The 54,399-nt window shown below is 70.4% G+C and carries 62 protein-coding genes (2 of these 62 running past the window's edge); 32 read left to right on the top strand and 30 right to left on the bottom strand.

The annotated features are described in order from the left end of the window. Window positions 1-1,198, bottom strand: partial view of a glycosyltransferase gene (locus OHA21_RS06210; RefSeq protein ID WP_328471050.1) — the 5' portion only. The gene continues 32 nt to the left of window position 1, outside the view; 1,198 of the gene's 1,230 nt are visible here — the first part of the coding sequence; the start codon lies at window positions 1,196-1,198; its stop codon lies off the left edge, out of view. A gap of 131 nt (window positions 1,199-1,329) precedes the next feature. Here OHA21_RS06210 and OHA21_RS06205 point away from each other — a divergent pair, with 131 nt between their 5' ends. The 6 genes from OHA21_RS06205 (at window position 1,330) to OHA21_RS06180 (ending at window position 5,951) form a co-directional block, all read left to right on the top strand. Further along, window positions 1,330-2,907 (top strand): methyl-accepting chemotaxis protein, encoded by a 1,578-nt coding sequence (locus tag OHA21_RS06205; RefSeq protein WP_328471048.1) that lies wholly within the window; start codon window positions 1,330-1,332, stop codon window positions 2,905-2,907. A gap of 105 nt (window positions 2,908-3,012) precedes the next feature. After that, complete coding sequence (locus OHA21_RS06200; protein ID WP_328471046.1) at window positions 3,013-4,071, top strand: nucleoside hydrolase; 1,059 nt, start codon at window positions 3,013-3,015, stop codon at window positions 4,069-4,071. A 49-nt stretch (window positions 4,072-4,120) separates the two neighbouring features. Then, entirely contained in the window at window positions 4,121-4,558 is a 438-nt protein-coding gene (locus tag OHA21_RS06195) for an SRPBCC domain-containing protein (RefSeq protein WP_328471044.1), read from the top strand. After that, window positions 4,545-4,874, top strand: a complete 330-nt coding sequence (locus OHA21_RS06190) for an ArsR/SmtB family transcription factor (RefSeq protein WP_328471042.1) — start codon at window positions 4,545-4,547, stop codon at window positions 4,872-4,874. The genes OHA21_RS06195 and OHA21_RS06190 overlap by 14 nt, the downstream gene beginning before the upstream one ends. Continuing rightward, a complete protein-coding gene (locus OHA21_RS06185; protein WP_328471040.1) occupies window positions 4,871-5,647 on the top strand; it encodes a DUF899 domain-containing protein in 777 nt (258 codons plus the stop codon). Before OHA21_RS06190 ends, OHA21_RS06185 begins: the two co-directional genes overlap by 4 nt. A gap of 10 nt (window positions 5,648-5,657) precedes the next feature. Beyond that, on the top strand, window positions 5,658-5,951 hold the full coding sequence (locus OHA21_RS06180; protein ID WP_328471038.1) for a hypothetical protein: 294 nt from the start codon (window positions 5,658-5,660) through the stop codon (window positions 5,949-5,951). A gap of 200 nt (window positions 5,952-6,151) precedes the next feature. Here the strand turns inward: OHA21_RS06180 and OHA21_RS06175 are convergent, their stop codons facing one another. Further along, a complete protein-coding gene (locus OHA21_RS06175) occupies window positions 6,152-6,451 on the bottom strand; it encodes a hypothetical protein (RefSeq protein WP_328471036.1) in 300 nt (99 codons plus the stop codon). 1,206 nt (window positions 6,452-7,657) lie between these two features. Here OHA21_RS06175 and OHA21_RS06170 point away from each other — a divergent pair. The 5 genes from OHA21_RS06170 to OHA21_RS06150 all read left to right on the top strand — a co-directional run bounded on the left by OHA21_RS06170 (window position 7,658) and on the right by OHA21_RS06150 (window position 11,237). Continuing rightward, entirely contained in the window at window positions 7,658-8,671 is a 1,014-nt protein-coding gene (locus tag OHA21_RS06170) for a hypothetical protein (protein WP_328471034.1), read from the top strand. 36 nt (window positions 8,672-8,707) lie between these two features. Continuing rightward, window positions 8,708-9,004, top strand: coding sequence for a hypothetical protein (locus OHA21_RS06165; protein ID WP_328471032.1), 297 nt, complete (start codon window positions 8,708-8,710; stop codon window positions 9,002-9,004). An 86-nt stretch (window positions 9,005-9,090) separates the two neighbouring features. Next, window positions 9,091-9,576, top strand: a complete 486-nt coding sequence (locus tag OHA21_RS06160; protein WP_328471030.1) for a hypothetical protein — start codon at window positions 9,091-9,093, stop codon at window positions 9,574-9,576. Between the two features lies 1 nt (window position 9,577). Beyond that, entirely contained in the window at window positions 9,578-10,621 is a 1,044-nt protein-coding gene (locus tag OHA21_RS06155; RefSeq protein WP_328471028.1) for a hypothetical protein, read from the top strand. 85 nt (window positions 10,622-10,706) lie between these two features. After that, the gene (locus OHA21_RS06150) at window positions 10,707-11,237 is read left to right on the top strand and encodes a hypothetical protein (protein WP_328471026.1); all 531 of its coding nucleotides are present in this window, start codon (window positions 10,707-10,709) and stop codon (window positions 11,235-11,237) included. 3 nt (window positions 11,238-11,240) lie between these two features. On the opposite strand, the gene OHA21_RS06145 is transcribed toward OHA21_RS06150, so the two are convergent. Next, entirely contained in the window at window positions 11,241-12,167 is a 927-nt protein-coding gene (locus OHA21_RS06145; RefSeq protein WP_328471024.1) for an anti-sigma factor RsbA family regulatory protein, read from the bottom strand. Beyond that, window positions 12,164-13,033 carry an MEDS domain-containing protein gene (locus OHA21_RS06140; RefSeq protein WP_328471022.1) on the bottom strand — a complete coding sequence of 290 codons (870 nt, stop codon included), beginning with the start codon at window positions 13,031-13,033 and terminating at the stop codon, window positions 12,164-12,166. The genes OHA21_RS06145 and OHA21_RS06140 overlap by 4 nt, the downstream gene beginning before the upstream one ends. A 222-nt stretch (window positions 13,034-13,255) precedes the next feature. Between OHA21_RS06140 and OHA21_RS06135 the strand changes: the two genes are divergently transcribed. Further along, a complete protein-coding gene (locus OHA21_RS06135; protein ID WP_328471020.1) occupies window positions 13,256-13,795 on the top strand; it encodes an AMIN-like domain-containing (lipo)protein in 540 nt (179 codons plus the stop codon). Window positions 13,796-13,799: 4 nt separating this feature from the next. On the opposite strand, the gene OHA21_RS06130 is transcribed toward OHA21_RS06135, so the two are convergent. From OHA21_RS06130 to OHA21_RS06095, 8 genes are all read right to left on the bottom strand, one after another. Continuing rightward, window positions 13,800-14,807, bottom strand: coding sequence for a LacI family DNA-binding transcriptional regulator (locus OHA21_RS06130; protein ID WP_328471018.1), 1,008 nt, complete (start codon window positions 14,805-14,807; stop codon window positions 13,800-13,802). Between the two features lie 52 nt (window positions 14,808-14,859). Then, the gene (locus OHA21_RS06125) at window positions 14,860-16,119 is read right to left on the bottom strand and encodes a DUF1996 domain-containing protein (RefSeq protein WP_328471016.1); all 1,260 of its coding nucleotides are present in this window, start codon (window positions 16,117-16,119) and stop codon (window positions 14,860-14,862) included. Continuing rightward, on the bottom strand, window positions 16,116-17,825 hold the full coding sequence (locus tag OHA21_RS06120; protein WP_328471014.1) for a discoidin domain-containing protein: 1,710 nt from the start codon (window positions 17,823-17,825) through the stop codon (window positions 16,116-16,118). Before OHA21_RS06120 ends, OHA21_RS06125 begins: the two co-directional genes overlap by 4 nt. 177 nt (window positions 17,826-18,002) lie before the next feature. Further along, window positions 18,003-18,590, bottom strand: coding sequence for a hypothetical protein (locus OHA21_RS06115; protein WP_328471012.1), 588 nt, complete (start codon window positions 18,588-18,590; stop codon window positions 18,003-18,005). A gap of 57 nt (window positions 18,591-18,647) precedes the next feature. Then, the gene (locus tag OHA21_RS06110) at window positions 18,648-18,857 is read right to left on the bottom strand and encodes a dodecin (protein WP_328471010.1); all 210 of its coding nucleotides are present in this window, start codon (window positions 18,855-18,857) and stop codon (window positions 18,648-18,650) included. Window positions 18,858-18,941: 84 nt separating this feature from the next. Then, window positions 18,942-19,517 (bottom strand): hypothetical protein, encoded by a 576-nt coding sequence (locus OHA21_RS06105; RefSeq protein ID WP_328471008.1) that lies wholly within the window; start codon window positions 19,515-19,517, stop codon window positions 18,942-18,944. Window positions 19,518-19,586: 69 nt separating this feature from the next. Then, on the bottom strand, window positions 19,587-20,069 hold the full coding sequence (locus OHA21_RS06100) for an SRPBCC family protein (RefSeq protein ID WP_328471006.1): 483 nt from the start codon (window positions 20,067-20,069) through the stop codon (window positions 19,587-19,589). Continuing rightward, window positions 20,066-20,437, bottom strand: a complete 372-nt coding sequence (locus tag OHA21_RS06095; RefSeq protein WP_328471004.1) for a metalloregulator ArsR/SmtB family transcription factor — start codon at window positions 20,435-20,437, stop codon at window positions 20,066-20,068. Before OHA21_RS06095 ends, OHA21_RS06100 begins: the two co-directional genes overlap by 4 nt. Window positions 20,438-20,608: 171 nt before the next feature. Here OHA21_RS06095 and OHA21_RS06090 point away from each other — a divergent pair, with 171 nt between their 5' ends. Then, window positions 20,609-20,962 carry a helix-turn-helix domain-containing protein gene (locus OHA21_RS06090; RefSeq protein WP_328471002.1) on the top strand — a complete coding sequence of 118 codons (354 nt, stop codon included), beginning with the start codon at window positions 20,609-20,611 and terminating at the stop codon, window positions 20,960-20,962. Here the strand turns inward: OHA21_RS06090 and OHA21_RS06085 are convergent, their stop codons facing one another. The 3 genes from OHA21_RS06085 to OHA21_RS06075 all read right to left on the bottom strand — a co-directional run bounded on the left by OHA21_RS06085 (window position 20,963) and on the right by OHA21_RS06075 (window position 23,787). Continuing rightward, window positions 20,963-21,577, bottom strand: coding sequence for a ClpP family protease (locus OHA21_RS06085; protein ID WP_328471000.1), 615 nt, complete (start codon window positions 21,575-21,577; stop codon window positions 20,963-20,965). After that, window positions 21,574-22,200, bottom strand: coding sequence for a ClpP family protease (locus OHA21_RS06080; protein ID WP_328470998.1), 627 nt, complete (start codon window positions 22,198-22,200; stop codon window positions 21,574-21,576). Before OHA21_RS06080 ends, OHA21_RS06085 begins: the two co-directional genes overlap by 4 nt. Before the next feature lie 213 nt (window positions 22,201-22,413). Then, the gene (locus tag OHA21_RS06075) at window positions 22,414-23,787 is read right to left on the bottom strand and encodes an alpha/beta hydrolase family protein (RefSeq protein WP_328470996.1); all 1,374 of its coding nucleotides are present in this window, start codon (window positions 23,785-23,787) and stop codon (window positions 22,414-22,416) included. Window positions 23,788-23,958: 171 nt separating this feature from the next. Here OHA21_RS06075 and OHA21_RS06070 point away from each other — a divergent pair, with 171 nt between their 5' ends. Continuing rightward, entirely contained in the window at window positions 23,959-25,167 is a 1,209-nt protein-coding gene (locus OHA21_RS06070; protein WP_328470994.1) for a sensor histidine kinase, read from the top strand. Continuing rightward, on the top strand, window positions 25,155-25,799 hold the full coding sequence (locus OHA21_RS06065) for a response regulator transcription factor (protein WP_328470992.1): 645 nt from the start codon (window positions 25,155-25,157) through the stop codon (window positions 25,797-25,799). The genes OHA21_RS06070 and OHA21_RS06065 overlap by 13 nt, the downstream gene beginning before the upstream one ends. Before the next feature lie 71 nt (window positions 25,800-25,870). Here the strand turns inward: OHA21_RS06065 and OHA21_RS06060 are convergent, their stop codons facing one another. Further along, window positions 25,871-26,410, bottom strand: a complete 540-nt coding sequence (locus OHA21_RS06060; protein ID WP_328470990.1) for a GNAT family N-acetyltransferase — start codon at window positions 26,408-26,410, stop codon at window positions 25,871-25,873. A 48-nt stretch (window positions 26,411-26,458) separates the two neighbouring features. Here OHA21_RS06060 and OHA21_RS06055 point away from each other — a divergent pair, with 48 nt between their 5' ends. From OHA21_RS06055 to OHA21_RS06040, 4 genes are all read left to right on the top strand, one after another. Beyond that, window positions 26,459-27,001, top strand: a complete 543-nt coding sequence (locus tag OHA21_RS06055) for an ABATE domain-containing protein (protein ID WP_328470988.1) — start codon at window positions 26,459-26,461, stop codon at window positions 26,999-27,001. A 32-nt stretch (window positions 27,002-27,033) separates the two neighbouring features. Next, window positions 27,034-27,975: an inositol-3-phosphate synthase gene (locus tag OHA21_RS06050; protein WP_328470986.1), complete on the top strand. Its 942-nt coding sequence runs from the start codon at window positions 27,034-27,036 to the stop codon at window positions 27,973-27,975. A gap of 85 nt (window positions 27,976-28,060) precedes the next feature. Continuing rightward, the gene (locus OHA21_RS06045; protein WP_328470984.1) at window positions 28,061-28,387 is read left to right on the top strand and encodes a hypothetical protein; all 327 of its coding nucleotides are present in this window, start codon (window positions 28,061-28,063) and stop codon (window positions 28,385-28,387) included. 60 nt (window positions 28,388-28,447) lie between these two features. Then, window positions 28,448-29,194, top strand: coding sequence for an alpha/beta fold hydrolase (locus OHA21_RS06040; RefSeq protein ID WP_328470982.1), 747 nt, complete (start codon window positions 28,448-28,450; stop codon window positions 29,192-29,194). Window positions 29,195-29,220: 26 nt separating this feature from the next. On the opposite strand, the gene OHA21_RS06035 is transcribed toward OHA21_RS06040, so the two are convergent. Both OHA21_RS06035 and OHA21_RS06030 read right to left on the bottom strand, forming a co-directional pair. Next, window positions 29,221-30,663, bottom strand: coding sequence for an FAD-dependent monooxygenase (locus tag OHA21_RS06035; protein WP_328470980.1), 1,443 nt, complete (start codon window positions 30,661-30,663; stop codon window positions 29,221-29,223). Beyond that, entirely contained in the window at window positions 30,660-31,259 is a 600-nt protein-coding gene (locus tag OHA21_RS06030; protein WP_328470978.1) for a PadR family transcriptional regulator, read from the bottom strand. Before OHA21_RS06030 ends, OHA21_RS06035 begins: the two co-directional genes overlap by 4 nt. Window positions 31,260-31,370: 111 nt before the next feature. Between OHA21_RS06030 and OHA21_RS06025 the strand changes: the two genes are divergently transcribed. Then, window positions 31,371-32,186, top strand: a complete 816-nt coding sequence (locus tag OHA21_RS06025) for a DUF427 domain-containing protein (RefSeq protein ID WP_328470976.1) — start codon at window positions 31,371-31,373, stop codon at window positions 32,184-32,186. Between the two features lie 15 nt (window positions 32,187-32,201). Here the strand turns inward: OHA21_RS06025 and OHA21_RS06020 are convergent, their stop codons facing one another. Together OHA21_RS06020 and OHA21_RS06015 are read right to left on the bottom strand one after the other, a co-directional pair. Next, complete coding sequence (locus OHA21_RS06020; RefSeq protein WP_328470974.1) at window positions 32,202-33,002, bottom strand: nuclear transport factor 2 family protein; 801 nt, start codon at window positions 33,000-33,002, stop codon at window positions 32,202-32,204. An 18-nt stretch (window positions 33,003-33,020) separates the two neighbouring features. Further along, complete coding sequence (locus OHA21_RS06015; RefSeq protein WP_328470972.1) at window positions 33,021-33,614, bottom strand: dihydrofolate reductase family protein; 594 nt, start codon at window positions 33,612-33,614, stop codon at window positions 33,021-33,023. Window positions 33,615-33,793: 179 nt separating this feature from the next. On the opposite strand from OHA21_RS06015, the gene OHA21_RS06010 reads away from it, so the two are divergent. Further along, window positions 33,794-35,191 (top strand): IS1380 family transposase, encoded by a 1,398-nt coding sequence (locus OHA21_RS06010; RefSeq protein WP_328468718.1) that lies wholly within the window; start codon window positions 33,794-33,796, stop codon window positions 35,189-35,191. A 268-nt stretch (window positions 35,192-35,459) separates the two neighbouring features. Further along, window positions 35,460-36,857, top strand: coding sequence for an IS1380 family transposase (locus tag OHA21_RS06005; protein WP_328468718.1), 1,398 nt, complete (start codon window positions 35,460-35,462; stop codon window positions 36,855-36,857). Window positions 36,858-37,100: 243 nt separating this feature from the next. Here the strand turns inward: OHA21_RS06005 and OHA21_RS06000 are convergent, their stop codons facing one another. The 5 genes from OHA21_RS06000 to OHA21_RS05980 form a co-directional block, all read right to left on the bottom strand. Further along, on the bottom strand, window positions 37,101-37,859 hold the full coding sequence (locus OHA21_RS06000; RefSeq protein ID WP_328470970.1) for a hypothetical protein: 759 nt from the start codon (window positions 37,857-37,859) through the stop codon (window positions 37,101-37,103). Then, the gene (locus OHA21_RS05995) at window positions 37,844-38,410 is read right to left on the bottom strand and encodes a PadR family transcriptional regulator (protein WP_328470968.1); all 567 of its coding nucleotides are present in this window, start codon (window positions 38,408-38,410) and stop codon (window positions 37,844-37,846) included. Before OHA21_RS05995 ends, OHA21_RS06000 begins: the two co-directional genes overlap by 16 nt. Before the next feature lie 312 nt (window positions 38,411-38,722). Then, window positions 38,723-38,971: a hypothetical protein gene (locus OHA21_RS05990; RefSeq protein WP_328470966.1), complete on the bottom strand. Its 249-nt coding sequence runs from the start codon at window positions 38,969-38,971 to the stop codon at window positions 38,723-38,725. Next, complete coding sequence (locus tag OHA21_RS05985; protein ID WP_328470964.1) at window positions 38,968-39,129, bottom strand: hypothetical protein; 162 nt, start codon at window positions 39,127-39,129, stop codon at window positions 38,968-38,970. The genes OHA21_RS05990 and OHA21_RS05985 overlap by 4 nt, the downstream gene beginning before the upstream one ends. Before the next feature lie 17 nt (window positions 39,130-39,146). Then, on the bottom strand, window positions 39,147-40,031 hold the full coding sequence (locus OHA21_RS05980; protein WP_328478316.1) for a LysR family transcriptional regulator: 885 nt from the start codon (window positions 40,029-40,031) through the stop codon (window positions 39,147-39,149). Window positions 40,032-40,104: 73 nt separating this feature from the next. Between OHA21_RS05980 and OHA21_RS05975 the strand changes: the two genes are divergently transcribed. Then, window positions 40,105-41,304 (top strand): MFS transporter, encoded by a 1,200-nt coding sequence (locus OHA21_RS05975; protein ID WP_328470962.1) that lies wholly within the window; start codon window positions 40,105-40,107, stop codon window positions 41,302-41,304. Here the strand turns inward: OHA21_RS05975 and OHA21_RS05970 are convergent, their stop codons facing one another. Next, window positions 41,305-41,745 (bottom strand): MarR family winged helix-turn-helix transcriptional regulator, encoded by a 441-nt coding sequence (locus OHA21_RS05970; protein ID WP_328470960.1) that lies wholly within the window; start codon window positions 41,743-41,745, stop codon window positions 41,305-41,307. A 78-nt stretch (window positions 41,746-41,823) separates the two neighbouring features. On the opposite strand from OHA21_RS05970, the gene OHA21_RS05965 reads away from it, so the two are divergent. The 3 genes from OHA21_RS05965 to OHA21_RS05955 all read left to right on the top strand — a co-directional run bounded on the left by OHA21_RS05965 (window position 41,824) and on the right by OHA21_RS05955 (window position 43,148). Further along, window positions 41,824-42,249, top strand: coding sequence for a MarR family winged helix-turn-helix transcriptional regulator (locus OHA21_RS05965; RefSeq protein WP_328470958.1), 426 nt, complete (start codon window positions 41,824-41,826; stop codon window positions 42,247-42,249). A gap of 144 nt (window positions 42,250-42,393) precedes the next feature. Next, complete coding sequence (locus OHA21_RS05960) at window positions 42,394-42,765, top strand: hypothetical protein (RefSeq protein WP_328470956.1); 372 nt, start codon at window positions 42,394-42,396, stop codon at window positions 42,763-42,765. Beyond that, window positions 42,762-43,148, top strand: a complete 387-nt coding sequence (locus OHA21_RS05955; protein ID WP_328470954.1) for a roadblock/LC7 domain-containing protein — start codon at window positions 42,762-42,764, stop codon at window positions 43,146-43,148. Before OHA21_RS05960 ends, OHA21_RS05955 begins: the two co-directional genes overlap by 4 nt. Window positions 43,149-43,204: 56 nt before the next feature. Here OHA21_RS05955 and OHA21_RS05950 read toward each other — a convergent pair whose 3' ends face one another. The 3 genes from OHA21_RS05950 to OHA21_RS05940 form a co-directional block, all read right to left on the bottom strand. Beyond that, the gene (locus OHA21_RS05950) at window positions 43,205-43,531 is read right to left on the bottom strand and encodes a hypothetical protein (RefSeq protein WP_328470952.1); all 327 of its coding nucleotides are present in this window, start codon (window positions 43,529-43,531) and stop codon (window positions 43,205-43,207) included. Window positions 43,532-43,587: 56 nt separating this feature from the next. Then, entirely contained in the window at window positions 43,588-44,706 is a 1,119-nt protein-coding gene (locus OHA21_RS05945; RefSeq protein WP_328470950.1) for an aminopeptidase P family protein, read from the bottom strand. A gap of 82 nt (window positions 44,707-44,788) precedes the next feature. Beyond that, the gene (locus OHA21_RS05940; protein ID WP_328470948.1) at window positions 44,789-46,186 is read right to left on the bottom strand and encodes a hypothetical protein; all 1,398 of its coding nucleotides are present in this window, start codon (window positions 46,184-46,186) and stop codon (window positions 44,789-44,791) included. Window positions 46,187-46,311: 125 nt separating this feature from the next. Between OHA21_RS05940 and OHA21_RS05935 the strand changes: the two genes are divergently transcribed. Both OHA21_RS05935 and OHA21_RS05930 read left to right on the top strand, forming a co-directional pair. After that, the gene (locus tag OHA21_RS05935) at window positions 46,312-48,276 is read left to right on the top strand and encodes a right-handed parallel beta-helix repeat-containing protein (RefSeq protein WP_328470946.1); all 1,965 of its coding nucleotides are present in this window, start codon (window positions 46,312-46,314) and stop codon (window positions 48,274-48,276) included. A gap of 143 nt (window positions 48,277-48,419) precedes the next feature. After that, window positions 48,420-49,250, top strand: coding sequence for an ATP-binding protein (locus OHA21_RS05930; RefSeq protein WP_328470944.1), 831 nt, complete (start codon window positions 48,420-48,422; stop codon window positions 49,248-49,250). Between the two features lie 7 nt (window positions 49,251-49,257). On the opposite strand, the gene OHA21_RS05925 is transcribed toward OHA21_RS05930, so the two are convergent. Further along, window positions 49,258-50,760, bottom strand: a complete 1,503-nt coding sequence (locus tag OHA21_RS05925) for an MFS transporter (protein ID WP_328470942.1) — start codon at window positions 50,758-50,760, stop codon at window positions 49,258-49,260. A gap of 86 nt (window positions 50,761-50,846) precedes the next feature. Here OHA21_RS05925 and OHA21_RS05920 point away from each other — a divergent pair, with 86 nt between their 5' ends. From OHA21_RS05920 to OHA21_RS05905, 4 genes are all read left to right on the top strand, one after another. Continuing rightward, on the top strand, window positions 50,847-52,073 hold the full coding sequence (locus OHA21_RS05920) for a threonine/serine ThrE exporter family protein (protein WP_328470940.1): 1,227 nt from the start codon (window positions 50,847-50,849) through the stop codon (window positions 52,071-52,073). An 82-nt stretch (window positions 52,074-52,155) separates the two neighbouring features. Next, a complete protein-coding gene (locus tag OHA21_RS05915) occupies window positions 52,156-53,631 on the top strand; it encodes an APC family permease (protein ID WP_328470938.1) in 1,476 nt (491 codons plus the stop codon). After that, window positions 53,628-54,065 carry a hypothetical protein gene (locus OHA21_RS05910; protein WP_328470936.1) on the top strand — a complete coding sequence of 146 codons (438 nt, stop codon included), beginning with the start codon at window positions 53,628-53,630 and terminating at the stop codon, window positions 54,063-54,065. The genes OHA21_RS05915 and OHA21_RS05910 overlap by 4 nt, the downstream gene beginning before the upstream one ends. Then, a protein-coding gene (locus tag OHA21_RS05905) for a dipeptidase (RefSeq protein ID WP_328470934.1) crosses the window boundary here: on the top strand, window positions 54,062-54,399 show its 5' end (the start). 1,000 nt of this gene lie beyond the right edge of the window; only the first 338 of its 1,338 coding nucleotides appear in the window; its start codon is at window positions 54,062-54,064; the stop codon falls past the right edge of the window. The genes OHA21_RS05910 and OHA21_RS05905 overlap by 4 nt, the downstream gene beginning before the upstream one ends.

The following is a 54,399-nucleotide window of genomic DNA, read 5'->3' as shown; positions in this document are numbered from 1 at the left end:
GGTAGATCGCGTGCACCGAGCGGGCGTAGCCGTCCGCGGTGTGGTTCGCGGCGCGCCCCACCGCCCGGTCGGCCAGGGCGCGGGCCGCCGCCGGGTCGTCGAGCAGGGCGCCGATCCCGGCGGCGAACGAGCCCGGCGCCGGGCCGGTCAGCAGGGTGGCGTCGCCGAGCAGGCCGTGGGCGTGCAGCAGGGGGTCGGCCATCACCACGGGCAGGCGGCACTGCGCGGCCTCCAGCAGCACCAGCGCCTGGGTGTCGGTGGTCGACGGGAACGCGAAGACGTCGGCGGCCTGATAGGCGGCGCAGACGACCGCCGGCGGTTGCTGGCCGGCGAGCACGACCCGGTCGCGAACACCGGCGTCACGCAGCAGCCGGGTGAGCCAGCGCTGCTCGTAGACCGCTCCGACCAGGACCAGGCGGGCCTGCGGCCGGGTGGCGGCGACCTCGGCGAACGCCTCGATCAGGCGGTCCATGCCTTTCTCCCGGTTGACCCGCCCGACGTAGAGCACGAGCGGGGCGTCCACGTCGATGCCGTGTGCCCGGCGGAAGCGTGCGCCGGCGGTGGCGTCGAGCGGCACCGGGGTGACGCCGGTGGGGATCACCGCGAGCCGCTCGGCGGGCACCGGCAGAGCGAGCCGGGCAGGCACCGCTGGGGTGGGGACGATGACGGCGCCGGCGTCGCGCAGCATGAACTCGTTGACCGCGTCGACGGCGTCCCGGCGCCCGGAACCGGTCGGGATCGGTGGCACGCCGAGCCGGTACGCGTACAGGCGCAGACCGGCGGCCAGCGCAGCCGCCGGCACCCGGTACGCGTCGGCGTAGGCGTGCAGGTCGGTGTGGTACGTGTGCACCACCGGCACCCCCAGCTCCCGGCCGGCGAACACGCCGAGCAGTCCGGTCGGCCCCGGAGTGTGCACGTGGATGAGATCCGGCCGGGCCTGCGCGATCCGGGCCATCGCCCCGGCCGCCCACCGCCCGTTCAGCAGCCACGCCGAGAGCCGCAGGCCGGCCAGTCCCCACGGCACCGGCACCGCGGGCAGCCGCAGCAGATGCCCGTCGCCGGCATCGGCGCGGTGTCCCGGCGCCACCGTGACGGCGTGCTGCCCCTGCAGGCGCAGGGCGGACGTCAGGGTGCGAACCGAGGTGACGACGCCGTCGCGCCGGGGCAGGTAGGTGTCGGTGAAGTGCAGCGACCGCATGCCGGGAACGGTCGGGAGTCGGCGCGAAGCGGATGTGGCCACCACGGATCCGGATCATGAAGACTGTATTTACGGACGACGATAAACGGTCTGAGACTCAGATCACAGCCCGGCCCGGCGATAGGAAGGGCATGGCGAACCTGAGCGTCCGTGCTCGTCTGACCCTGCTCGTCGTCCTCACCGGCATCCTCGCCGTGCTGGTCGGCGCCCTGAGCCTGGCCCGGATGTCGACGGTCGCGGACAGCAGCCGCGCCATCCAGACCCAGGCGCTGCTGCCCTCCAACGACGTCGCGGTGATCCGCGAGACGGTCTGGAACTTCCGGTTCCAGGCGCTGTCGATCTCGACCGCCACCGACCCGAAGCTGGCGGCCGCGGCCCAGGAGCGGATCGCCGTCGCCAAGGACAAGATCGACGCGACCATCGAGTCGTACCGGACCCGCGAGCTGGACAGCAGCCAGTCGGCCTCGCTCGAGGCGTTCGCCACCGCCTGGTCGGAGTATCAGGATCTGCGCGACCAGGCCGAGGCGCTGCGCAAGTCCGGCGACATGGCCGGGTTCACCGAGCTGCGCCTCAACGACCTGCCGAACAAGGTCACCGAGTCACTCGGCTACCTGGACGAGCTGACCGCCGCGAACGTGGCCGCGGCCGAGGAGGCGGTGGCCGAGGCCGGCGACACGTACTCGTCCGCCCGGATCACCGTGATCGCGGTGCTGGTGGTCGGCCTGGTCGTCGCGGTCGCCATCGCGATCATGGTGGCCAACGGCATCGTCCGGCCGCTGCGGCAGTTCCGCGACGTGCTCACCGGGGTCGCCGAGGGCGATCTGACCCGTCGCGCCGAGATCGGCGGCCGCAACGAGTTCGGTGAGATGAGCACCGCGCTCAACCGGGCCACCGATCAGATGCGTACGGCCGTCGGCACCCTCGCCGCCAGCGGTGATGCCCTGGCCGGGCGGGCCGGGGAACTGCAGGAGGCGTCGCGCAACCTGGCCGGCGGCGCGGACCGTACGTCCGGTGAAGTGGCCTCGATCGGCGACGCGGTCACCGAGGTCAACTCCCGGGTCGGCGCGGTCGCCACCGGCGCCGAGCAGATGGGCGCCGCGATCCGCGAGATCGCGATGAATGCGGCGGAGGCGGCCAGCGTCGCCCAGGAGGCGGTGCACGCGTCCAGCACGGCGGAGGACCTGATGGCCCGGCTCGGCCGCTCGTCGGCGGAGATCGGCGACGTGGTCAAGGTGATCACCGCGATCGCCGAGCAGACCAACCTGCTGGCGCTCAACGCCACGATCGAGGCGGCCCGGGCCGGTGAGCTGGGCAAGGGCTTCGCGGTGGTGGCCGGTGAGGTGAAGGACCTGGCGCAGGAGACCACCAAGGCCACCGAGGACATCAGCAAGCGGGTCGCGGCGATCCAGACCGACACCACCACGGCCGTCGAGTCGATCTCGATGATCGGCGAGATCATCGGGCGGATCAACGAGTTCCAGACCACGATCGCCTCGGCCGTGGAGGAGCAGAGCGCGGTCACCAACGGCATGGCCGCGGACCTGAGCGCCGCCGCCACCGGCGCCAACCTGATCGGCGACGGCATCAGCCAGGTGGTCGGCGTGACCGACGAGAACCGCAGCGGCGCGCACGCCACCCACTCGGCGGCGTCCGAGCTCAGCCGGCTCTCCGACGACCTGCAGGGCGTGGTACGCGCGTTCCGCTATTGAGGTTCTACGACCGTCGACGTACGGCCGGAGCCGCTCAAAACCGGATGCGGTCGCGCGACACCTTCGAAAGCATCGGCACTTACCGATGGATTCGGAGGAGGGAACATGCGCCTGTCTTTCTGGACCGCTGCTGTCGCGGCCCTCGCCACCGTCATCGCCGGGCTGCCGGCGGCCGCCGCACCGGCATCGGGGACCGGCCCGCCGCCGGTGATCTACGACAGCGACCTGGACTTCGACGACGCGTCGACCCTGGCCTACCTGTGCGAGGAGCACAAACTCGGCCGGATCGACCTGCGGGCGGTGACGGTGGCCAACAACGGGTTCGGCGTGCCGGACCGGACTCTGCGGCATGCGCGCAGCGTGCTGGAGCAGTGCGGGCTGCCGCAGGTGCCGGTCGCTGCCGGAGCGACCGGCGAGGGCGTCAACCCCGCTCCCCCGGAGCTGGTGGCGACGATCGAGGGAGTGCTGAGCGGGGCGCTCGGGGACGGAGCGCGTCCGCCGTACATCTCGCGGTTGAGCGCTCCGGAACTGATCGCGCGCACCGCGCAGCGATCCCGGCAGCCGGTCACGCTGATCGCGACCGGACCGCTGACCAACGTGGCGGCGGCGCTCGCGTCGCGAGCGACCGCGCGCCGCATCGAGCGCATCCAGATCATGGGCGGCGCGCTGCGGGTGCCCGGCAATCTGTACGGCTCCGCGCTGCCCGGCTTCGACAATTCGCAGGAGTTCAACTTCTGGATGGACCCGGTCTCGGCCCGCGCGGTGCTGCAGCGGGCCCGTCCGGGCACGGTGCGCCTGGTGCCGCTGGACGCCACCGCGGCCGTCCCGATCACCCAGGATTTCGTGGCCCGCCTCGCCGCCGATCAGAACGCGCCTGGCGCCCGGCTGACCTACCGGATCGTCTCGCAGCCGGATCTGGCCGCCCTGATCGACCTGGGAATCATGTACTGGTGGGACGCCCTCGCGGCGGTTACCGCGGTGCACAGCTCGATCACGCAGTTCCGTCCGGAGCGCATCGACGTCGTCCAGGACGGCGTGCAGTCCGGCCGCACCGTGCTCACCCCGGCCGGCTACCGCATCGAGGCCGCCGCAGCAGCCGACACCGAGGCCTTCGAGCGGTGCTTCCTCGACGCCCTCAACGGCCGGGCTTGTAGCAACCAGTAGGTTGCGATACGTTGGGTAGCAACCAAGTGGTTGCTATAAGGAGGTCGTCATGGCATTCCCCGACCGGATCGAACGCACCCTGCACCTCGCCCACCCGCCGGAGAAGGTGTGGGCCGCGATCACCACCGCCGAGGGCCTGGGCACCTGGTTCGGCCACCGCGCCGAGGTCGACCTGCGCGTCGGCGGCCGCATCCAGCTGGCCTGGGACAGCGGCGACAAAGCCAGCCTCACCGTCGAGCGCCTCGAGCCGCCGCGCGTGTTCGGCTACACCTGGCCGGTCTACGGGCTCGGCGAGGACGATCCGCGCCGCACCTATGTGGAGTTCACGCTCGAGCCCGCCGGCACCGGCACCGCGCTGACCGTCGTCGAGAGCGGTTTCGCGCAGCTTCCCGACGACGGCACGCACAAGACGGCGTACTCGGGCAACACCGAAGGCTGGGCCAGCGAACTGGGCGAGCTCGTCGCGTACCTCGATGGCCGCTCCTGACCTGGAGGCGGTGGCCCAGGAGGTCTTCACCGCCCTGGCCGACCCGACGCGGCGCGGCATCCTCGCCGCGCTCGCGGCGGGCGGCCCGGCCACCGCGACCGACCTGGCCGGCCGGCTGCCGATCAGCCGGCAGGCGATCGCCAAACATCTCACCCTGCTGGCCGAGGCCGGGCTCGTGGTGGCCGAGCACGGCGAGCGGCGCCGGGTCCGCTACCGGGTGGATTCCGCGCCGATGCGGGTGGCGCAGCAGTTCCTCGCGGTGCTCGCCCGCGACTGGGACGGCCCGCTCGCGGCCCTGCAGGACCGGCTGAAATGAGGACGATGATGAACGACCTGCCCGAGGTGGTGTCCCGCGAGCAGTGGCTCGCCGCCCGCAAGGAACTGCTCGTCAAGGAGAAGGAGGTCACCCGCGCCCGGGTCCGGCTCAACGCCGAACGCCGCCGGCTGCCGATGGTCCGGGTGGACAAGCCGTACCGGTTCGCCGGCCCGGACGGCGAGGTCGGCCTGGCCGACCTGTTCGAGGGCCGGCCGCAGCTGGTGATGCACCACTTCATGTTCGCGCCGGACTGGGACGTCGCCTGCTCGAGCTGCTCGTCGGCGGCCGACAGCATCGCCGGGCTGCGCCAGCTGCACGCGCGCAACACCACGCTGGTCGCGGTGTCGCGCGCGCCGTACCCGAAGATCGCCGCCTTCCGGGAGCGGATGGGCTGGACCTTCCCGTGGTACTCGTCGTACGGCAGCGACTTCAACTTCGACTACCACGCGACGCTCGACGACCGGGAGGCGCCGGTCCTGCAGTTCTTCCGCAACGAGGCCGAGCTGGCGGCGGCCGGCGGTGGGTGGACGGCTGACATGCGCGGCACGGAGATGCCCGGGATCAGCGCGTTCCTGCAGGTCGGCGGCGAGGTGTTCCACACCTACTCGACGTTCGGGCGGGGCATCGAGGAGTTCCACAACGGGTATCCGTATCTGGATCTGACCGCCCTCGGCCGCCAGGAGGACTGGGAGGAGCCGAAGGGCCGCGCGGTCCCGCTGGGCCGGCAGGTGGGCGGCCCCGGCATGCGGCTGCCGGATGAGTACGACTTGTAGGGTGCCGGGCATGCGGATGACCGAAGCACGCCAGGGCCGCCTGATTCACGGCCTGGCGCAGACCCTGGCGGTCTGGCTGACCGCGGCGCTGGCCGTGCTGCTGGTGCCGCATCCGGCCGCTGCGTGGGCGGGCATCGGCGTGGGGCTGGTCGCCAGCGTGCTGCTCGGCCAGTGGCATCAGCGCCGTTCCCGCGCCGACACCGCGGTCGGCGCCTTCACCGGCGCCGGCCTCTGGCCGATCCTGATCGCCATCACCCTGATCGCCATCAACATCGTCTCGATGTCGACGTCCGACTACGAGTGAGCCAGGCGGCCCGGCAGGCCGACCGAGCAGTCAGGGCCGGCAATCCGCGCGGCCAGGCAGTCAGGGCCGGCGGTCCGCGGTCAGGCAGTCAGGGCCGGTAATCCGCGGCCAGGCAGTCAGGGCCGGCAATCCGCGGCCAGGTAATCAGGGCCGGTAATCCGCGGTCAGGCAGTCAGGGCCGGCAATCCGCGGCCAGGTAATCAGGGGCGGCGGTCCGCGGCCAGGTAGGCGGCCGCGGCGGTCACCGCCGAGACGGTCAGCACGGACGGCCAGGAGCCGATCCGCTTCGCCAGCGGATGCGACAGCCCGAAAGCCCCGAGGTAGGTCGCGGTCAGCGCGGCGGTCACGGCCGGGCTGGTGTGCCGGGCCCACTCACGGCCGGCCAGGACACCGCCGGCGGCGAGGACCGCGCCGCCGAGCGGCCGATTACCGGTGCGGCGGGCGATCTGCCATCCGCCGATCAGGGAACTCGCGGTCACGGCCGCAGTGGAAAGGCGCATGAACCGCAAGGGTACGCGCCGGACAGCCCGTAGGAGGCGAATGGGCACCACCCGTCATCGACAGCCCGTCCGAAATGGATAGAAATCACCGGCCCGGGGTTTCGGGAGGCTCGCCGTCTCGCCGCGGCGATCGCCGAGCAGTGCTCAAGAACCCACAGGCGTCGATGATCGCGCCAAGGTCACCCGTCGACGAGTAGCTTCCTGAATCCTCCGGTCGAGGTCTGGCTCACCAAGGCCCACAGGCTTTCGAGCGGGCTGCGGCGGCCTCTCGGATCAGCGGGTGACAGCGCGAACGGGCGGCTGAGGCCGTTATTTCGGCCCGTTCGATCGCTGAGCCGCCCGCCAGCGCTGTCTGCCGAGCGGTGCGACAGCATCACCGCACGGCCGAATGATCAATCGAGCCCGCATCCAGGCTCGAGCCGCACGACAGCGACGTCACCCCGGTTCGGCACCGGCCGTCGGGGTGGGGGCACTGTTTCTGGACCGAGCCCGCACACCGGTAGCCGGGCGGCGAACCCCGGCTTGCACGGCTGCCGACACCGAACCGATCGCCGGGGCCCGCGGCGACCCGCCGGGGCCCAGCTGTCATAGAGGTGCGGGGCGACCCGCCGGGCCCAGCTGTCATAGAGGTGCGGGGCGGGCGCCAGTCATAAGGCACAGCCGAGCCGGCGTTTCCGGGCTTTTTGATCAACCGGCTGGAAGTTGCGCACCCTTCCGACCGGTTGAGGCAGCAACAGCTCCCAGCCGGTCCCTGAGAACCAGCCTCGTGGATCCCTCAGCTGGGAGTTACGGCTTGATCCACAGACGCTGGTCACCGCCCGCGGGCTGGCCGCTGATCCGGCGTCACACAGCACCCGGATGCAGGCAACGCTTTCGACGACGCGCAAACAACCATGAGCGACAGCCGGACAAACCGGCTGACCGTCAGGGCTGCCTCCGGAGGCGGGAGACAACACTGAGTGACAGCCGGACGAACGGGCTGACCGTCAGGGCTGCCTCCGGAGGCGGGAAACGACCCTGAGTGACAGCTGGATCGGGCTGCCGGGCGGCGGGGGCCAGTTGTATCGGGACCGGCGCCATCCGGTGGGAGATCTTGAGGCCGGAACCTGGCAGGCTTCTGTGGTGCGCGCGAGCGCGCCCGGCTGCCGGCTCGGAGCGATCAAACGCATCTGGCTTGATCGATCCTGTGCTGGGACGATGACCGGCATGGGGGACCGTGGCCGGGCACGCCGGCACTGGCTGTACTGGCTCTACGCCCTGATCGGCGCGTTGCTGCTGGTGGTCGCGTTCCTGCTGCTCTACCCGGTGCGCAACACGCCGGGGTTCGGCACCGACCTGCGGATCAACATCGGCGCGAACCTGATCGACATCGTGCTGGCCGCGCTGATCCTGCAACCGCTGATCCTGTTCTTCAGCCGCAACGCGGTCCGCTGGCGCAACCGCCTGGACTACCGCGACGTCATCGCTCGCATCGCCGCGGCCGACGACCGGGTGGACATCTGGAAGCACTGGACCGGCCTGCTGGAGAACCAGCACGAGCCCGAGTTCCTGGCCGCCGTCCGCACCGCCCTCGACCGTGGTGTCCGGTTCCGGATCACGCTGACCGACCCGTCCTGCCCGGACGCCGCGGAACGGGCCCGTCAGGTGGCGCCGACCGACGCGGTTGCGCTGATGCGGCAGAACATCGAACGCCTCGACACCATCATCGGCGGCCTGCCGTCGCGGCACCGGGCCCTGTTCGAGGTGCGGATCAGCCCGGTCGGGCCGGCGCACGCCTTCTACCGGGTCGACGACTGGCTGTCGTACGGATTGTTCCGCGATCGAAGGGTGAGCGAGAGTTCTCAGCGTGAGGTCCGCGTCCGCGGTGACCTGGGCGAACTGGCTCTGGAGGCGTTCGAGAACCGATGGAACGGCCCGGGCCTGCGCGACCTCGGCGAGCATTACCGGATGCGGCTGTGCTTCACGGTCAACGGCGATCGCGTCGAGCACGACCTGAAGTACATCGCGCACGACGGCGAGCACTGGGTGAACGTCCACCCGGTCGCCCTGCACCAGGCTTTCCACCCGGACCATCAGGCTTCGGTGCCCGGCGACGGCGCCCGGCACTACGTGCTGGCCGAGGCCGCCGGGGACACCCACGAGCGGATCATGGCGCTGTACGCCGCGAAGTACGGCCCGGACCCGGGCGCCGTCCTGCTGCGTCTTCACCATCTGGGGTGATGGCGGCGGGGCCGCGGCGCGGCAGCATTGCGTTCCATGACTCGCGGCCGTTCGTGGACCATCGTCGCCGTCCTTGCCGGCACCGTCGGCACCCTGCTGGTCGCCGTGCTGGGCTGGGGGCCGGAGAGCCTGGAGAAGGTGAGCTGGGTGGCGGGAATCCTCGCGCTCGCCGCCACGCTCGTCATCGCGCTCGCCACACCGGGCGGCCGGCCTGCCGCGTCACCGGAGCCGGCGTCGCGTTCCGGCGCGGGCGCGGTCCTCGCCGCCGGTGTTCTGGCCAGCCTGTTGATCGTGGTGATGGTGGTCGGTGTGGTCGCTGTCCTGGCCTCGTGAATCCCTTTCGAGGGAAGCCGTCCGGTCGGTATCCGCAGCCGGATGAACGGTACATACCATTGTAAATGGTTCCTACGCTCCTGGGCGTGACGAATCAGCTAGCCACCGTCGCTGACGGACGGGTCGCCTTCGGTGAGGCCGTGGCGCGGGTCGCGGAGTCGCTCAGCCCGCTCGGCGCGATCGCCCGGGTGGTCGCCGAGTCGACGGCCTGCGCGGTGACGATGAAGGAACTCGACAATGCGGGCCGCCGGATCGACGCCGACACCAAGGTCACGCTCGCCCGCCTGGCGAACCGCCGCAACGACGCGGCCGCCTCACTGCAGGAACTGCGCCGACAGGTCGGGCGTACCGATCTGACCGCTGAAGCCCTGCGCAAATGCATCCGTAACATGCAGCAGGCGCTGGCCCGCCGCAGCACGACGGCGGCCGAGGCCAAGCTGTACGCCGAGCTGATCCACGGTTTCAGCGCCGACCTGCTCAACCACCACTCGCAGCAGGGTCATCAGGTCCTCACCGGCATCGACATGGTCCTCAACGGATCAGGGCGGCCCCGCCGTCGCCGGGGCCGGTGACGTGGCGCGCCGTTCGCCGGGCGGCTGCCTGCCACTGCTGGCGCTGCTGGTCAGCCCGTGCGTGATCGGGTACGGCGCTCTCGCTCTGGCCTCGCCCGCCCTGGTGCCCTACCTCTATCTGCACGACCAGGCGCAGTTCGCCGCTGACCGGCACACCTGGTACGCGTCCCTCGCCGCGGCGCCGGTTCTCGCGTTCCTGCTCGTCCGGCTGTCGAGCCCGGCGGACGGACGGTTGCGGGCGCGCCGTGACCGCTCGCCGGTGCCCCGGCAGCGCGGGCCGTTGCGGGCCCGCCGCCCGCACCCGATCCGCGGCTACCTCGACCGGGTGGTGTTCCTGCTGGGCGGCACCTCGGCCACCACGTTGTGGCTGCTGCTGAGCGGCGACGACCTACGCGGACCGGGAACCCTGGCCCTGGTCGGGGGTGTCACCGCCACCGTGGCCGTGGCGGTCGTCAGCATCCGTTACTGGGACCGGCCGTACACCGCTCCGGTGACCGTGGAGACCGTCCGCGCGCATCATCGCCGCGCTCAGAAGGAGCTGCGCCGCGTCCGCGGGGACAACCAGCGGGTGACCCGGATGATCGCCAAGCTGGAGGTCAAGCTCGCCGACGCGCAAAGTCGGCGCGACTTCGCGGTGCTGCAGAACCTGCACCACGAGTCCTACGGCTGCGCCGACAGCGTGTACGCCCACTACCGGTCGGTGGAGAGCTCGCTGGGTGTGGTCACGCAAATGGTCCGCACCGTACGGGTCAGCAGCTGGCAGCCGGCCGGCGTGGCGGTGCGCGCGGTCAACCGCAAGGCGCGGGTCGCGTTCATCGAGCTGCGCACCGAGACCGGTGGTCTGGCCGGCACGGCCGGCGAGTTGCGGGCCGAGTGGCTGCGCAACCGGGACCTGGTGCAGTCGCTCAACGCGCGCACCGCGGACCTCAAGTGCCAGATCCGCGACGGGTGCGGGCCGGCCGGAATACGCTGGTACGAGGCACTGGAGGCACGCCGTGACGCGGCCCGGGCCGCTGAGGGCAAGCCGGCGGCCGCGCGCCGTTGACGCCCCCGCGCCCCGGCCCGCTCGGCAAGTCTGAGACGCTTCCTGGGGGTACCGAACCCAGGGAACGTCGTGGAGGCGAGATCTGATGGATGCGCACGAGACGGACGCCGACGAGGTCGGCGCGGCTCCTTCGGTGGCGAGGCTGCTGCTGGAACTGCGGGCTCACGTGAGCATCGACGTACGCACCGCCGGCCGTACCGTGCAAGTCCGGCCGCAGGGCAACAACGGCGTCGCGGTGTACGTGCACCCGGGCGGCGTGGACCTGGCCGTGGAGCCGGAGCAGGCGAACGACGTGGCGATGTCGATTCCGGGCGCCTACATCAAGGACCCGGACGACCCGAACTGCTTCATCTCGGTCGAGGCCGAACTGATCGAGCCGAACTACGACACGCTGCTGGCCACCGCCGTGCAGGCGGTCGAGCTGCGCGCCGCGGTTCAGCCGGCCAAGGCCGCGAGGGCCCGGGCGACCCGTGCCCCGGCCGCGCCGAAAGCGCCCAAGGCGGCCAAGGCCCCGGCGAAGGCCCGTCCCGCGCCGCGCCCGGAGCCGCCGATCTGCCCGGTGTGCCGCCAGTACGAGCTGCTGGCCAGCGGCGCCTGCCCGTCCGGGTACTGCTGAGTCTCACCGGCTCATGTGCAGCCGGATGCTGGTGCCGTCGGTACGGGCGTGGATCCGGACCAGGTCGCACAGCTCGTGCGCGAGGATCAGGCCGTGGCCGTTCGCCGTGCGGGCGGGCGGCCGGACCCGCCCGGCATACGGATCAGCCAGGTAGCCCTGGTCGTCGACCTGGCAGACCAGCATCCCCGGCTCCGGCCAGGCGCTGACCGTACCGCCACCGGCGGTGTGCAGCAGCGTGTTCTGGGCCAGCTCGTTGACCGCGATCAGCAGGTCCTCGACGCGTGCTGCGGGCAGCCCGGCCGCTGCGGCCCGCGCGGTGAGGAACCGCCGGATCCCGGTGAGGCAGCCGAGCCGGTGGTAGCGGATCGTGTCGGCGCCGGGCGGCACGTCGGGCAGCGGCTGGTTGAAGCCCGCGGCAGCGGCGAACGGGTCGGCGAACCACGGGCTGGGCCGGCGAGCCGTGCCGACGAGCATCTCCGGATGGGTCCGCCAGGCGTCGTGCAGGCGGGACAGGTCCAGCCGGGTCGCGTCGTACGGGCAGAGGATCGCCGCGTCGCGCCCCTCGAACACCGCGTTGATCATGGCTTCGTGGGCGGCGCAGGCCGGGTACTCGATCGCGGTGCGGGCCGGCCAGACCGGCTCGGCGATGATCGACACCCGTCGGCCGTGGTGCGCGGCGGCGAATCCCAGCAGCAGGCCGGGGATGATCCGGCCCGGGTTGCGCCCGGCGACCGCCATGTCGGCGAAGAACACCGCCTCGCCGAGCTCGGTGCGCAGCTGGGACAGGTGCGGTTCCGGCACCGCGACCAGCACCGCGTCACCCGCGGCCAGGGCGGCCCGGGCGAAGCCGCCGGCGCCGCTGAGGTACTCGGCGGAGGTGCGGTAGATCAGACCGCAGTGCTGCAGGACGCCCGTCAGGCCGAGCGTCATCCGGCGGCCTCCACGATCAGGCCGGTGCTCGCGTCGGCCCCGTTGAACGACAGCAGCCGCTGCATGTGCGGGGAGCAGCCGACCACGCGGATCGCGCCGGCTGCCCGGGCCGCGGCGTCGATCAGCATGCGGACCGTGGCGCCGTCGATGAACCGCAGGTCGGCGATGTCGACGACGTGCGGCTCGCCGGTGCCCGGGGTGTCGTCGACCAGGTGTTCCAGGATCGCCCGCAGGGCCTGCCGGTTGGACAGGTCGGCCTCGCCGTGCAGGCGGACGCCGGCCGGGCTGGTGGTGCGCACCGCCCGCAGCAGCGGGACGGTTCCGGTGTCAATCTCGGCGTCGACGGTGGCCGGGTGCGCCCAGCACACCCGGCGCAGGTCGGCGTCGGCGAACAGGCGGCGGTCGTAGAGGCAGATGCCCATCGCGAAGCCGTCGGCGAAGACGCGGGTCACATTCGCCTCGTACCAGGGCAGCAGGTCGGCGCCGGGGATGCCGGTGGCGCCCCAGGACATGTCCCCGACCGCGCGCAGCCCGTGGTAGCCGGCCGCCATGGCCTCGGCCGACGCGGCCCGCCAGCCGTCGATGCTGGCCTGCGGCTCGAAGCGGCCGGCGGCGAGATAGGTGTCCTCCGCGGTCGCCATCTGCAGCTGCCCGGCGGCCAGGGCCGGCTGCGGGTCGGTGCCCGCACCGGCCAGGGCGTCCTCGATCTCCTGCTGCCCGCCGCCGTAGTAGAGGATGCGGTGCTGCCGGCGCAGGCCGGTGCGGATGTAGGCGGCGAGCGTCGCTGTGCGGACGTCATCGTCCTCGAACACCACGCACGCATGGTCGCCGAGAGTCAGGCGATCGATCGCGTCGACCTCGATCATCGGTGGCCCCTTCAGCTCGTGTCCTCCGGTGCCCCGTTGCGAGCTTGCATCCTGTTGATGCTACTGCCCGTGCGGGCCTGTTCCGCCGCTTCACACCCGCCCGGACGTGCCGATACGTTGCGATGCACCCGAATCGGCACCCTGCGCAAACGGCTTGTGTGCCGGTCCTAGCGTCGAAAGCCTGTCTCCGGGGAGGTGCCCATGCGAAGGTCGGTCAGAAATGTGATTGCGACGCTGGTCGTCGGTGTGGCACTGGCGGCGGCCACCAGTCCCCCGGCGATCGGAAAAGCCGCTCCCACCTGCGGAATCACCTGGGGCAGCCAGGAGAAGGCCGGTGGCCCGCTCAGCAGCGCCCCGGTGGTGGAGGTCCGGGCCGGCCGGCACGCCTGCTTCGACCGGCTGGTGTTCGAGTTCAACGGCTCGGCGACCGGCTTCCAGGTCCGGTACGCCGATCAGGTGCCCACCGACGGCGAAGGTGTGGATCTGGCGCCGTACACCGCCGGGGGTGCACACCTCTGGGTGACATTGCGCGCGCCGGCGTACGACGACGAGCACGTCGCGACGATCCCGGGCCGCACCGGCGACCGTACGGTCAACGTGCTGCGCTACGACACCCTGCGCGACGTCGTGTTCGGCGGTTCGTTCGAGGGTTACACCACGTTCGCGGTCGGGGTGCGCGCCCGGTTGCCGTTCCAGGTCACCACGCTGCCCGGCCCGGGCACACACAGCCGCATCGTGCTGGACGTCGCTCACCAGTGGTGAGCGCTCAGGCGGACTCGCGGATCACCACGGTCGGCTGGAAGATGACTGAGCGGGGCAGCCGGCCCGGCTCGTCGATGTGGGCGATGAGCAGTTCGGCCATTTCGGCGGCCATCTCCTCGACCGGCTGGCGGACCGTGGTCAGCGGCGGCCGGCACTCCAGGGCGGCGCTGCTGTCGTCGAAGCCGACGACGGCGACCTGGTCGGGCACCCGGCGGCCGAGGTCCTGCACGGCGCGCAGCGCGCCCTCGGCCATCAGGTCGCTGGCGACGAACAGGCCGTCCAGGCCGGGGTGTTCGGCGAGGAGCCGGTGGGCGGCGGCCTCTCCCCCGGCCCGGGTGAAGTCGCCGACCACGGCGGGCGGCTCGGGCAGGCCCTGCGCGGCCAGGTAGGTGCGGAAGCCGTCGAGGCGTTCGGCGCCGGCCGGGATGTCGAGCGGGCCGCTGATCGTGGCGAGCCGCCGGCAGCCGCGGCCGAGCAGGTGCTGGGCGGCGAGCTGGGCGCCGAGCCGCTGGTCGACGTCGACGTAGCTGACCGACAGCGGGCCGGGTGGCCGGGCGGACAGCACGGCCGGGATGCCGAGGGCGAGGACCTGGCCGGGCAGCGGGTCGTCGCCGTGGCTGCTGATCAGCAGCACCCCGTCGACGTGGCCCTGCCGCAGGTAGCGGACCACCTGGTGGTGGTCGGCCGAGTCGGTCGGCACGACCACCAGGTGTACGTCGTGCGGGCGCAGCGCGCCGGTCGCGCCGGCGGTGATCCGGCCGAAGTACGGGTCGGTGAAGATCCGGTTCAGGAAGGAGTGGTCGTCGGGGCGGTCCGGTTCGCTGATCACCAGGGCCACCGAGTTGGAGCGCCGGGTCACCAGGCTGCGGGCGGCGACATTCGGCACGTACCCCGTCTTGCTGATCGCACGCTGGACCGCGTCGCGGATCTCGGGCGCCACGTTGGCCGCGCCGTTGATCACCCGGGAGACGGTGGCCCGGGAGACGCCGGCCGCGGCGGCCACCTGATCCATGGTCGGATGGTGGCCGCCGCGGCCCGGTTTGGAGATCACGCCCACTGTTGTATCAGGGCCGTCCGTCGGTCCCGCACTTGATGATCGGGCGGATGCAGTCGTTCACCCGGCGGGCCATCTCCTCCACCGGCCAGGCGTTGAAGAAGTCGCCGTGCATCGTGTACCCGCCGCCGGAGGCCAGGCGCAGCCGGGCCGGATCGCCGGAGACCGGGTAGCGCATGACCTGCCGCAGCTTCGGCACCACCACCGGGTGGCTGGCCGGGCAGGCGTTGCCCACCGGGTACGCCATGTGGCTCTTGTGGTCGGCCGAGTCCAGGTTGCGGCCGTCCCAGCAGTGCGGGAAGTCCAGGTACGACTCCAGCATCGTGCCGGCCGGACAGTTGACGAAGTCCGGCGAGGAGCCGACGTGCCCGGCGTGCAGGCACGACCAGCGGCTGATCGTGTTGTCGGCCGGCCCGGTCGCCTTCGCGTTGCCGGCGACGATGCGCAGGCCCAGCGGCAGCGGCTGGGTCTGCGCGATCAGGTCGTCGCGCACACCCTCACCGAGGTAGTAGAAGATGCCGGTGACCGGCTCGACCGGCACGTTGTCCCGGTACAGGGTGGGGATCCAGTACGAGGACTTGTCGATCGACGGGTTGCAGTTGCTGTTCGCGTTGAGCAGCGTGTCGACCGTGCTGTAGGCGTTGGTGTTGGTGGCGCCGAAGAAGCTGTGCATGTGCGAGGCGCCGGGCAGGTTCGGGAAGATGATCGGGTCGTCCGGCAGCCGGTGGCTGAACGGGCAGTCGGCGAGGAACTCCGCGACCCGGACAGCGCCGGGCGGGATGGTCGGTGTGGTGCCGCCTCCCCCGCTGCCGTACACCTGGATCTCGTTGAGCGAGACACCCCACTGGGTGGCCCGGACGGTGGTTTCCAGGCGCACGTAACGGCCAGTGCCGCTCACGCTGATCGTCTGCTTCCCACCCGTACCGTTGGTGGTGTTGTTGATCGTGGTCCAGCTTTGCCCGTTGGCCGAGGTCTTCAAAGAAAAACTGCGGGCGTACGCGGACTCCCAGTCCAGCACGACCGAGGTGATCGTGGCGCTGGCGCCGAGGTCGACCTGCAGCCACTGCGGGTCGCTGAACGCGCTGGACCAGCGGGTGCCGAGGTTGCCGTCGACCGCGTTGGACGCCGGGAAGGCGGCCGACTCGCTGGACGACGCGGTGGCGGTCTTACCCTGCGACAGCAGGGTGTCGGCGGCGTTCGCCTCACTGGCGACCGCGAGGGCGAAGGTGGCGAGGACGGCGGCCGCCACACCGCTCAGCAAGCGTCTCATTGGTAGACCCTCACGTAGTCGACGAGCATGCGGCTCGGGAACGGGGTGCTGGCGTCGATCGGGCCGGGGAAGTCGCCGCCGACGGCCAGGTTCAGGATCAGGTAGAACTTGTGGTCGTAGATCCACGGGCCGCGGGTGTTCTCCACGGTTTCCTTGTTCGCGTCGAAGACCTGCCGGCCGTCCAGGAAGAACCGGATGCCCTTGCTGTCCCACTCGGCGGCGTAGGTGTGGAAGTCCAGCGACAGGTCCGGGGTGGCGTACTTCTGGCCGTAGCCGCCGGCGCCGTTGTAGGCCGGGGCGTGCAGCGTGGAGTAGGCCTCGCTGGTGTTGCGGCCCAGGACCTCCATGATGTCGATCTCGCCGTTGTACGGCCACGGGCGGCCCTGCAGGAAATCGTCGCCCATCAGCCAGAACGCCGGCCACAGACCGTTGCCCTTCGGGACGCGGATGCGTGCTTCGATCCGGCCGTACTGGACGTGGAACTTGTTGCTGGTGTTCATCCGGTGCGAGGTGTAGTCGCGGCCGTTCGAGGCTTCCCTACGGGCCTCGATGACCAGGGCGCCGGTGCCGTTCATCGACGCGTTGTTGCTGTCCGGCGTGTAGTACTGGACCTCGCCGTTCTGCGGGAAGCCGGGGTCGTACGTCCACTTCGCGGTGTCCGGCTTGGCGCCGGCCGGGCCGTTGAACTCGTCGGCGAAGACCAGGCGGGTGGCCGGGAAGGTCGGGTCGGCGGGCTTCGCGGGCGGGGCGGTCGGGTTGCCGCCGGTGCCGTACACGCTGAACTCCCACAGCGAGTAGCCGTAGGCGCTGCTGCGGGCGGTGCCGTACATCCGGACGTAGCGGCCGGTGCCGGTGGCGTTGATGACGTCCTTCAGGCCGTCACCGGTGGTCGTCGAGTAGATGCTGGTCCAGTTGGCGCCGTCGGATGAGACCTGGATCTGGTACGAGCGGGCGTACGCCGGGTCCCACTGCAGGACGACCTGGCTGATCTGCGCGGTGGCGCCCAGATCGACCTGGATCCAGCCGGGGTCGACCCAGCCGCCGGTCGGGTTGGTGGCCCAGCGGCTCGCCGGGTCGTTGTCGAACGCCTTGTCCGCCGTGCACGGGTTGCACTGCGGGTCGTTCTGCTCGGTGGAGGCTCGCGCGGGTTTGGCGTACGAAAGAAGTCTGGTGTTGCCGGTCGGTGGCGTGCTGTCACCGGCGAAGACCTGGAACTCCCAGAAGGAGTAGCCGTAGGCCGGCAGGCCGCGCTCGGTCATGTTGATCCGCACGTAGCGGGCGTTGCCGGTGGCCGGGATGCTCTGCTGGCCGCCGGTTCCGGTGGTGGTCGCATAGGCCTGCGTGTAGGCGGCGCCGTCGGTGGAGAACTGGATGGTGAAGGCCTTGGCGTAGGCGCCTTCCCAGTTGATGGCGATCCGGCTGACGGCGGTGGTGGCGCCGAGGTCGACCTGCCACCACTGGCTGGCGGACCAGGTGCTGGCCCAGCGGGTGCCGTTGTTGCCGTCGTTGCCCTCGCGGGCCTGGTATCCGCCGGCGGTCTCGGTGGAGGAGGCCGTGACCGGCTTGTTCTGGGAGACGACCACCTCGGCGGCCTCGGCGTCGCCGGCGGTGATGGCGACGAACGAGGCGAGGAGGCCGCTGATCGCGGCGGTCAGGGTCAGCAGCCGGCGCCTGCTGCGCGGTGGGTCCGAAACATGGACGGTCATGGTGGGGACTCCTTGGGGAACGCGTGCTCAGAGCCGTGGAAGCGCTCTATTGGAGGCCACTTTGAACCGGGTGCCATGCACTGTCAATGCCGGTGAAGCGCTTCCCCGGAACCGGTTTCAAGCATCGGCGCAGGTCATTGCGTTTCCGGCGCGTTACGGCGCGATGAGTTCCGGAACCTAACGGGTGCAGAAGTCCTTCAGCGCGCCCTCGCCGACCGGGTCGATCCACTCGAAGGTGCCGCGCAGCAGGTCGGCGCGCTGATCGACAGTGGTGACCGCGACGGTGAGCTCACCGAAGGGCATGGCGACGTGCAGCAACGTCCGCTCGATCCCGGACGGCAGCGACGGCCCGGCGTCACCGGCGGTCGCGCGCAGCAGCACGCCGTCGGCGGAGATGTCCTCGACCCGGCCGGCGACGGCCACGAGACTGCGTCGCCCGGCCTTCTCGACCTGCACGGTGCCGGTCGCCGGGTACGGCCCGGGCCGGCGCGTGGAGGCCCGCCGCTGGACCACCCCGACCGGGGCGTCACCGTGGATGCGCAGCAGGTCGTTGTGCAACTCGGCCTCGACCCAGGTCACGCCGGCGGCGGTGACCAGCTCGAGAATGCCGAACCGCCGGACCCCGAACCCGTCCAGGCTCAGCACCGGGATCGGCGGCAACTCGACGATGAACGGCGCCCGCGACTCGGCGAGGGTGACCAGGACGATCTCCTGGGCATCGGGGCAGCGCAGCGTGAGGCTGCTGCCGGCCGGCACGGTGATCACCCTCGGGACGTTACCGGCCGCGGGCGGCGCTCATCGGCGGATTCAGTCCTCTACCCTTCAGTCCTCCACCCGGAAGCCGATCTTCAGCAGCACCTGGTAGTGCGCGACGTCGCCGTCCACGACCTGCCCGCGGATCTCCTTGGCCTCGAACCATTCGATGTTGCGCACCGTCTGCGAGGCCTTGCGGAGCGCGGTGCGGATCGCGTCGTCGACGCTGGTCGGACTGCTTCCGACGATCTCACTGAGCCGGTACACGTGATTGGTCACGACAGCCTCCGATGGGTGGGGACGGCGCCCGGTTGGCGCCGCAGCCCTCCCAGCCTTGCGCACCGGACCCGCGTCCGCGAGGGATCAGCTCAGGACCAGACCGTCGAGCATCGCGGCCGGGCCGCCGCCGAACGAGGTCAGCCGGCTGCGCACCGGGTGCGGCAGCCGCGGCAGCAGGCGCATGATCTGGGCACTCGCCCAGACCTGGGCGCGGCTGCGCGGAACGAGTGAGCCGAGGACCGCGGGGCCGATCCGCCGGCTGTTCCGGACCGGTTCGGCGAGCGCTGCCTCGTAACGGCGCAGGGCCGCTTCGATCCCGTCCGGCTTGGCCCCACGCAGTTCAGCGGCCAGCACGTAGGCGCCGGCCGCGGCCAGGCTGGTGCCGCCGCCGACCGCCGGGCCGGTCCGTACCCGGCGGCGGTCGGCGACTGGCGCCGCCGGATGGTGTCCATGCTCGCTGGCCCGAACCCGTCCCTCGCCCAGGTAGCCCGGGTCCAGATGGCCATCGGCGGCCTCGGCGACTGCACCGTGGTGATGCCCGACGCCCCGGCCACCGAGCTGCGCGAGTCCGTCCTGGATGCCGCGCTCGACACCCTCTGCCTCCGCTGACCACGCCGGCCACCGCTGACCACGCCGGCCACCGCCGGCCCCTCGGCCCACCGCCGGCCCCTCGGCCGACCGCCGGCCGGAAGGCGTCCGGCGACCGGTCGTGCGCGGCATCACCGGCCTTCAGCCGGCGAGCCCGTCGTAGTACGCCTTCATCGACGGGTAATAGTCCTCGAAGTCGGGCAGCGCGGTGCCGTCGCGGGCGGCGACCAGCATGTCCAGGTAGTACTCCCAGCCGGGGCCGACCTCGCCGAGGCCGTCGGAGGGGGTCAGGTGGTGGACGAACCGCAGCTCGGTGCGGCCGTCCGCGTGAGTCAGCAGCAGGTCGAGGCGCCACACCTCGGGCATGTCAGTACTGGACAGACTGAGCCGGCGCGGCGGTTCGCACGCGTCGATGCGCATGCCGGTCCAGGGTGTGCCTTCCTCGTACGCCATCTGCACTTGAATCGTGCGGCCCGGCGCCGCGTCCCCTTTCCAGGCGCCGTACCACCTCGCGGTTCTCTCCGGCTCGGTGAGGCTGGCCCAGACATCCTCGATGCCGGCCCGGAAGGTGCGGGTCAGGACCAGGCTGTTGCCGTCGAGACGGCCGGTCGGCGTGTTGGTCATGCGGTCTCCTCCAGTCGATCGGGCGCCGCGCCGCCTTGACGGCGGTCGCGGCGGGTGCGGTGGACCTCAGTCTCCAGCGCGTCGAACCGCTGACTCCACATGGCGGCAGCGGCCGGCGCCGCGAAGCCGGCGAGCCAGGCGTTGAGCTCGTCGAACCGCGACGTATCGAGGTGGTAGCGACGCTCCCGGCCGACCGGGACGTCCTGGACCAGGCCGCACTCGCGCAGCACCCGCAGGTGGCGGCTGATCGCGGGCCGGCTGATCGGGAAGCGCTCGGCTATCCGGCGCGCGGCGAGCGGCTGCTCGCGCAGCATCTCCAGGATCGTCCGGCGAACCGGGTCGGCGATCGCCGCGGCCACGTCATCCACGCAGGAAGCGTAACCTACTGGTTACGCTTTCGCGAGCCCGGATGTCTCGGCCCATCCAGCGCGCAGGCCCATCCGGCAAGGTGATGCGTCCGGGCATGGCTACTTGGGCGGGTCCTCTGCTGCTGGCAGAACCGGGCGTCGGCGACGGCGCCGGCTCACTACCGTCGGCGTATGGAAGACGTGACGTACCGACCCCGGCCTCTGTTGCGCACCCTGCTCGGTGAGGTGCTGCGGCGCTGCCGGCTGGAGCAGGAGCGGACCCTTGCCGAGGTCGCTCGGGACGCGTCCGTCTCGGTGCAGTACCTGTCCGAGATCGAGCGCGGCCGCAAGGAGGCGAGCTCGGAGATCGTGGCTGCCGTGTGCGACTCGCTGGGCATCGGGCTGGCCGATCTGCTGGCCGAGGTGGGGCGCGACCTCACGGCGCATCGCGCCCCGGTCCTGCGGCTGGAGACGGCCCGGCTGCGCCGCGCGGCACATGCGCCGCGCGGCTCCCGGTCCGGCGATGTCGTCCTGCTGGCTGCCTGATCAGGCGGCGTTGAGCCGGTAACCGCGCGGTTCACGCCGGGTGATGACCTGGTCGGCGAGGCCGTAGGCGACGGCGTCGGCGGCCGACAGGGTCATCCGGCGGTCGGTGTCCTCCCGGATCCTGGCGATCGAATGCCCGGTGTGTTCGGCCAGGATCTGATCCATCTCGGCCCGGACCTTGGCCACCTCCTTGGCCTCCACGGCCAAATCCGGCAGCGTGCCGCGGGCATGGCCGGACGGCTGGTGCAAGGTGACCTTCGCGTGCTTCAGCACCGACCGCTTGCCCGGGGTGCCGGCCGCCAGCAGCGCCGCGGACGCCGACGCTGCCTGACCGACGCAGATGGTGGCGATGTCGCACCGGATGAAATGCATGGTGTCGTAGATCGCGGTCAGCGCGCTGAATGAGCCGCCCGGGGAGTTGATGTACAGCCCGATCTCCTGTTCCCCGGTGGACTCCAAGTGGATCAGCTGGGCGATCACCACGTTGGCGACCCCGTCGTCGATCTCGGTGCCGAGGAAGATGATCCGGTCCGACAGCAGCCGGGAGTAGATGTCGAAGGCGCGTTCCCCGCTCGGCGTCTTCTCCACGACGGTCGGGATGGTGTAGTGGCTCATGCGCTCAGTCCCATCGGCTGGCGGGCCATCGCGGGGCGTACGTCGTCGACGCTGTCGAGGACCCGGTCGATGAGGCCGTACTCGAGCGCCTCCTCGGCGGTGAACCAGCGATCACGCCGGCTGTCGCGTTCGACCGTGTCGATCGGCTGCCCGGTGTGCTCGGCGGTCAGGCGCAGCAGCGTCTGACCGAGCCGCTCCAACTGGTTGGCGTAGATCTCCACGTCCGCCGCGGTGCCGCCGAAGCCGGCCGAGCCCTGGTGCATCAGGATCTGGGCGTGCGGCAGCGCGTACCGCTTGCCGGGGGCGCCGGCGGTGAGCAGGAACTGCCCCATGCTCCCGGCAAGGCCGAGGGCCAGCGTACTGACGTCGTTGGGGATCAGCCGCATGGTGTCGTAGATCGCCAGCCCGGCGGTGACCGAACCGCCCGGCGAGTTGATGTACAGGTTGATGGTGCTCAGCGGGTCCTCGGCGGACAACAGCAGCAGCTGCCCGCAGATCCGGTTGGCGATCGGGTCGTCGACCTCGGTCCCGAGCACGATGATGCGCTGGTGCAGCAGCTGGACGGACAACTGGTCATCGACGGACCCGGTCCCGCCTGGCGTCGCGGCAGTGAATGGATGCATGGCTCTCTCCTCCGGCTCGGCCCTGCGTGCCGTCTCCACCTTCACCGCGACGGCGCCCGCCGGCCAAGCCGATCTGCGGTCAGCAGATGAGGCAGGACCGACGCCTGCGCTCGCCCCGGTTCCCTTCCGGATCGGCATCGTTCTTCCAGCGGGTCAGGTGCGTCGGCGGCATCTGTGGAGCGCTGCGCCAACCGGCGGATCGAGGCTGAGCGGTCACGGGAGGAGCAAGCCCCAGTGGATGGCCCACGGGACGAACAGCAGGCCGCCCACGGTGAGCAGGCCGAGCCGGATCCGGTCGGCCGGGCGGTGCCGGCGCAGGCCGTGGGCGACCGCGAGCGTGGCCGCCACGGTGGCGCAGGCCAGCAGTTGCAGGCCGAGCCACACGACCGGGCGGCCCAGGACCACCGGTCCGGTGATCTTCGCTGCCGTGGCGAGCAGAACCAGCAGGTACAACAGCGTGCCGGTAACGGTGGCCGGGCCGAGGACCGCAAGCCAGCGGGCTGGGCGAGAGACGCGGTCCGTCGGGCGGCGACGGACACGGCGAACGGCGGCAACCATCGGGTACGCCGCGAACGCGGCCAGCATCACCAGGAACGCCACGAGTTGGACCGCGCCGCCGTACCAGGCCGGTACGTGAATGGCCGGTGCGGCCGGTTCGGCGCCGAAGTCACCAGTCGAAACGGGCGCCTGCCGAGGGTCGGCGATCCAGCGCGCCTCCGCGTCGCCGTAGTCGGCCGACAGCTCCGGCAGGCGGTCGAAGCCGTCGTCGGCGGTGCGGTGCAGGTTGTGGTTGGTGGCCTCGACGATCCGGATGGCGTGCCGAGTGTTGCCACCACGCTCCAGCGCCTCCCGGATGAGCCGGCTGCTCTTCCCGGGCACGGCATCGCGGTCGAGGCGGCCCCACTGGGCGAGCACCGGCTGCCGCACCTGCTCCCAGTGCGGCAGCGGGTCGAAGTCGGCCTCGGCGAAGATGCCCGCTCCGATGGCGGTGCGGACCGTGGTGCCCCGCATGGTGCGGGGCAGTGATCCGCTGACGCCGGCGTGCCGCAGGTACGTGCCGTAGGCCCAGGCGGTCTGCGCGGCCGGGGTGACACCGACCGCGCCGACCGTGATGAGGAACGCGACGTCGGTGGAACGGTTCGCGGCGATGGGGGCGACGAACGCGCCTTCGGACAGTCCCCACAGGCCGGCCCGCGCCGGGTCGACGTCCGGCCGGGACCGGAGCAGCCGCAGTCCGGCGAGTGCGTCGTCGGCGAGCAGCCCGTAGTCGCGTTGCAGCATCGAATAGCCGACCGCGCGTTTGTCGTACACAAGCGTCACGATGCCGTGCCGGGCGTAAGCCCGCGCTTCCGGCATGAGATATTCCCGGCCGCGATTGCCCGCGCCTTCCAGCATCACGATCCCCGGCCGGCGCGTGCCTCCGGCGGCCTGCTCAGGCGCGAGGACCGTGCCGTGCAGGACCTCACCGCCGGCGCCGGTGAACTGCACCTCCGTGGCGACCACGTCCGTCGCTGCGAGGGCCGGCGCCGGCACGGCGATGAGCGCGGCCGACAGTGCGGCGAGTACGGCTACGGCGATCTTTCGCATTTCGCGTCTCCCAGGTCGATCTCGGTTCGGCAGAACCCAGCCTCGTCGGCGGGCCGCTCGGCAGACAGGGCAGGAACACCCGGGATCGGCGGGGTGCAGGCACCCTGTCCGTGACTTCGACAGCGATCTACTGTCGAGGCCGTGGAACGGATTCGGAGTCATGGACGTGACGTGAGTTGGCTGGTGGTGAGCGCGGCGATCGGTCTGCCCGCACCCGTGCTGCTGTTCCTTCTGATCGCATCGATACCGGCGAGCCTGGTGGCGGGCCTGGGTCTCGTCTTCTTCGCGGCCGCCATCTGGGTCACCCGCCGGCTCGCCGGGATCCAGCGCCGTCGAGCGGCCACCGTGCTCGACGTGGCGGTGCTCACCCCGTACCGGTCATTGCCCTCGGGGTTGCTCGCCCGGCTCCGGGTGATCCTGCGCGACCCTGCGACCTGGTCCGACCTTGCCTGGCTGATCTGCCAGTTCGCGGTCGGGCCGGCCTGCCTGGTGCTCTCGGTGGCCCTGTGGCTGACCGCGCTCCAATGCGTGACCGCGCCCGTGCTGCGCGCGGTCCTGCCGGAGTCGGCCGGGTACGACCCCGTGGTGCTCGAGCTGACCGGCCGGTCCCCGGTGCTGAGCTGGATCCTCGTGCCGGTCGGTATCGGACTGGCCGTCGTCGCGTACCGGTTGCCCCGGCATCTCGTCCGCGGTCAGGCCCGGCTCGCGGCCGCCCTGCTGGGCCCGAGTCCCACGGCAGTGCTGGCCGAACGGGTCGACCGCCTGACCGTCGCCCGTGCGGCCACTGTCGACGCGTCCGCCGCCGAACTGCGCCGCATCGAGCGTGACCTGCACGACGGGGCCCAGGCACGGCTGGTGGCGATGACGATGAGCCTGGGCGTCGCCGAGGACGTCATCGACGCCGACCCGGCAGTCGCCAAGGCTCTCGTGGCCGAGGCACGGATCGGCGCGGGCACCGCGCTGACCGAGCTGCGGAACCTGGTGCGGGGAATCCACCCGCCGGTGCTGGCCGACCGCGGGCTGGGCGCAGCGGTCGAGGCGCTCGTGCTCGACACCGCGTTCCCGGCCGATCTGGACCTCAGGCTGGACCGGCGGCTCGCCGCACCGGTCGAGGCCGCGGGGTACTTCGCTGTCGCCGAGGCGCTCGCCAACGCCGGACGGCACAGTGGCGCCGACCGCGTCCACGTGACCATCACCGACGCCGGCACCGCCCTGCACATCACCGTCCGGGACGACGGGCGCGGCGGCGCCGACCCGGCCCGCGGCACCGGCCTGCTCGGCATTCAGCGACGGTTGGCCGCGTTCGACGGTGAGCTGCGGGTGAGCAGCCCGGTTGGCGGTCCGACGGTGCTCGACATGGAGTTGCCGTGCGCGTCCTGATCGCCGAGGACCAGGTGCTGCTCCGCGACGGTCTCACCCGCATGCTGACCGCGTACGGCTTCGACGTGGTGGCGACGGTGGCCGACGGCACCGGCCTCGCCGAGCGGCTGGTCGAGGTTCGTCCCGACATCGCCGTGGTCGACGTCAGGATGCCGCCCACGTTCACCGACGAGGGGCTGCGCGCCGCCATCGCCGCCCGGCAGCAGGTGCAGGGCCTTCCGGTGCTCGTCCTGTCCCAGTACGTCGAGCGGCTCTACGCCCGGGAACTGCTCGCCGACCGGGCCGGTGCGGTCGGCTACCTGCTCAAGGACCGGGTCGGTGACGTACGCCAGTTCGTGGCCGCACTGCGCCAGGTCGCAGCCGGCGGCACCGTCATCGACCCCGACGTGGTCGCGCGGCTTCTGCACGGCCGCGACGCCTTGACCGAGCTCACGCCACGGGAGCAGGACGTCCTGAGACTCATGGCGGAGGGCCACTCCAATGCCGCGGTCGCCGAAAAGCTGGTCATCACCGAGAAGTCGGTCAGCAATCTGATCAACGCGCTGTTCGCCAAGCTCGGCCTGCCCCCGTCGACGAGCCACCACCGGCGCGTACTCGCGGTGCTGGCCTACCTCGACGACCGGGACCGGTGACGAGCGCCTGCCCTCCGACTGCCGGTGTCGGCTTCCGGAGCGGTCTGTGATTGCTCATCTCCCTGCGCTCGTCAGTTCTTGGGGCGATCTTTGCGGTAGACGTAATGGCGCCGATCGTCGATGGGATTGTCCGGGTTGATCTCGCCGTGGGCGACGCGAGCCAAGCCCGCCTTCTCCAGCACCCGCCACGACCCGGTGTTGTCGGCGTGCACCGCCACAATCACGCATTCGGCATCCTTGTGGTCGCCCCACAGGTGCCCCAGCGCCGAGCGGATCATCCGGGTGCCGATGCCACGCCCGACGTTTGCCGTGTCGCCGATCAGGTAGTCGATCGTCATCGCACGGGGCGGCACCGCGGTGAGCGGCGTCAGCTCGTCGAGGTACTCCGGGTAGTCGTGCAGGAACGAGCGTTGCAGCAGCCCGATCGGTGCGCCGTCGAGAAACGCCAGAAGGTCCTCGTTCGGCTCCTCACGGCGCGCGGACGGCCCGAAGTCGCGCTCCACGGCCGCCACGGACGTCTCGTGGTGCCACCAGCGGGCCACGTGCGGCTCCGCCAGCCAGCGCGCCAACAGCGGGAAGTCGTCACGGGTGACGTGTCGCCAGGTCATCATGCGGCTGACGGTAACAGGCACCTCTTACCGTCAGCATAGAATATTCGGGTGGATGACGTGGAGCCGCCGATCCTGGGAACCGAACCGCTGGTCGTGGAGTTCGCCAACACGCTGTACGACGGCGGCGAGGACTTCCTCGGCACAACCGAACTGGCCACGCTCTGGTTCACGACGGCCGGCGCACACCCGGCCCGTGACACGGCTGCGGCCAAGGCCCTGCGGGACAGCATCCACACCTTGTTCGCGGCGACGGTCACCGGCGCAACACCGCCCGCGGCCGCGATCATGCACGTCAACACGGTTGCCAGGCACGCACCGACGTCCCCGCAGATGGTCTGGCACTCCACCGGGGCGCTCGTCGCGGACAGTCGGCGAGGCGCCGCAACCGGTGATGCCGCGCTCCTCGGCAGCCTGGCCACCGCCTGCATCGAACTGCTCACCGGAGGCCAGGCCCGATTGCTGCGCCGCTGCGAGGGCTCCGACTGCTGCCTGTTCTTCGTGCAGCACCATCCGCGTCGACGTTACTGCCATGAGTCCTGCGCCCACCGTGACCGCCAAGCGAGGTACTACCGCCGACGCACGGCAAACTGACGCTGATTCATCCGCGCCGGTAGCCTCGTGCAGTGATCGAAAAGGCGAGGGTGGCAGTCGTCGGCGTAGGCAACAACACGTCAGCGCTGGTGCAGGGAATCAACTTCTACCGCAGGACGGGCAGCTCGGTCGGCATCCACCAGCCTGAAGTGAACGGGCTGGGCGTTGGCGACATCGAGTTCGTTGCGGCCTTCGCCCTCTCTGCGGGCAAGGTCGGCCAGGACCTACACCATGCGATCTTCGCGCCGCCGAACAACTTCCCGCGCCTGGGTGCGGAGCTTGCCCCATCGGGCGTCCGGGTGCAGCGCGGGCTCACGGACTCCAGCGAGATCCGGAGGGTGGCGGAGGCGCTGAGTGGGTCCGAGGTTGTGCTCTACTCTGCGCCGAGCGGCCGGCCGGATACCGCTCGGGCGTACGCGGAGGCTGCGCTGCTGGCGGGCGTGGCGTTCGTCAACACCACCGCGGATCCGGTTGCGCGGGACTCGTCGCTGCTCAAGCGTTTCGAGCAGGCCGGGCTGCCGCTGATCGGCGACGACCTGGCCAGTCAATTCGGTGCCTCCGTCGTTCACAAGGCGCTGCTGCGGATGCTGCAGGAGCGCGGCCTGACTCTGGTCAGCTCCTATCAGGTCAACCTGGGTGGTACCGAAGACTTCCGCAATCTCGCCGAGAACCCGGACAGCAAGAAGCAGTCCAAGATGAACGCGCTGGGCTCTGACAAGGTGCAGTTGGCGCCCCTGGGATATCTGCCTCACCTGAAATCGCAGAAGATCGCCCACCTCAACATCGAGGCGCAGGGATGGGGTGAGACGGCAGTGAGTCTGGACATCCGGCTCCAGGTCCACGATCCGAGTGGTGCTGCCGGTGTCAACATCGACCTCATCCGCGTGGCTGTCGACGCTCTTCGGTCGGGCCGTGGTGGTTATCCGGCCGAAACGGAGCGACACCTGAAATCCCCACCCGGGACCCAGGTCTGATCGAGCCGGCACAATTGACCTGCCACGGCGGCTCGCGGCTGGAGGCGCGTACGCCGGTTGCACCGACACGATGGATCATGTCGTCATGACAGACGTCGTCGAGATCCACGTTCCGCTGACACCGGCTGAGAACCTTGCGCCCGCCGCTTATCCGTTCCCCTGGATCGACCAGATCGAGGAATTCCTGGTGGAGTTGGAGGAGGACGGCGCGGTGGAGGTGTACGACGACGGCGAAGAGTACGGCGACGTCTACATCTTCTTCATCACCGGAACGGATCAGGCCGGTCTGCTGTCGGCCGCCTCCCGGGTGGCGACGCTCGACGGGGTGCCGGCCGGCGCGTTCGCCATGGTCACCGACGACGAGGCGGCCGAGTTCGGACTGGGACGTCGAGTCGACCTCCCGGTTGCGTGAACCCTTCCTTCGGGTGGAGGGGCGACGGAAGGTCAGCGCTGGTGTGGCAGGGTCGTCGCCGTGGAGCGGGTGATCGATGTGGGTGGCGGATCTCTCTGGGTCGAGGACTCCGGGGGTGCATTGCCGCCGGTGGTGCTGCTGCATCCGGGAGTCGGCGACGCGCGGATCTGGGATCCCGTCTGGGAGCGGCTCGAGGGACAGTTCCGGATGGTGCGCTATGACGTGCGGGGTTTCGGCCGTTCAGCGCCGCCGGTCGGGCGGTTCTCCCGGCTGGACGACTTACGCCGGTTGCTGGACCTGCTCGACGTCGGGCCGGCCTTGTTCGCCGGCTGCAGCATGGGTGGCGGCACCGCGCTCGACCTTGCCCTCGCCGAGCCGGACCGGGTCCGCGGGCTGGTGCTGGCCTGCCCCGGTATCTCCGGTGCCCCGCCCGCCCACGGCCCGGACGACGAGCCGGACAGCGCTGATCCGGACGTCTTCGTCGAGCAGGGCGTCGCCCGGTGGGCCAGGGCCGGGCGAGACCCGCTCGTCGTCGATCTGCTGCGCTCGGCGGTCCGCTACTGGCTCCATTGGGGCGGTGCCTTCTTCGCCGATGACGGCGACGCGTGGTCCCGCCTGGAGCAGGTCGCCACCCCCAGCGTGCTGCTGCTCGGCGACCTCGAACGCCCATCGTTCGTCCCGGCCTGCGTGGAGGCGGCGCGGCGCCTTCCCGGCTGCCGGCTCGTGCGACTGCCCGGCGTCGACCATTTCGTGCCGCTGCGGGCGCCGGACGCGGTGGTGGAAGCTCTGCTCTCGCTGCCGCGCTGACCGGGCGGACTGAGCTGCAGCACCGATTATCTCGGTGCGTTCGGCGTCGTGGTCCGTTGGCCCAACCAGTGGTGGATTGCCTGTTCGGGGGTGTCGCTGTCGTTGCCGCGAATCCACGCGGTATGTCCGTCCGGGCGCAGCATGACAGCCTCGAGGTCCGGTTGCTCGGGGCAGGCCGCCTCTACGACGTCGACGTGGTCGGCCCACGGCCTCATGGCGTGGTGTCCGGCCAGATCGATCAGTAACGGGCGTCCGGGTGACAGAAGCTCGGCCACCTCGGTGACGCCGGCGGCTGTGGTGAGCTGGAGGTTCGGGAACAGTCGGCCCAGCCACGGATGACTTCCCGCAGGTGTCATGTCGTATGAGGTGTCAAGGCAGGTGACGACCTCGGCGAAGGCCTGATTGCCGCCGGGGTGTGTGGCTACCCGGGTGAGCAGGTCGACGAGCGGTTGCAGTTTGTCGTCGGCGTTGCCGAGCAGCACCTGGGCGCGGGTGCTGGCCAGCACCTTCTGCCCGACGGCATGCCGCTCGGTGTGGTAGCTCTCGAGCAGATGGTCCGGTGCAGTTCCGTGAACGGTGGCCGCCAGCTTCCAGCCCAGGTTGAACGCATCGTCCAGCGCCACGTTGATGCCGATCGCGCCCGCCGGTGGGTGGATGTGCGCGGCGTCGCCGGCCAGGATGACCCGGCCGTGTACGTAACGCTCCGCCTGTCGTGAGGCGTCGCTGAACCGGGTCACCCAGCGAGGTTCGGTCAGCCGGACGTGGCGGCCGAGAGCATGGTCGACCGCTGACTGCAGGGCCGCCAGGGTGACCGGGGCATCGGGTTGCGGGTCGTCGGTGGTGATCCGTACGTAGCCGGGACGCGGAATCAGGAACACCGATCCGCCGGGCCCGGTGCTTACGCCGAATGGCAGTGCTTCGGGATCGGCGAGGGTGACATCGCCGAGAAGTGAGTAGCGGGTGGCATCGGTTCCCGGAAAAGCGATGCCGGCCCTCTTGCGGACAGTGCTGCGGCTTCCGTCGCAGCCCACGACGTACCGGGCTCGCAGGCGATGGTCGCCGACGGTGACCAGGACCGCGTCGTCGGCCTCCTCCAGGTCGAGCAATTCCTGCCCGCGCCGGATGTCGGCACCGAGCCGGGTCGCCTGCTCCTCCAGAAATTCTTCCACCCGGGTCTGCGGGATTCCGAGGGTGTAGGGGTGGTCGGTGAACGCGTCGGCGAGCCCGAGAGTCACCGGCAGCGAGGTGAAGGCGGCCTGCGGCGCCTGCCACCCTTCGGCGATGAGTGGTGCGGCAAGGCCCCGTCGTGCGAGAAGATCCAGGGAGCGGGAGTTGAGCGTGAACCCGCGGCAGAAGCCGGGCCGCTGCGCATGACGCTCGACCACTACGGTGTCGATGCCGGCGAGGCGGAGCTCGCAGGCCAGCATCAGCCCGGCCGGGCCGGCTCCGGCGATGAGAACGTCGATCATGGCGTGTCCTTCGGGTCGGACCACGTCTCGGGCCAGGACAACGTGCCGTCGCGGATCTCGTCGCGCGTCCGTTGTGTCCACGCGCGCTCGGCTTGCAGGGCGTGCAGCGCGTACTCACCTTCGATCATGAAAAGGCGGGGCAGCAGCCCGGTGCCGACTGTCTCGTCCAGCATCTGCTGGGCCTCCTCGATCTGCCGATCGAGGTGCCGGACCCGTTCGGTGAGGGCTTCCGCGGCTCGTTCCGGTCCGAGAGCGCCGAGGTACGAGACCGCGGCCATGAATTTCGGATACTCCGTTGCAGGTGTACGGATCAACTCGTCGACCCAGCTGACGAACTCCTGCTGTCCCACCTCGGTGGTCGCATAGACGGTCCGCTCCGGCCGCCGACTGTCACGCACCGTCTCGACCTCAGCGATCCAGCCGTGGCGCAGGAGGGACTGCACCGTGTCGTACAGCGAACCGGTGTTGACCTTGAAGCTGTTGTCCTTGCCTCGTTCGCGCAGCGTCGAGGCCATCTCGTAGGGATGCATGGTCTTCTCCTGCAGCAGGCCGAGCACGGCCAGTGCCAACGTGTTGGAGACCTTCCGTCGCGCCATCCTGAACCCCTCCATAGTCGGATCCGACTATAAGACACCGACTAAAGGAAGGCGAGTCGCGAATCTGATGGAAGGCGTCCGAGCGCGCGTTCAGCGGTAAGACTTGCCGTCATGAGCGTGAACGTGGGTGACGAAATGATGAGGTTGCTCGGCGTGCTACGGCACGAGCCGACGGACAAATGGGTCCGCGCCCGGCTCGGCAGCCGGCTCGTCATCGACAGCCGTGCCGCGCTGCTGCTGTGGGAACCGCGGCGCATCGTGCCCACCTACGCCGTGCCGGACAAGGACGTCCGAGCCGAGCTCGTGCCCGTGGAGCCGGCTGCGGGCAGCGACGTAGCGGTGCTGCACCCCGGCATCCCGTTCGCCGCGCACTCCACGCCCGGGCAGGCGTACGACGTACGCGAGGGCGACGACGTCCGCGAGCGCGCCGCGTTCCGCCCGGACGACGGGGACCTAACCGGTCACGTCGCGTTCGATTTCGACGCCTTCGACTGGACGGAGGAGGACGAGCCCGTCTTCTCACACCCTCGCGACCCGTTCTCCCGCGTCGACGCGCGGCGCAGCAGCCGGCACGTGCGCATCGAGCGGGACGGCGTGCTGCTCGCCGAGTCGCACACCCCGACACTCGCGTTCGAGACGAAGCTGTACCCGCGCTTCTACCTGCCCCGCGAGGACCTCAAGGCGGAGGTCCTGCCCAGCGACATGGTGACGGCCTGTCCATACAAGGGCCGCGCGACGTACCTGTCATTCGCGGCAGGGGAGAATCTGGCCTGGACCTACCCGGATCCGCTGCCCGACGCGTCGCCGCTCGCGGGCCTTGTCGCGTTCTTCGACGAGGTTGTCGACGTGATCGTCGACGGCGTGCCCCGGGAGCGGCCCGATTCGCCGGTCGCCAAGGTCATGAAGGACGAGTTCGGCGTCTCCTGAAGCGCGCAGCGCGCGTCAGCCGTCGGTGACCTGCCAGCGGGAGACTCTGCCGTCCACCACGGTGGCGGTCCAGCGGGCCGGTCCGGCGAGGGCCGGTTCGCTGCATGTCGAATAGCCGGTGACGGTCACGGTGCCGCCGTCGACATTCACTGTCACGAATTCGTTGCGGTAGTCGGGGAACGCCGCGAAGAAGCTCCGCCAGGCCTCGGCGCACGCTGCCTTTCCCGTGATCGCTGCGCCGGCCGCGTCGACGAACGTGTGGTCGTCCGTCATGAGCGCGCTGAGACCGGCGAGGTCGCGGTCGTTGATGCAGTCGTTGAAGGCATAGGCGACGGAGCGGGGGCTGTCATCCTTGAGGAGCGAGTCGAAGAAGGCGGACTTCTGCCGTTCGTACTCGTCGGGATCGCCGAGGTGGCGGAGCTTGATGTCGTTGTACGTCTGCACCAGGGCGGGGTCCGCGGCCATGCGTTCCCAGGTGCGGGTGAACCGTACGTCGTGCTCCGATCCGGCCGGAGTGACTGCCACGCCGGTCGGCAAGGCGGCCTCGACCGAGAAGGTGGCGAGCGTCGCCTGCCAGATCTCCGGGTGCACCACCTGGTAAACCGACCGCAGCGTGGTCACCACCGCGGCGAAATCGGCGGGCGGTATCCGCAGGTGCAGATCGACGTCGCCCTTCGTGAGGGCGCCGGGAAGCGAACTGCCACCGACCAGGACAAGATCGTACGGGCAGGACAGCAGAACGGTCAGCCGGTCGCGTTCGTGCCGCAGGATCGCCTGTGCCGTCGAGAGGAAATCGGAGCCGGGCCGCACGGTCATCAGCCCTTTCGGATCGCGCTATCGCTTGACTGTGTAGTGCAGGTGGAGAACGCGATCACCATGCACGATGCTGTCCGGATCCTCGAGCAGGACGGTGCCGGCGTGGCTGCCGAAGAACCGCACCCCTTTACCCAGGACCACCGGTACGAGGTCCATCGCCACCTCGTCGACGAGACCCGCCGAGAACGCCTGCCCGCCGACATCGCCCGCGGTCACGCAGACCAGGCCGTCTCCCGCCAGCTCTCTCGCGAGTCTGATGCCTTCCTCGACGGACCCTGCGGTGTGGAACGGCGCGTCGGGGAACCTGGAGAGCCACTCCTCAGGCAGCGGCCGATGGGTGATGACCACCAGTGAGTCTCCGGCTGCCGGCACACCAGACCAGCCGTCGGTGGTGTCGAACAGGTGGCGACCGATCACCGTGCATTTGACGTCGTCCCAGAACGGCTGCAGGTATTGGGCAGACGCCTGGCTCACGTTGAACGACCACTTGTCATTCGCGTGGACGGTGACGTCGCCGTTTCCGTACCAGTCGAACAGAGGCCCGACCGAATCGTCGGGGTAGGCGATGTATCCGTCCAGCGAGACCACAGCTTGCATGACGACCCGTGCCATCGTTTCGCTCCCCTGCTCTCAGCGACCGAACAGTTCGTGCTCCAGTTCGTCCACCCTAACCTCGGCCCTTCGTTAAGGGCTGTCCACGGAGTGGGCGGAGAAAGAAGAAGTGCCTTCTGATCAGGGAAAATAGGACTTGCTGAGGGTCCGATGTTCCTGTCACGGAAGGCACTTGCTGGGTGAAGGCTACCGCAACACGTCCGAAGATCACGGTGACTGGTGGCGGGCGGGGCGTGGTCGCTCACGCTGGTGCCCGGCTGCTGGCCGATCTCGCCGACGCGACCGGGTTGACCAGCGCGTTCAGTCTTGGGTTGACGGGTCTGCGGCAGCGCGGTGGCGGGCACGACCCGGGCCGGATCGCGGTCGATCTCGCGGTGATGCTCGCCGACGGCGGCGAAGCGATCGCCGATCTCGCCGTCCTGCGTGACCAGGCCGGCCTGTTCGGGCCGGTCGCCTCCGACCCGACCGCCTGGCGGCTGCTGTCGAAGGTGGACGAGGCGATGCTGGCCCAGCTGCGAGCCGCGCGAGCCCAGGCTCGGGAAGTGGCCTGGGCTCAGCACGCCGAGGTCCGCGGCGACCTGCCACAGGTCACCGTGGCCGGCCGCAAGATGCAGGGCCTGGTCCTGGACATCGACGCGACGATCGTCATCTGCCACTCGGAGAAGGAGGCAGCGACCCGGACCTGGAAGAAGACCTTCGGCTATCACCCGTTGTTCTGCTTCCTGGACAACACCGGCGAAGCCCTGTCCGGGCTCCTGCGCGAGGGCCGGGCCGGGTCGAACACCACCGCCGACCACATCACCGTCCTGGACCAGGCACTCACCCAGATCCCCGACGCCCACCGGCACGGCACCCCGGTCCTGCTGCGCAGCGACTCGGCCGGCTCCAGCCACGGCTTCCTCGCCCACATCCGATCGCTGCGCGAGCAGCACCTGGACATCCGATTCAGCGTCGGCACCGCGATCACCGAACCCGTCCGGCAAGCGATCACCGCGGCCTCCGGCTGGATCCCCGCCATCGACACCGACGGCGACCTGCGTGAACACGCCGAGGTCTGTGAGATCACCGGCCTGTTCGACGCTACCGGCTGGCCGCAGGGCACCCGGTTCCTGGTCCGCCGCGAACGCCCGCACCCCGGCGCCCAGCTGTCGCTGTTCGACACCATCGAAGGCTGGCGGCATCAGGTCGTCGCCACCGACACCCCACCCGGCAACGGCGGCATCCAGTTCCTGGAGGCCCGGCACCGGGCCCACGCCCGCGTCGAAGACCGCATCCGCACCGGCAAGGACACCGGCTTCGGCCGGTTCCCGTCCCGGCACTTCGCGATCAACCAGGCCTGGCTACAACTCGCCCTGACCGGCATCGACCTACTCGCCTGGACCCAAACCCTGCTCCTCGACGGCGACCTCGCCACCGCCGAGCCCAAGAGACTGCGCTACCGGCTGCTGCACGTCGCCGCCCGGCTCACCCGCACCGCCCGCCGGACCCGCCTCGCCATCGCCGCCGACTGGCCCTGGACCGAGGCCCTGACCAGCGCTTTCAGCCGCCTCGCGGCACTCCCACGACCCGCAGGCTGACCCAGCAACCCACGTCCCACCAGCTTCACGGAGGAACCCGGCCCTGCGCCGGGCCATCAGCATGCCAGCAACCCGGCAAACCGCATCCGAAGTCACATCAATCGATCAGCAGCTATGGACGATGAGCCAAGTGAAAGACCGAGGCTAACCTCGGCCCTTCGTTAAGGGCTGTCCACGGAGTGGGCGGAGAAAGAAGAAGTGCCTTCTGATCAGGGAAAATAGGACTTGCTGAGGGTCCGATGTTCCTGTCACGGAAGGCACTTGCTGGGTGAAGGCTACCGCAACACGTCCGAAGATCACGGTGACTGGTGGCGGGCGGGGCGTGGTCGCTCACGCTGGTGCCCGGCTGCTGGCCGATCTCGCCGACGCGACCGGGTTGACCAGCGCGTTCAGTCTTGGGTTGACGGGTCTGCGGCAGCGCGGTGGCGGGCACGACCCGGGCCGGATCGCGGTCGATCTCGCGGTGATGCTCGCCGACGGCGGCGAAGCGATCGCCGATCTCGCCGTCCTGCGTGACCAGGCCGGCCTGTTCGGGCCGGTCGCCTCCGACCCGACCGCCTGGCGGCTGCTGTCGAAGGTGGACGAGGCGATGCTGGCCCAGCTGCGAGCCGCGCGAGCCCAGGCTCGGGAAGTGGCCTGGGCTCAGCACGCCGAGGTCCGCGGCGACCTGCCACAGGTCACCGTGGCCGGCCGCAAGATGCAGGGCCTGGTCCTGGACATCGACGCGACGATCGTCATCTGCCACTCGGAGAAGGAGGCAGCGACCCGGACCTGGAAGAAGACCTTCGGCTATCACCCGTTGTTCTGCTTCCTGGACAACACCGGCGAAGCCCTGTCCGGGCTCCTGCGCGAGGGCCGGGCCGGGTCGAACACCACCGCCGACCACATCACCGTCCTGGACCAGGCACTCACCCAGATCCCCGACGCCCACCGGCACGGCACCCCGGTCCTGCTGCGCAGCGACTCGGCCGGCTCCAGCCACGGCTTCCTCGCCCACATCCGATCGCTGCGCGAGCAGCACCTGGACATCCGATTCAGCGTCGGCACCGCGATCACCGAACCCGTCCGGCAAGCGATCACCGCGGCCTCCGGCTGGATCCCCGCCATCGACACCGACGGCGACCTGCGTGAACACGCCGAGGTCTGTGAGATCACCGGCCTGTTCGACGCTACCGGCTGGCCGCAGGGCACCCGGTTCCTGGTCCGCCGCGAACGCCCGCACCCCGGCGCCCAGCTGTCGCTGTTCGACACCATCGAAGGCTGGCGGCATCAGGTCGTCGCCACCGACACCCCACCCGGCAACGGCGGCATCCAGTTCCTGGAGGCCCGGCACCGGGCCCACGCCCGCGTCGAAGACCGCATCCGCACCGGCAAGGACACCGGCTTCGGCCGGTTCCCGTCCCGGCACTTCGCGATCAACCAGGCCTGGCTACAACTCGCCCTGACCGGCATCGACCTACTCGCCTGGACCCAAACCCTGCTCCTCGACGGCGACCTCGCCACCGCCGAGCCCAAGAGACTGCGCTACCGGCTGCTGCACGTCGCCGCCCGGCTCACCCGCACCGCCCGCCGGACCCGCCTCGCCATCGCCGCCGACTGGCCCTGGACCGAGGCCCTGACCAGCGCTTTCAGCCGCCTCGCGGCACTCCCACGACCCGCAGGCTGACCCAGCAACCCACGTCCCACCAGCTTCACGGAGGAACCCGGCCCTGCGCCGGGCCATCAGCATGCCAGCAACCCGGCAAACCGCATCCGAAGTCACATCAATCGATCAGCAGCTATGGACGATGAGCCAAGTGAAAGACCGAGGCTAATCGGGCGCACGGTGACCACGGCCTCCTGCTGCACGGCGGTGCGCGAGACCGCCCAGCGCCAACGCGGTCCGGCTCTGCATCCTGCTGTCCCGGGGTCAGACGTCGATGGCTTCTCCTGGGAGCGTGCCGGCGTCGCCGTCGCGTGCGATATAGGGCCGTACGAGTCCGCTCGTGGGGGCGTCAGTGGTGTGGTAGGGCTCGTGGTTGACGACGAACGGCCGGACGAGGTCTGGCGTCTCGGCGGCGAGGAGGAGTTCGACGGTGTCGGCTTCGGCGCTGAGCATGCTTGCCAGCAGGCCGATGGCGTTGACGTCCCGGGGCAGGTTCTCAGCACGGGCGACGAAGAAGCCGAAGATCAACGAGGTGCTGACGGCGAGAACGGCGACGGCGACCCCGGTGCCCCAGCTCAGCAGCGCCAAGCCCATGTCGAGTTCCGCCGCGTAGCAGACCATGGGCGCGACCGCCGAGAGCAGGCCGACGAGGAGGGCGACTGAGACGGCGTTGGCCTGGGCCGCTGCGTAGTCGATCGACGCGAATCGGGCTCCGCCGGTGGGCTTGGCACGGCGGCTCCAGGATTGGAAACGGTGCCCGATCGCCCTGCCGAACGCGGCGGTGAGGAAAGCGAACGAGGTACAGAGTTTCAGGATCTGGCCGGGGCGGTCGTCGATGTAGGCGCGCCATTCCTCGGACAGCACCTGCGCCTCGTCGGGGTCGCGGGCCCACAGCTTTGCGGCCACCACGACTATGCGGCGGGCCACCGGGGCGGACAGCGCCCAGATGTCGTTGGCGAGCACGCCCAGCAGAACCGCGCCGACGATGGCGAATAGTTGCCCGCTCATCAGGCGCCCGCCCATCCGGGAGTCGGCCGTGGCCTTCTGCTCGCCGCGGGGCGTTGCGCTCGTCGCTCCTGGAGCAACTGTGTCGCGGTTTCCACGCCGTGCCCGGTGAGCCGATAGAAGCGGCGTCGCGGTTTGTTGATGTCGGGATGATGGTCTTCCCAGCGCGCCTTGACCATGCCGTAGTCGGTCAGCCGTTCGAGGATCTTGTAGACCGTGGGGCTGGATCGTTTGGCGGCCTTGGTGATCGCCCAGCCGTAGAGCTCGTAGTCCCGGGCCTCGAGCAACACCTCGAGGACGTCCAGGAGCGGCTCGGTCACTCGAACTGGCCCATCGGTCACCGCCAGAGGGTAGCGCTTGAGGAAGGTAGGTGAAATAAGGATCGCAGTGCTGGCTGAAGCTGCGAGGCAAACCTTCCCGGACGCGAGGAAGATCAGTGCGACGGCCACCGCCAAGATGTCGATCAATCGGAAAGTCACTGCACTGCGGGACGCATAGCGCTTCCCATTCACCGTCGACATCCCGTTGCCGGGGGCCAGCAATGTGATCATTTTCAGTTCGTCCGTCACGTCTCGATGTAACAATCGACGAGCAGCACCGTACTGCACCGGCGCACCGCGACGAGCCACACCAGGAATGCCAAGAATTCATTGACGGGCCCTACTTGCGAGTAAGAATCGCATATCCGATCACTGCAGGTAGCCGCCGTCGAACTTCAGGACATTGTCGCTGGTTGCGGGTTCTCGAAAAACGGCACTTCCAAAGAATCGATCTATGCTCCGCTGATGCGTCAATTCGGTAAACGAAGATCCACGGCGCACTGAGATCGCCGAGCATGCCCGCGACGGCGAGCCACTTCCTATCCGGGCGCGTGGCTGGGTTCAGCCGATGTGAATCAGGAGCACTTCGTCGTCGGTGAGGCTCCCGATGGTGTCGCGCAGCAGCGACAGCGTTTCTCCGAGAGCTTGACGGGCCTCTTCGTCATCGAGTTCCAGCTCGATCGGGCCGTCGAGCAGGTCCTCAGGTTCGTAGGCGGCCGGGTCGAGGCGCTCCAGGAAAGCCTTCGCGTCGCCTGTGATCAGCGTGGTGTAGTCGTAGTCAGCGTTGATGGCCTCGGAAGCTTCGCTCAACCCGGGCTCTCGAGCACCACGCCCTTCTCGTCCAGTTTGTCCAGCACGTTGAGCATCACATAGCCGGACCAGCCGTACTCCTCGCCCAGCTCCTTGCCGAACTGCTGGATCGCTTCCCCGGCGCGTGCTGAACCGGCGGCGCTGACGATCGACGGCATCCACGGGCGGCATTCTGTCAGTCGTAGGGGCCGGCCTGTTCCACGAAGGAACGGAAGCGGACCGCCGCCGGGCTCATCGGGCGGTCCGTGCGCCAGGTCAGGCCGACCACGCGCTCAGCACCGGGCGTGTTCAGGGCGAGGCCGATCGTTCCGGAGGCCCCGGCGAACTGCTCCGGAACCAAGGCCACGCCCAGGCCGGCGCCCACCAGCCCTTCGACAGTGGCCAGGTCACCGATCTCGAAGTCGACCTGCGGGGTCACGCCGGCCGCCGCGAAGAGGTCGTCGACCTGGGCACGGAAACCGAAGCCGGACGGGATCGTCACGAAGCTCTCCCCCACCACGTCGGCCAGTTGGGCACGGCGGCGGCCGGCCAGGCGGTGTCCGGCGGGGACGATCAGGGTCAGCCGCTGGCGTTGCAGGGCCAGCCATCCGTACGGGCCGGGCGGGCGAGGCGACGTCAACGCCAACTCGGCGACGCCGGCAGCCAGGTCGCGCAGAATCTCGTGGCCGGGTTCCTGGCGGAGCTCGACACGCAGGTGGGGAGCCTGTTCCCGGACGTCGTGCAGGATCCGCGGGACCAGCGATGTGGCCATCGAGTCGAGGAAGGCCAGCCGGACAGTGCCCGATTCGGGATCGAGCAGGCCGGCCAGGTCACGGCGCAGACGGTCGTGGCGGTCGACGAGGTCGCGGGCGGCGGTCAGGACCAGGTCGCCGAGCGGGTTGGGGTGGACGCCTTTGGCGTCGCGTTCGAACAGGCGGGCGCCGAGCTCCGCCTCCACCCGGGACAGCAGCCGCGACAAGGTCGGCTGGCTGGTGCCGAGCACGGCAGCGGCGTCGGTGACGTGGCGGTGCTCACCGAGGGCGAGCAGGCCGCGGAGATCCTCGATCTGCACGACGCTCATCATACGGATCACGCATCAACTCGATGACTTTCATGCATTGGACGTATCAAATAGCGCGGCGGACAGTGGCTTGATGGGCATCGGGTATCGGGTCGGTGAGCCGGGCTACCGCCGGGTCAGCCTGGCCCTGTTCGCGGCGGGCGTGGCGACGTTCGCCCTGCTCTACAGCACGCAGCCGCTGCTGCCGGAGCTGAGCGCGGCGTTCGGTGTCACGCCGGCCGAGAGCGCCTGGTCGCTCTCGCTGACCACGATCGGCCTCGGCGTGGCCCTGCTGATCACCGGCCCGCTGTCGGAGAAGGTGGGCCGGACCCGGCTGATCCACCTGTCGCTGACCCTGTCCGCGGTGGTCGGCCTGGCCTGCGCGGTGACGCCCGACTGGCACCTGCTGCTCGGTCTGCGGCTGCTGCAGGGGGTGACGCTCGCCGGGCTGCCCGCGGTGGCGACTGCCTATCTGCGCGAGGAACTGCATTCCGACACGCACGCGCGGGCCGCCGGGCTGTACATCGGCGGGACGGCGCTGGGCGGGATGGTCGGGCGGTTGGTCGCCGGCGTGTTCGGTGAGGCGTACGGATGGCGGGTTGCTCTTGCGGTGGTCGCCACCATCGGACTGCTCTGCGCCGCCGCTGTCGCCGGCCTGTTGCCTGCCTCGCGCAACTTCGTGGCGCGGCCGACGGCGGCGATGACCCGGCGGGCGTTCACCGACCCCGCGCTGCTCGGCCTGTATGCGATCGGCGCCTGCGCAATGGGCGCGTTCGTGGCGGTCTACAACGCGATGGGCTTCCGGCTGACCAGCGAACCCTTCGCTCTCGGCGTCGGCGCCGCGGGCGCCGTCTTCCTGGTCTATCCGGTGGGCACGCTGAGTTCGACGGTGGCGGGCCGTTTAGCTGATCGGTACGGGCGACGCGCGGTGATGCCGTTCGGCTGCCTGCTCACCGCGGCGGGGTTGCTGTTGACGCTGCCGGACCACCTGCCGGTGGTGGTGTTCGGGCTGGCGGTGATGACCGCCGGCTTCTTCTGCGTGCACGGTGTGGCCAGCGGCTGGGTGCCGGTGCGGGCGCATGCGGGCGGGGTGCCGCCGGGGCAGGCGGCGTCGCTGTACCTGTTCGCCTACTACGCGGGTTCGTCGGTGTTCGGCAGCCTGGCCGGGACGGCCTGGTCGGCGGGCGGCTGGCCGGGTGTGGTGCTGCTGGCGTCGATCTTCGTAGCGGCCGGCGGCGGACTGGCGCTGGGCCTGCGCCGCGTGCCGGTCCTGGTGGGGGCATCGGCCCGCTGATCACCAGCGGGCGCCGTGGTGTTCGGCCAGGGTGGCGAGCAGACGGGTCAGCTCGTCGCGGTCGGCCGGGCTCAGTGGCGCCAGCAACTGCTCCTCCACGTCGGCGAGGATGCGGTCCAGCGCCGCGAGCCGCCGCCCACCGGCCGTGGTGAGGGTGATGACGTTGCGGCGGCGGTCGGACGGATCGGGGGCGCGTTCCACCTCGCCGCGCGCGGTCAGTTCGTTGATGACGGCGACCAGGTCGCTGCGGTAGATGCGGGTGCGTTCGCTGAGTTCGGCCTGGCTGGCCGGGCCGAACTCCTCCAGGGTGGCCAGCACGGCGTAGTGCCACTTGCGGGCGTCGACCTCGGCCAGAGCCTCGTTGACCAGGCGGTCCGATCGGGTGGCGACCTGCGACAGCAGGCGCGTCCGCGATCTTCCCAGGCGCTTCGCTTCAGACACGAAAGGACCCTATCACTTGCGTTAGTGGCACTAACGAACTAGCTTCGTTAGTGCCACTAACGGATTGAGGAGCCCACCATGACCACCATTCCCTTCGGCACCCAGCTCATCGGCCGCACCGAGAAGGCGCTCAACGCCATCCTCGAGCGACACCTGGCCGGGACCGGCATCACCGAGCCGCAGTGGGTCGCGCTGACCCTGACCGTGACCAGCGGCGGCACCCTGCCGGAGGCCGCCGTCGTGGACCGGATCCGGCAGGCGCAACAGGTCGACGCGGCCACGGCCGCCGAGCGGGTGGCCGAGCTGACCGCCGCTGGGCTGGTGCGGACCGCCGCGGACGGCACACTGGCGGCCACCGAGCGCGGCACGGCCCAGTGGAGTTCGGTGCGGGCAGCCACCGGACGGGTCACCGAGCAGCTGTGGGGTGACCTGCCCGAGGCAGAGCTCGCGGTGGCCGCCCGGGTGCTGAATACCGTGCTCACGCGTACCGATGATGTTCGGTGAAGGGTTGTCCATCGGCCGAGGCGACGCCGGGGACATCGTTCGGTCGACCCCTACCGGGGTCGTCCGACGCCTGATCAACGATGTTCGGCCGGTCCTGGGTTTAGATCGGTGACGAAGCAAATACCTGCGTGCCAGGGTGGCCCGATGAACATCGAGACTGCGCTGAAGGAAGCGATGAGCATCGAGGGCGCCATCGGGGTGGCGCTGGTGGACTACACGAGCGGGCTGACCCTGGGAGTGCTCGGCGGCGGTCCCACGATGGACATGAACATCGCCGCGGCGGGCAACACCGACGTGATCCGGGCCAAGGTCCGCACCCTCGGCATGCTGGGCCTGCAGGACGGCATCGAGGACATTCTGATCACGCTGGACACGCAGTACCACCTGATCCGGCTGCTGCAGGAAAAGCAGCACGGTGACGCGTTCTTCCTCTACCTGTCGCTGCACAAGGACCGCGCCAACCTCGGTCTGGCCCGCCACCAGCTCCGCAAGATCGAAGCCGAGCTCGAGGTATGACCGACAACCATCAGGCCGTGTACGCGGAACTGGCCGCACTGCGCTACCAGGTGCCGGGCGTGCTCGGCTGCGTGGTGGCCGGCGTCGACGGCCTCCTCGTCCTGCACGACACCAGCACCGGCACCGAGCCGCACGACGTGGCAGCGCTCGCGGCCGGCGCGCACGGGATCAGCCGCACTGCTGGGGCGGTGCTCCAGCAGGGCGGGTTCACCGAGGTGACCATCCACAACCAGAGCGGTTATCTCGCGGTCTATGCGATCGGCGAGCTGGCGCTGCTGGCGGTGCTGGGTGACGGTGGGCTCAACATCGCACGGCTGCATCTGGAGGCGCGTACGGTCACCGCACGCCTGGCCGAGCTGCTGCAACTGCGCAAGGTCGGCTGATCAGGCGCTGCCCGCTTCAGATCGCGATGTCAACGCTGCGGAACATCCGCACAGGTTCAGCCGGCTACGGAGCAGGCCTGGCAGTAGAGCAGGCTGTGGCCCCAGGCGTACAGACCGGCCGCCGGCAGCAGGCTCAGTGCCCAGCCTGCGGTCGCCGCGAGCCGGGCGCGCGGGAAACGCCACAGCATGACCGGCAGGAAGGCGAGCAGGAAGAACGCCCAGGTCCCGGCGGTCGCATAGAGACTTCCGACGCCGTCGGCGCTCAGGCTCTCCATCCACTCGTTCTCGGTGGCCGCGGCCAGGTAGAAGAACGGGATCGCTGCCGCAACCACCCACAGCGTGCGCCCGAACACCGATGCGGTGACGCGAAGTTCCCTGCTCACGCCGGACATCCTGACACAGCCCGGCAACATCAACTAACGGTCGCGCTGGGTCGCGGTCAGCTGACCACCTGCAGGGCGTGGTCGGTGTTGTTGAGGCGGCGGCCGGCGTTCTCGGTCACGGTGACGATGTCCTCGATGCGGACGCCGAAACGGCCGGGCAGGTAGATGCCGGGTTCGATCGAGAAACACATTCCGGGTACGAGCGGACGCCGCTCCCCCACCACCATGTACGGCGGCTCGTGGGTCGTCAGCCCGATGCCGTGACCGGTGCGGTGGATGAAGTACTGGCCGCACCCGGCGTCGTCGATGACCTTGCGGGCGGCGCGGTCGATCTCCTCGCAGGCGATGCCGGGCTGGACCGCCTCGAACGCGGTCTGCTGGGCCTGCCGGACGATCTCGAACACCTCGCGTTCCTCGGCCGTCGGTTCGCCGACGTGCACCGTGCGGGTGGTGTCGGAGCCGTAGCCGTTCTTGAGGCCGCCGAAGTCGAGGACCACCATGTCGCCGTCCTGGATCACCCGCTCGCCCATCTCGTGGTGCGGGTTGGCGCCGTTGGGCCCGGAGCCGACGACGGTGAAGTCGACCTGCTCGTGGCCGTGCGCGCGCAGCAGGTCGGCGAGGTCGTTGCCGATGTCGCGTTCCCGGCGGCCGGCGAAGCGTACCCCGATGATCTGTTCGTAGGCCGCGTCGGCGGCTGCCCCGGCAGCGGCCAGGCGCTCGATCTCGTCGGCGTCCTTGACGGCGCGCAGCATCGGCAGGGTGCCGGTCATCGAGGTGTAGCGGGAGCCGGGCAGGGCTTCCTGCAGGCCGAGCAGGTGCAAGGCCCACGCCGAGTCGGAGACCGCGTACCGGCCGCCGGCGTCGAGCAGGCGGGCGGTGGCCGCGTACGGGTCCGCGCCGTCGGCCCAGTCGGTGATCGTCACGGCCGGCGCGCCGGGCGCTGCTTCCGCATCCGGGCGTTCCAGGACGGGAACGATCAGGTGCGGGTCGTGGTCGGCGTCGAGCACCAGCATGGTGATCCGCTCGGTGATCGCGGTGGGCTGGTAGCCGGTGAAGTAGACCAGGTCGGGCCCGGGCGTGACCAGGATCCCGGTGAGCCCGGCGGCCGCGGCCTGGGAGATCGCGTTCTCCATCCGGCGGGTGAAGTCCTTGGTGGTGAACGGCTGCACGGTCATCAGAGTCCCTCCGCGGATACGTCAGCGTTCCGATGCTCGCACCGCATGGGAGCGCCGCACATCGTCCGCCGCGGGTGATGCGTCAGACCACGAGCAGTCCGGGAGCGCCGCTGCACTCCTTGAGCCGCATCACCGCCTCGGCGGCGGGCAACTTCGCCGGCTGGATCCGCTCGCCGGTGGCCTCGTCGAGGTGGCGGGTGGCGTGGCCGGCCGCGGGCGGCAGCAGCGGGTAGTGGCGGGCGATGAGGTCGTCCATCTGTGCCTTGCGGTGGGCGAACGCGCCGACTCCGCGCCAGTGCCGGGTGGACGCGGTGGCGTCGTTGGCGATGCCGGGTGGGTCCGGCAGGACGCTGATGCTGTCGAACGGTTCGCTGCCGGCCAGCCACAACTCGGCGGCTTCGGTGACCGATCGTGACGACGATTCGCACCAGTAGGGCACCATCCCGGCGTCGAGCACGGCCCACGGGTCGGTCAGCCGGCCGGTGACGACGGCGCAGTGCCGTCCGCTGCTCGGCGCCGGCAGCCACGCGCGGTACAGGTCGGCGACGATCGCGCTCAGGGCCTGGGCGTCGGTGTAGACGACGCGGTGGGCCGGTGAGCCGAGGCCGGTGGCGAGGCGGCGCAGTTCCGGTTCGAACGCCGGGTCGCCGCTGGTCTCGGCGTACTGGCGGCGCAGCGCCAGGCCGGAGACCGGCCAGTCGACGGCGCCGACGCCGTTCAGCAGCCGCCGGAAGGCGCGGTTCTGCAGAGTGTGGTCGGCGGCGGCCCAGCCGCTGGTCGGGCTGCCGAGCTGGAAGCTGTATCCGGGCAGGCCGTTGAGGGCGGGCCAGGGGCGCAGGTCGCGAACCATCACGGTGCTGCCGCCCGGGGTCAGCCGGGAGGCCAGGAACGTCTGGTACGCCGTGGGCACCGCACGCCATCGCACGTTCAGCGTGACGGTGGCGCCGCACAGCGGGCCCCGCAGGACCGGGTCGTGCGTCTGGCGTACCGAAACTGCGGGGTTGCGGGCCAGGATGCGCTCGGCGAGGTGGCTGCCCCACAGCATCGCGGAGATCCAGTCTCCGGCGTCGCCGCCGGGCCAGGGCGCGGTGACGGTGAACGAGGTGGGCAGCCAGGCGGCGCCGATGGCCGCCGCGAGATGCACGGCGGCGCCGTGCGCAGACCCCACAACCACTGCGGGGTACGCCGAAGCACGGTGATGATCGACGATCCACGCCGCGATCGCGTCGGCGTCGATGTGGTCGATCTGTGCCAGCGGTACGGCCTGGTCGGCGGCGTCGGCCGCGAGCAGTTCCCGGCGCCGCGGCTCGGGGATGCCGCCGTGCCGGCCGAGCACCGGGATGTGCCGCAGGATGTCGCCGCGGCGCTGGTCGGGTGGCACGGCCATGGCGAGCAGGGCGCGGCCGACGCTGTCGGCGCACACCACCCGATCGGCGTGCGGGGTCGAGGTCGGCCGTGGGTCGAGGTCGGAGTTCGTCACAGCGGTACCGCCGTCCGGGCGAGGGTGCGATCGGCTACCCGCCGCGCGGAGGCGGTAAACCGCGATCGCAGTGCCAGTCACTCAGCCACGGCTGGGGCTATCGTGCTGGTGGGGAGGCGAAGATCATGACGTCTGTGTTCCATGTGGCGCCGGCCGGCTCGGACACCGCTGACGGTTCGGCGGACCGGCCGTTCCGCACGATCAACCGGGCTGCCGCGGTGGCGCGGGCCGGTGACACGGTTCTGGTGCATGCCGGGGAGTACCGGGAGTGGGTGAAGCCGCGCTACGGCGGGCTGAGCGACAACCGTCGCATCACCTACCAGGCGGCGCCGGGCGAGCACGTCGTGATCAAAGGTTCGGAGCGGATCGACGGCTGGCGGCCGGACGGCGGGACGGTGTGGGTGGCGTCCGTGCCGAACGGCCTGTTCGGCGAGTTCAACCCGTTTGCCGAGGAGGTCGCCGGGGACTGGATCGTCTACCGCGAGGGCGCGCCGCACAAACATCTGGGCGACGTCTACCTCAACGGCCTGAGCTTCTACGAGGTCGCTTCCCGCGCGGAGCTGGATGATCCGCCGTTGCGCACCGAGGTGCTCGACGACTGGACCGGCACCACGGTCGCGGTCGGCAACCCCGAGCAGACCCGGCATGTCTGGTACGCCGAGGTGGGCGACGAGACGACCACGATCTGGGCGAACTTCCAGGGCGCCGACCCGAACACCGAACTGACCGAGATCAACGTACGCCGCTCGGTGTTCTACCCCGACGCGCACCATCTGGACTACATCACGGTCCGCGGGTTCGAGCTGGCCCAGGCGGCCACCCCGTGGGCGCCGCCGACCGCGGATCAGCCCGGCCTGATCGGCCCGAACTGGGCCAAGGGCTGGATCATCGAGGACAACGTCATCCACGACGCGAAATGCTCGGCGATCTCGATCGGCAAAGAGGCCTCCACCGGCCACAACTACGCCACCGAGCGCGGCGACAAGCCCGGCTACCAGTACCAGCTCGAGTCCGTGTTCGCCGCCCGCCAGATCGGCTGGGACAAGGAGCACATCGGCTCGCACGTGATCCGCCGCAACCACATCTCCGACTGCGGGCAGACCGGCATCGTCGGGCACCTGGGCTGCGTGTTCTCCACGATCGAGGACAACCACATCCATGACATCGCGCTCAAGCGCGAGTTCTACGGCTACGAGATCGGCGGCATCAAGCTGCACGCGGCGATCGACGTGACGATCCGGCACAACCACATCCACCACTGCTCGCTCGGCACCTGGCTGGACTGGCAGACGCAGGGCACCCGGATCTCGCGCAACGTGTTGCACGACAACAGCCGGGACCTGTTCATCGAGGTCAGCCACGGCCCGTACGTCGTGGATCACAACGTCCTCGCGTCGCCGGCCGCGCTGGAGCTGTTCAGCCAGGGTGGCGCGTTCGTGCACAACCTGATCGCCGGCACGGTCCGGCTGGAGCCGGTGCTGGACCGGGCCACGCCGTACCACCGGCCGCACAGCACCCAGGTCGCCGGGTACGCGGTGATCGTCGGCGGCGACGACCGCTGGATCGGCAACCTGTTCACCGGCGGTGACCCGGCAGCCGCCTACGGCCCGGACGCCGAGGGTGAGGGCCCGGCGGTCGTGGGCACGGCCGGCTACGACGCCCACCCGGCCTCGTTCGAGCAGTACCTGGAACGCGTCAACCAGCGGCAGGGCGACCATCGGCGGTTCGCCGGTGTCCTGCAGCCGGTGTACGCGCGGGACAACGTCTACACCGGCGGCGCGGCCCCGTTCGCCGGCGAACCGGAGCCGGTCGTCGTGCCCGCCGCCCCGGTGCAGATCGTCGAGGACGGCGACGCCGTCTACCTGGTGAGCGACCTGCCGCCGGAGTTCGCCGGGCATCGTCTCGGGCCGGTCACCGGCCAAGACCTGCCGCGGGTCCGCTTCGCCGACGCCGACTTCGAGGAGCCGGACGGCTCCCCGGCGGCCTTCGACGTGGACCTGACCGGCGAGGCCAGGCAGCCGGGTGGACAGTTCCCGGCAGGGCCGCTCGCGGGTCTCGGGTCCGGCGGGAGCCGCATCCGGATCTGGTGACCGCTACGGCCGGGCGCATCATTACGCACCCCGTGCCGAGAACCGGTCCGGGGCTTGCCGCCGGGTCCCGCGTGCGATATGCCCGATAGCGACAGCATTGCCGACTATCGATTGGTCGTCGCGGGCGAAGGGGTGGCACGCCGTTGGACAGGTTCGTGCCGCGCCCGGGATGGAACGACCCGGATCAACCGGCCACCGCAGTCATGGACAGCGTTTCGGGAACCATCGATATGACGGTTCGCGGCAGCTGGGGCCGCGACGTCTGGATACCGGCCTACCGGATGCTGACCAAGTGCCTGGCGGAGCACCCGGCGGGGTTACTGCTGGATCTGCGCGGTCTGGACGATCCGGCGGCGGACAGTGCCCCGCTGTGGTTGACCGGTGCGTTGCACGGCGCCCACCTGCAGCCGCCGGTCACCGTGGTGGCCTGCCTGGATGCGGCGACGACGCTGGCCGCCAAGCTGGATCGGCTGGGAGCACGCCGCCGGATGCCGGTGTTCGCCACGGCGCCCGCGGCCCGATCGGCGCTGGCCGACCGCCGGCCGCTGACCGATCAGGCGCGCCTGCGGCTGTCGCCGGTGTCGACTGCCGCGGCGGCCGCCCGGCGGGTGGTCTCCTCCGCTTGCACCGAGTGGGGCATGCCGGCGGTTGCCGACCGGGCCCGGCTGGTCATCTCCGAGCTGGTGGGCAACGCCGTCGAACATGCCGGCACGGCGATCGACGTGGTCGTCTCCCATCGCGGACCGGCCCACCGGACCGGCACCCACCAGTGGTCCTACCTGCATCTGGCGGTCTACGACCGGGATCCGCGGACCCCGGTGCTGCTCGCGCCCGTGTACACCGCGCCGGGAATACCGGCCGATGTGCGCGGGCAGGGTCTGCGCATCGTCGATGCGGCGGCTCAGGCGTGGGGCGCCCTGCCGACCGGAACCGGGAAAGTGGTGTGGGCGATGCTGCGCGATCAACCGGCATAGCCCTGCTTCAGCGGTCGGCGGATGCGGGCACCGGGGTGGGCCGGGTCGGGATGGTGTGGGTCGTGGCCGCGGCCGCCGCTGAGCGGTGCACGGCCTCGACCTTGTCGCCGCGGTGGCGGCCCATCAGCAGGACCAGGGCGATGCCGAGGGCGGACAGGACGGTCAGGAAGACCGAAGCGCCGGCGAACCCGGCCGCGAGGGCGTCCGCGGCCGAGTCGCCGGCGTCCTCGGCGGACACGGTGACGCCGGTGGAGACGGTGGCGGCGGCGGCCACCGCGAGCGAGCCGCCGACGTAGCGGGCCATGTTGGAGATGCCGGAGGCCTGCCCGACCTCGTCGGCGTCGACGGCGGCGGTCGACGCGGAGGAGGCCGGCCCGTTGGCGAAGCCGAGGCCGACAGCGATCGCGATCAGCGGCAGCACGAACGCGGCGTACGTCCAGGAGGCGGTCACGAAGACCAGGGCGAGCGAACCGGCGACGGCCAGCCCGAACCCGATGGCGACGGCGTAGCGGCTGCCGATGCGCTGAGCGAGCGGGGTGATCAGCGGGGTGACGGCGATCATCGCGGCAGCCGCGGGCAGGGTGGCCAGGCCGGCCTCGAGCGGGGTCATGCCGAACGTGGCCGGGTCCTGGAAGTAGAGGCTGAGCAGGTACATCAGCGCGTTGATGGCGCCGGCCACCAGCAGGATGGCGATGGTGGCGCCGACCAGGACCCGGTTGCGCAGCAGGCGCAGGTCTACCAGAGGTGCGGTGGCGCGGCGTTCGGCGACGACGAAGCCCCAGGCGCCCAACGCCGCGATCACCAGGCAGGCGATGGTCGGCAGCGAGAACCAGCCCCAGTCGCCGCTCATGCTCAGCGCCAGAACCAGCGGCACCAGGGCGACCGCGACCAGGATGGTGCCGAGCACGTCGATCGAGCGGGACCGGTTCGGGTCGCGGGACTCCTTGACGGTCATCAGGGTCAGCGGGATGCAGGCGGCCGCGATGATCGCGTCGATCCAGAACAGGCCCTGCCAGCCGGTGAGGTCGACCAGCACGCCGCCGATCAGCGGTCCGGCCGCGGCGCCGACCGCGGAGGCGGCGCCCCACAGGGTGATCGCCTTCATCTGCCCGGCGCCGGACGCGTCGACCGAGAGCAGGCTCATGCCGCAGGCCAGGATCGTCGACCCGGCCGCGCCCTGGATCATCCGGCCGGCGATGACGCCGCCGCCGTTGCCGGCCAGCGCGATCAGGGCGCAGGAGGCGACGAACAGGATCAGGCCGATGAGGAAGACCTTACGGCGGCCGAAGACGTCGCCGAGCGCGCCGGAGGTGACGATCACCGCGGCGCCGACCAGCATGTAGCCGGTGACGGCCCATTGCAGGACGTCCAGTGAGGTGCCGAGGTCTTCGCTGATCGCGGGGAGCAGGATGGTCACGGCCGAGGTGTTGGCGTTGACCACCAGCGCGGACACGCAGGCGGCCAGGAGTACGCCCAGTCCGGCGGCTTTCGACTCGCGGGTGTCCGTCATGCGTACAGGGTCGGTTTCGGGGTGGCGGTGCGGCATCACTCGCAAAGGATGATTGCGGCCGGTGATGCGGCACTTACGGTCGCGGCATGACAGCCGGACCGGTCACCGAGGATGATCTTCTGGGACTGCTGGGCCCGCTGACCGAGTGGCTGCTGAGCTCCAGCTTCGAGGGCACGATGCGCTGCGAGGCGATCGTGCGCGACGTCGCCGCGCACTACGGCCACGACGTCGAGGTGACGTTTCTGGCCGACGCCGCGATCCTGACGGTGGCCGGGCGTACCTTGTCGTTCTCCCGGGAACCGGGGGTGCCGCCGCTGCATCAGGTGTCGCGGTTCAAGCGGCTGGTCGCCGAGATTCACCGGGGTGGGTTGTCACTTCCGGTCGCGACCCGGCGGCTGGCGCAGATCCGGGCGATGCCGGCGCGCTGGTCGAAACCGTGGCAGGTGCTCGGTCTGGTCTGCTTCACCGTCGGGTTCGGTATCTCGGTGCAGGCGACCTGGCAGCAGGTGCTGGTGTCGGCGGTGACCGGGCTGCTGGTGGGTTTGCTGGTGGTCGCCGGCGCCGGGCGCCGCCGGCTGATGCTGATCTCGCCGTTCCTGGCGTCGCTGCTGGTCACGGTGGTGGTGCTGCTGCTCGCCGAGCAGGGGTGGATCGACGGTGGGCCGATCCAGTTGATCGTGCCGGCGCTGTTCTACTTCATCCCGGGTGACGCCATCACCGCGGCGGCGCTGGAGCTGGCCGACAACCGGATCACCGCGGGCGCGACCCGGCTGGTCTACAGCTTCGTGGTGCTGCTGGTCCTGGCGTTCGGCGCGCTGGCCGCGACGGTGCTGCTGCAGGTGCCGCAGAGCCGGCTGTTCGACGTCACCGTGCCGGGCAATCTCGGTCCGGTGCTGGTGTGGGGCGGCTGGGTGCTGTTTGCGCTCGGGGTGATGCTCACTTTTTCGATGGCGCCGCGCGACTTCGGTTGGGCGCTCGGGCTGATCCTGCTGACCGCGGCGGTCACCGAGTTGGTCACCCGCGCGGTCGGTGATCCGGCCGGCACGTTCACCGGCGCGTTCGTGATGACGGCGGCGGCGCTGCTGCTCGGCCGCCGGCCCGGGCTGCCCCCGCCGTACGTGCTCTATTTGGGCGCCTTCTACGTGCTCACGCCGGGCTCGCACGGGCTGCGCGGGCTGGAGAGCTGGATCGGCGGGCACGAGATCCAGGGGGTCGCGGGGGTCGCCGACATGCTCGGCCTGCTGACTGCGATCGCCGTCGGGATGCTGGTCGCGGCCGCGGCGGTCGGGCCGAGACTAACCCGCCAGGGATGAGGCGAGACTAATCCACATCGGCTGATGTTCCGGGGGCAGAGACCTACCGCGTCGATGTTGTCTGGGAGGCAGCGTGAGCGCGATGGATGTACCCGCCCAGCGGCCGGCTTCGACGCCGGCCGCCTCCAGCGATAGCCCGGCGAAACCCAGGACGGCGCGCACGGTGGCGTACATCTCCTGGGTTGCCCTGGCTCTGATGACCACGAGTTCGGTGGCCAGCCTGCGGCCCTCGCCGACCATGGCCGTTTACGGTCTGGCCAGCATCTTCCTGTACGTGGTGCCCGCGATCGTCTTCCTGCTGCCGACCGCCCTCGTCTCGGCGGAGCTGGCTTCCGGCTGGGAGGGTGGCGTCTACAAGTGGGTCAGTGAGGGCATCTCCAAGCCCGCCGGGTTCCTGGCGGTCTGGTGCCAGTTCGCGATGACGATCTTCTACTACCCGAGCCTGCTCGGGTTCGTGGCGAGCACGCTGGCGTACGTGATCAATCCGGATCTGGCCGCCAGCGGCGTCTGGACCGCAATCGTGATCATGGTTTGTTACTGGACCGGTGTGTGGGTGTCCTCGCGCGGCACCAGCGGCGTCGCCGGCCTGGCCAGCGGCGGCCTGATCATCGGCACGCTGATCCCGGGCGCGCTGCTGGTCATCCTCGGCATCGCCTTCCTCGGCCAGGGCAACGAGTCGGCCGCGCCGATGACCGCGAGCAACCTGCTGCCCGCGTGGGCCGGCCTGTCCAGCCTGGTGCTGATCGTCAACAACTTCCTGTCCTACTCGGGCATGGAGATGAACGCCGTACACGTCTCCTCGCTGCGCAAGCCCGGCTCCGAGTTCCCGCGGGCGATGTTCCTGGCCTGTGGCTTGGTGCTGCTCATCTTCATCCTGCCCGCGCTGGCGATCAGCTGGATCGTGCCGGCCGAGCAGCTGTCGCTGACCGCCGGAGTGATGCAGGCCTTCGACGCGGTGTTCGCCGCATTCGGGTCGCAGTGGCTCACCCCGATCCTGGGCATCATGCTGGTCGCCGCGTCGCTCGGCGGCATGCTCACCTGGCTGGCCGGCCCGTCCAAGGGCCTGCTGCTGATCTCGCGCCAGGAGGGCTACCTGCCGCCGTTCCTGCAGAAGCTCAACAAGCACGGCGTGCAGCAGAACATCCTGGTCACCCAGGGTGCGGTCACCACGCTGATCGCGCTGGCGTACGCGTTCATCCCGGACGTGTCCAGCGCGTACTGGATCTTCTCGGTGATCACCACCCAGGTCTATCTGATCATGTACCTGCTGATGTTCGTGGCCGCCGTCCGGCTGCGCCGCAGCCACCCGGACCACCCGCGCGGCTACCGCGCCCCGATGCTGACCGGCCTGTGCGGTGTCGGCTTCTGTGCCTCGCTCGCGGCCCTGTTGATCGGCTTCATCCCGCCGTCGCAGTTCGGCTCCGGCAGCGTCGGCGTGTACCTGGTCGTGGTCGCCGGTGGCGCGCTCGGGCTGGGCCTGCTCGTCCCGTACCTGTTCTACAGATTCCGCAAGCCGTCCTGGAAGACGGCCGAGCCGGAGGAGGCGGCGGTCGCATGAGCGTCTCGGTGCAGCACAAGAGTCACACCGTCGTCTACATCATCTTCGGCGTCGCCTTCCTGCTGCTCGCCGGCATCGCGCTGGTCGCCTTCGACAACGCGAAGAGCAGCCAGCAGGCCACCGCGAAGGCGCAGCAGCTGCAGCAGGAACTCAGCGCGGCCGGGATGCGGGTGCCGTCGACCCAGCAGATCGCCAACGTCCTCGGCGACGACGGCGGCCTGACCTGCACCGACCCGGACGCGGCGCTGAGCCGCAGCACCCTCTACGCCCAGCTGACCAACGGTGCGGCGGGACCCGGGCAGCGGCCGGTGATCGCCGACGAGAAGGTGGTGCAGGGTCAGCTGCTGATCACGAAGGTCTACTGCCCGCAGAACCTGCAGCAGTTCCAGCAGGCCATCGACGATCTCAACCTGTCCGATGAGGTGGCCGGATGAGTCTCGCTGACCGGGTCAACGCCCTGATGGGCCAGGCCCGTACCGATCTGTCCGAACTGGTGGCGATCCCGTCGGTCGCCGACCCGCGCCAGTATCCGCCGGAGGAGTGCACGAAGGCGGCCAACTGGGTCGTCCAGCATTTCGAGGAGGTCGGTTTCACCGACCTGAGCCTTCGGGAGACCAGCGACGGCAGCCGAGCGGTCTACGGGGTACGCCCGACGAACGTCCCCGATGCGCCGACAGTTCTGCTCTACGCCCACTATGACGTCCAGCCCCCGCTCGACGAGGCGGCCTGGCACACCCCGCCGTTCCAGCTGACCGAGTCGGGTGGTCG

The sequence above is a fragment of the Actinoplanes sp. NBC_00393 genome (genome assembly GCF_036053395.1).
Lineage (GTDB): Bacteria > Actinomycetota > Actinomycetes > Mycobacteriales > Micromonosporaceae > Actinoplanes.
Note: the sequence above shows the minus strand (reverse complement) of the source record. Positions and strands in the feature narration are given on the sequence as shown.

Bases quoted from the DNA above. Each gene is read 5' to 3' on its own strand.
- OHA21_RS06205 (WP_328471048.1), top strand. From the start codon at position 1,330: ATGGCGAACCTGAGCGTCCGTGCTCGTCTGACCCTGCTCGTCGTCCTC.
- OHA21_RS06200 (WP_328471046.1), top strand. From the start codon at position 3,013: ATGCGCCTGTCTTTCTGGACCGCTGCTGTCGCGGCCCTCGCCACCGTC.
- OHA21_RS06195 (WP_328471044.1), top strand. From the start codon at position 4,121: ATGGCATTCCCCGACCGGATCGAACGCACCCTGCACCTCGCCCACCCG.
- OHA21_RS06190 (WP_328471042.1), top strand. From the start codon at position 4,545: ATGGCCGCTCCTGACCTGGAGGCGGTGGCCCAGGAGGTCTTCACCGCC.
- OHA21_RS06185 (WP_328471040.1), top strand. From the start codon at position 4,871: ATGAGGACGATGATGAACGACCTGCCCGAGGTGGTGTCCCGCGAGCAG.
- OHA21_RS06180 (WP_328471038.1), top strand. From the start codon at position 5,658: ATGCGGATGACCGAAGCACGCCAGGGCCGCCTGATTCACGGCCTGGCG.
- OHA21_RS06175 (WP_328471036.1), bottom strand. From the start codon at position 6,451: ATGCGCCTTTCCACTGCGGCCGTGACCGCGAGTTCCCTGATCGGCGGA.
- OHA21_RS06170 (WP_328471034.1), top strand. From the start codon at position 7,658: ATGGGGGACCGTGGCCGGGCACGCCGGCACTGGCTGTACTGGCTCTAC.
- OHA21_RS06165 (WP_328471032.1), top strand. From the start codon at position 8,708: ATGACTCGCGGCCGTTCGTGGACCATCGTCGCCGTCCTTGCCGGCACC.
- OHA21_RS06150 (WP_328471026.1), top strand. From the start codon at position 10,707: ATGGATGCGCACGAGACGGACGCCGACGAGGTCGGCGCGGCTCCTTCG.
- OHA21_RS06145 (WP_328471024.1), bottom strand. From the start codon at position 12,167: ATGACGCTCGGCCTGACGGGCGTCCTGCAGCACTGCGGTCTGATCTAC.
- OHA21_RS06140 (WP_328471022.1), bottom strand. From the start codon at position 13,033: ATGATCGAGGTCGACGCGATCGATCGCCTGACTCTCGGCGACCATGCG.
- OHA21_RS06130 (WP_328471018.1), bottom strand. From the start codon at position 14,807: ATGGATCAGGTGGCCGCCGCGGCCGGCGTCTCCCGGGCCACCGTCTCC.
- OHA21_RS06125 (WP_328471016.1), bottom strand. From the start codon at position 16,119: ATGAGACGCTTGCTGAGCGGTGTGGCGGCCGCCGTCCTCGCCACCTTC.
- OHA21_RS06120 (WP_328471014.1), bottom strand. From the start codon at position 17,825: ATGACCGTCCATGTTTCGGACCCACCGCGCAGCAGGCGCCGGCTGCTG.
- OHA21_RS06100 (WP_328471006.1), bottom strand. From the start codon at position 20,069: ATGACCAACACGCCGACCGGCCGTCTCGACGGCAACAGCCTGGTCCTG.
- OHA21_RS06090 (WP_328471002.1), top strand. From the start codon at position 20,609: ATGGAAGACGTGACGTACCGACCCCGGCCTCTGTTGCGCACCCTGCTC.
- OHA21_RS06085 (WP_328471000.1), bottom strand. From the start codon at position 21,577: ATGAGCCACTACACCATCCCGACCGTCGTGGAGAAGACGCCGAGCGGG.
- OHA21_RS06080 (WP_328470998.1), bottom strand. From the start codon at position 22,200: ATGCATCCATTCACTGCCGCGACGCCAGGCGGGACCGGGTCCGTCGAT.
- OHA21_RS06075 (WP_328470996.1), bottom strand. From the start codon at position 23,787: ATGCGAAAGATCGCCGTAGCCGTACTCGCCGCACTGTCGGCCGCGCTC.
- OHA21_RS06060 (WP_328470990.1), bottom strand. From the start codon at position 26,410: ATGATGACCTGGCGACACGTCACCCGTGACGACTTCCCGCTGTTGGCG.
- OHA21_RS06045 (WP_328470984.1), top strand. From the start codon at position 28,061: ATGACAGACGTCGTCGAGATCCACGTTCCGCTGACACCGGCTGAGAAC.
- OHA21_RS06035 (WP_328470980.1), bottom strand. From the start codon at position 30,663: ATGATCGACGTTCTCATCGCCGGAGCCGGCCCGGCCGGGCTGATGCTG.
- OHA21_RS06030 (WP_328470978.1), bottom strand. From the start codon at position 31,259: ATGGCGCGACGGAAGGTCTCCAACACGTTGGCACTGGCCGTGCTCGGC.
- OHA21_RS06025 (WP_328470976.1), top strand. From the start codon at position 31,371: ATGAGCGTGAACGTGGGTGACGAAATGATGAGGTTGCTCGGCGTGCTA.
- OHA21_RS06020 (WP_328470974.1), bottom strand. From the start codon at position 33,002: ATGACCGTGCGGCCCGGCTCCGATTTCCTCTCGACGGCACAGGCGATC.
- OHA21_RS06015 (WP_328470972.1), bottom strand. From the start codon at position 33,614: ATGGCACGGGTCGTCATGCAAGCTGTGGTCTCGCTGGACGGATACATC.
- OHA21_RS06000 (WP_328470970.1), bottom strand. From the start codon at position 37,859: ATGGGCGGGCGCCTGATGAGCGGGCAACTATTCGCCATCGTCGGCGCG.
- OHA21_RS05985 (WP_328470964.1), bottom strand. From the start codon at position 39,129: ATGCCGTCGATCGTCAGCGCCGCCGGTTCAGCACGCGCCGGGGAAGCG.
- OHA21_RS05980 (WP_328478316.1), bottom strand. From the start codon at position 40,031: ATGAGCGTCGTGCAGATCGAGGATCTCCGCGGCCTGCTCGCCCTCGGT.
- OHA21_RS05975 (WP_328470962.1), top strand. From the start codon at position 40,105: ATGGGCATCGGGTATCGGGTCGGTGAGCCGGGCTACCGCCGGGTCAGC.
- OHA21_RS05965 (WP_328470958.1), top strand. From the start codon at position 41,824: ATGACCACCATTCCCTTCGGCACCCAGCTCATCGGCCGCACCGAGAAG.
- OHA21_RS05960 (WP_328470956.1), top strand. From the start codon at position 42,394: ATGAACATCGAGACTGCGCTGAAGGAAGCGATGAGCATCGAGGGCGCC.
- OHA21_RS05955 (WP_328470954.1), top strand. From the start codon at position 42,762: ATGACCGACAACCATCAGGCCGTGTACGCGGAACTGGCCGCACTGCGC.
- OHA21_RS05945 (WP_328470950.1), bottom strand. From the start codon at position 44,706: ATGACCGTGCAGCCGTTCACCACCAAGGACTTCACCCGCCGGATGGAG.
- OHA21_RS05935 (WP_328470946.1), top strand. From the start codon at position 46,312: ATGACGTCTGTGTTCCATGTGGCGCCGGCCGGCTCGGACACCGCTGAC.
- OHA21_RS05925 (WP_328470942.1), bottom strand. From the start codon at position 50,760: ATGACGGACACCCGCGAGTCGAAAGCCGCCGGACTGGGCGTACTCCTG.
- OHA21_RS05920 (WP_328470940.1), top strand. From the start codon at position 50,847: ATGACAGCCGGACCGGTCACCGAGGATGATCTTCTGGGACTGCTGGGC.
- OHA21_RS05915 (WP_328470938.1), top strand. From the start codon at position 52,156: ATGGATGTACCCGCCCAGCGGCCGGCTTCGACGCCGGCCGCCTCCAGC.
- OHA21_RS05910 (WP_328470936.1), top strand. From the start codon at position 53,628: ATGAGCGTCTCGGTGCAGCACAAGAGTCACACCGTCGTCTACATCATC.